The organism is Alloscardovia theropitheci (assembly GCF_004332295.1).
Lineage (GTDB): Bacteria > Actinomycetota > Actinomycetes > Actinomycetales > Bifidobacteriaceae > Alloscardovia > Alloscardovia theropitheci.
Map to the genome: position 1 here is coordinate 173,014 of NZ_RXLP01000019.1, position 57,671 is coordinate 230,684.

Below are 57,671 nucleotides of genomic sequence, written 5' to 3' on the forward strand. Positions count from 1 at the left end.
CACACCATGTGGTGCATAGCCAGTACCTGTTAACTTAACCTCACCGCTTGGAGTGATAACGGTTTCGACTGTCATTTCATTTCGAGTCAAGGTACCCGTTTTATCGGAGCAAATAACAGATGCAGAGCCAAGAGTTTCTACTGAAGAAAGTTTCTTAACAATAGCGTTATGCTTTGCCATACGCTGCACGCCGAGAGCGAGCACAACAGTAAGAATAGTTGCCAAACCTTCTGGAACAGCAGCTACAGCAAGAGATACCGCAAGCAATAATGATTCGATAACGTCTTCAATGCTCGTGAATCCTTCAAGCAACCATAATGCTGCGAGTACTACCACTGCAATAGCTACAACTGCAATACCTAGAATGCGTGAAACGTTATCCATTTCTTTTTCGAGTGGGGTAGCTTCTTCATCGGCTTGAGAGAGCATGTCTGCAATCTTGCCCACTTGTGTATCCATACCAGTTGCGGTCACAATGGCGCGTCCCGTTCCTTGAGTAATGGATGTGCCGTTAAAGACCATATTGGTGCGATCACCCAAAGACTTGACTGAGTCCAAAGTTGCTATCTTTTTTGCGACTGGTAATGATTCGCCGGTAAGAGACGCTTCAGCGATGCGCAGGCTAGCCGCAGCAAAAAGACGTCCATCTGCAGACACCGTGTCACCCTCACCGAGGATAAGAACATCTCCAGGGACGACGTCTGCGGTCGCAATAGTTGAAACTCGACCATCACGCAAAACGGTAGTTTGCGGAGTTGCCATCTGTGCAAGAGCTTCCACCGCCGCCTCGGCACGATTTTCTTGAATATATCCAAGAACGGCATTCACAATTAAGATGAGGACGATAACAATGCAGTCAAATGGTAGTGGCTCAGCGCCCGCTGGATTCGTACTACGTTCAATAATCCATGCAATGAATGAAATAACTGTCGCGGCAAGAAGTAAGTACACGAGTGGGTCTTGGAATTGAGCCAAGAAACGCTTCCACGCCGGGTCTTTTGGCTTTGATGCCAATGCGTTTGGGCCAAACTTTTCGAGGCGTTTTTGGGCTTCCGCTGTGGACAAACCATGCTCAATGCTGGTATTCATCGCACGTTCCACAGTGCTAATTTCACTAATAGATGGATCCGAACCAGCGAATGGGTTCAATGATGGGGAAACTGAATGCGTCGCGGTCTGCTCCTGCGACGTTCCAGTTACACCGACTTTATCGGTCATAACTATCTCCTGTGTCCGCCGCAGAGTAGTCAATGTGCCAGCATTACTATGATTTGCATATAACGTGCTGCACACTGTGCGGATCTTTGAATATGTATTACGAGATATTGTAGCGGATTTTGTGGATATCGTGCTTTTATGCCGTGAATTTTCGTAAAATAAAAGCATGAATTCGGCAAATTATGATGCAGCAGCTAATGAATACGGATACACCTCATCCGAATACACTCCGCCTGTTGCGGATAATCCATTTGTGAAGACTGCACTGCCTAGGGAAACTACACAGCCTAGCCAAGTGGCGAACGGTCCAATTTTATTCGCCGCTCCATATGCGTTACCTGCAAGTATGTCTGGCAGTATACCGTTGAACGAATTTACAGCATATCCCCAGGCATCGCAATACCAGCAATATGCGCAGTATTCATACTATCCTGAGCCGATTTCTTACGTTGCACCAACTATCCCCGATCCGCCGAAAACGACATATATACAGCCGAACGAGGTCGTGCACATGCGCGGCTGGTGGAAGGGTTATGGCTATAGTGCTACTCTCAAAGACACAGCACGAAATCCTTGGTGGACACCGTTTGCGACCACCGGTATTTGGTTTGCCTTATTCCAAGTTCTTTCCTTGGGAATTTTTGTCATCTTAGCTTTTATGGTTTCAGGACAAGAAGGTATCGGCAGTTTAGCGCAAAACTACGGTTTTCCTCTTGATCCATTTGGGATGAATGATTCCATATCGCCAATTCTTTTAGTTCTTCAGTTTGGATCTATCGCTGTTATGCTTCCAGCATTGTGGTGGGCATTGAAAATCATGAAGCGTCAAAGTTTTGGTTCTATTTCAAGCGTTTTTGGACATCTTCGCTGGGCAGCATTACTGCGATCAACTATCATCGCTTTCACTCTGTTTATCATTCTCAATTTTGTTTCGATTGCCATTGATCTTGCTTCTGGAGTTCACTATCAACTCCGTTGGCCATCATTATTAACAATTTTCCTCGCGATAACTGTCGTACCTATCCAGTGTGCAAGCGAAGAATATATTTTCCGCGGATTACTTCTTCAAGGATTTGGCCGATGGATACCGCGTATCGCACATATCCTCGTACCAATTATTCCAGCGATTATCTTCACTTCTCTGCACAGTTATGAATTATTAGAATTAACTGCTATATTTTCGCTCGGACTGCTCAACGGTTACTTAGCAATGTATCTGGGCGGCCTGGAAGCAGGTATAGGAATTCATATCGCTAATAATGTTTCTATCGTGCTTTTCCAATCATTCGGTTTTACTTCTGGAACAGATACGCCAGATCTTACATCTCGTATCATTGCTGTCGCCATTGATATCGCTCTTCAGCTTATTTTCGTTGCGATTATTGTATGGGGTGCCAAGAAACGAGGATGGTTTGATAATCCTGGGCCAGACTATGGCCGAATGCTTTATGACCACGTATCCTCTGCTATCCACCGTATTAAAGAAAAATATGATTCGAAACAACGCATAGCTGGATATCATCATCAGATGAAGACCGCAGCAAAACGTGCCGCATGGATGTCACGCAGAGTTCCACCGCAAGTACCACAAGCACCTTCTCCTTCGCCTGCTGGCTATACTACGTATCCTCAATACTACCCAGCATCGCGAGATACGACATACTCTGCTTATCCAACTGGAGCATAAATTTATTAAGGGGTTTGAAGCGTTGAATATATATAATCAACGCTTCAAACCCCTGCGATGTATTACCCCTTACTCTATTCCAAGCCAGCTGCGCGTAATGTGAGTGTAATATACTCCTGCAGTCTCACGTTCCCACAGCAAGCCGATATCTCCATCAGGCCTTACTGACATGCATTGATACACGTAATGATATGGGTTAAAACAACGCGAGCGCGACCACGTTTGAGCTCCATCATCGCTATATCGCAGTACTCCACAACCTCGGTATGGTCTCATAAGACTTGCATTAGCGAAGAGGACCCTATCGGATGCGTCACCGTAATTCCAGTTATCATTATCCGGCAGAGTTATAGCATTTGGCTGACTAAAAATGTCTGGTACAGCATGGTCGTAATCTATATCTTCCCACGTTTGACCTCCATCATGACTGATTGCTTTTCCGATAAGCCCAGCATGATTTTGATTGCGGAAGAAAGTAATAACTGAACCATCCTTAGTTTCAACGAATACTGATTCCGAGGAAACAAAATCATTATCTTCAAAATTTGCGATATTGACTTGTCGCTCAAAAACACATTCGCCACGTCGCCATGTCTCACCACCATCATCAGATATAAATGCTCCGCTTGCATTCATTACCGGATTATCACCACAGCAATAGAATGGTACTAACAAGCGGCCTGCAAATTTGCCCTGAGTAAGCTGAATTCCACAGCCCGGACCAGTTCCGATGAATTTCATCCATTCTTCGCGAAGCATCCAATCAATATAGCGAGGTTTTGACCATGTCGCGCCATCATCATCGGAATGTACCTCTACGAGATAACTCGTTCGTGCAGTGAGCAAGCTTTCTTGAGGATCAGTACCTTCTTTGAAGAAAATATTTCCTGCGCGACGAGAATTATATGTCACGTAGCCATCGTCATCGACGTGGTATCGCTGAGATTCTTCACGCATATCATCGTCTGCTGAATCGCTCTCGACACTACCGTCGCTATTGAGATAGAACTTATTGAATTGCCTATCAAAGAGAATCAATCTTCCTTGAGCGTCCGTTCCACGCTCTTTTTGAGCATTAGCGAAACCAACTCCTCCAGGAAAATGATCGACAATCACAATTACACGTCCAGGATGTTCATCTGACAGGCGGTCTACGACCATGCACGAATCTATAAAGCTTGGGCCATCTACATTTGGACCTTGCGGACCACTTGGATAGGCGATTACAGTCTGCATAGGTAGCCATGTCGTTCCGCCATCTTCGCTTCTTCGAATAACAAAATGAATCTCATTTGGCGTATCGTTTGGATTAACTATACGCTGATCGGCGCCGGCGATAATGACTCCATTGGGCGTAGTGACCATGGAGGGGATACGATAACTTACCGCTCCTTCAAATCCTTTATCAAAAAGAGCAGTTGTGGTTAGCTCCTCTCGATGTGATAATGCGGCAATCTGACCATCGCTAAGTGGATAGCAGTAAATGCCACCGTTTCGTACCTCACCGAAAAGTCTTGCACCGTATGAGTCTTGCCCGATACTCACAGAATCAATTTCGCCTGCCTCACCACGGTTAAAGAAATACTGTCCAGGTTGATGTAATTCCAAAAATCCATCAACATAAATATCAACCGCACCTCGTAGCGCTCGAATTATTACGTCATGAAAATTGCCATCATTCCATTGTCCTAATTGAGTCCCCGAAGCACGATAGTTAATCCACGTATCATTATGGAATACCCGATACAGAATCCCTTCGTCATCAATGCTGAGATTAATAACTTCCTTCCCACATTGAGATGCCGCGAAAATTGTACCTTTTTGATTGATACCGCGTACGCGCATTCGCGTGTATATACTTCCTGTTTCTAAATGCGAAATCCGCTGAACATCCGCTATCGCCAATGAAGAAGCAGCAAATTCTATATCTGGTACCGGGGGATTGTACTGAGCACGAATTTCTGTAGAACTCAGTGGACTATCATAGGAAGCCAACCGCGTAACCTGGGCTAGACTTGACTTATCTGAAGAAAGAACTGCGCCATTTGCAGGTGCGATATTTGTCGCACAGGAAAAGACCTGATACCCGTCTAGATATACGCGAGTGCCAAAATCACCAAAAGTCATAATCAACTGATGAGGCGAACCCAACGCAACACCATATGTGTCTTCCATATCAAGTTCGATACCATAAGATCGAGCAACGAGAGAGCCCGAAAGAATTGTGATTTCAAAAGCGCCTGATTCGTTCTGAGCATTACTCGTACTCACAAGCAAACCATCGCCTTGAGCTACGAAATCAACGAGCAAACTTGACGTATTATGGTCACACCAGTGTAGCGAGTAATTTTCGCTGATGCTGTTACAACTACTGTTACTACTACTGTCACTGCTACGACATTTGTCATATTGAGCTGACGACGCATCCATACTATTCTTCGTCATGATTCTCATTCGCATCCTTCTGTCAGAATAAGCTATCGCATTCCAGCGGATGGAAGTCGCTGAGCAAACCATGTCGTAATAGTCGTCGGATGCGTAATCGCCGTGCCAACTACTGCTGCCCATGCTCCTGCTTCCATAACGCGCGCTAAATCATCAGGAGTATGAATTCGCCCCTCACAAATAACTGGTACTTCAGGGAAGTTCTGAACCATGTATTCTAGTAATTCAAAATCCGGACCATTAGTCTTTTCGCGCTCACCAGTATATCCGCTTAAAGTTGTCGAAATAATATCTGAACCAGCTTCTACTGCCATGTGAGCATCTTCCATACTTCCACAGTCCGCCATGATGAGAGCACCCTCTTCATGAAGTTGAGCAACTGTCTGTGCATATGTCAAACCGTCTGGACGAGGTCGTCTCGTCGCATCCAGCGCGATGATATCCGCTCCTGCTGCCATACAGCAACGAGCATGGCGCAATGTCGGAGTGATGAAAACTCCTTCATGCCCATCCTTCCAGATACCGATAACTGGTACATCAACTTGGCCCTTAATTGCGCTAATATCCGCTAATCCCTGACAACGAATACCTACCGCACCACCGATAACCGCTGCCTGAGCCATTTGTGCCATTGTTTCCGGATGGCGAAGAGGTTCGCCCGGATACGCTTGGCAGCTTACGATGAGTCCTCCGCGCAATTTTTCGATTACTTCATGAACCATGATTTCTCCTTTGAAATGATATTTATCAGAATTGAAACTTCTTAAGTTAGCTATTAATAAATTTACGAATTGCTGTTGCAGCACCGATTAACGGCGCATCATCTCCTAGAATTCCCTCCACAACTGGGGTTTGAGCTACAAGTGGAAGCGCAGAATCTTCAAAGCCTGCACGTAAAGCATTCCACCATATTTTTCCTGCTTTCGTTACCGAGCCCGAGAGCACAATAATGTCAGGGTCTATAAGATTTCCCATACCGGCGATACATTCGCCCAAAGCACGCGCAGATTCAGCGACCACCGACTGGGCGAACTCTTCACCTTGTTCCATGCGGTGCACCACATCAGCACCATTAGCTGCAACCTCTACGCCGAGCTCAAGTTCTTGTTCTCTGCGCACATTATAGAGAGTTGCCAAACCCGTTCCAGAAGCTACAGGCTCGATATGCCCCGCACGCGTACCACAGGAACACATAATTCCTCGTCCTAAAGGATGTGTCATATGCCCCACATGCCCTGCAACTCCATGAGCACCCGTATGAAGAATGCCCTGTGAGATAACAGCTCCGCCAATGCCGGTACCTATACCAATAGAAAGAACACCCTTATAGCCACGTCCCACACCACAGAGGGATTCTCCCAGTCCGTGCGCACCCACGTCTCCGACCATATATATAGGCATATTTTGTGCAGCAGGTAATTCTCGTATCGCTGCTACAACCTCGCTACCCGCCCATCCAGGCATAGTATCTGTCGCGGTAAGAATACGTCCCGACGCACTATCGACAACTCCTGCGCTACCTATACCGATACCAGAAATTTCGATGTGTTCTTCACGAGCAAATTCCAATCGTTTACCAACGAATTCTACAATCCGTCGAAGCACATCCGCTCCACCGCGCTCCGCTTGCGTAGCAATGCGATCGTGGTGAGATACATGATATGTACCGTCCATATCGAAACTTACACATGCGCTCGCGACCTTCGTACCGCCTATGTCAAATGTAAGATAAGTGTTATTGTTCAATGCCATAACGTATCTCCTCATATACATGCTTCATATACGATAATCTCGTTGATAAATCCGCCTGCGTTGGCACACATACTTTAACTCCCACATATCCGTCATCCAGCCAACGCGGTTCGCGCATTGATTCTGCTACGCACTCATGAATTCGATCAGGATCGAGTAAGCTATGAGATTCATCGCTATTCATTGGTAGATGACCGTCTATCCATTCATAACCATAGCTAGTTGCATCTGGTCCAGCACCAGAGAACATCACTCCAGTAAGCACATCCGCTTCTACACACTGGCGAATATGCTCACGTGGAAGCAAGGAACTTCGTCCTTCTACAGCACTTCGACCCCAATTAATAGTGATACCCACACCACACTCTCTCGCAAGAGTAATCTCTTCTTCGAGAGACAAGAAGCCTTTTTCGGGCGCTTGATTTTCAATATATTTATCGCAATGCTCAATGACAAGCCGCGCTCCATCCCAATCCCACTGGGTAATTTCTTCAAGGCTGCGCCGCATTGCATCGCTGATAGCATGAGCTTTAGGAGCGGTATGAATCTCGATAAAAGAAATATCGCGATGTGACCTCAAGTCATTAAAATCACGAAGACTACGGTGAACATCTCGCATAAAATCGAGTGCCTGCTCACGCGCTGAATCGTCAGGGCTCGCCAAACCAAAGAGGGGATTTTTCCCTAATGTTTGCATCGTGCCCGGGATAAGCGTACATACATTCGAATGCCATGTAGAGGGAAGATGCGACGCAAGCCACTTTCGAGATTCATCGTATGCTAGCTCGCCCGGAAATGGTATCTCCGCTCCTCTTATCCACGACTCATTGCTAAGCAAATCATAATATTGTTCCCGCCCGTTTTGATCGACCGGTTGCGAAGCATAAACGCCAACCACTGCGGCATGTTTACTCGCATCATCACGCGTAAGGTTACTCATCGCAACACTCCTTCGTGTTTGTTCTCTGAGATGATAACACCATTAGTATAGCACACTTGTCTGATGTCTGATATTTCGATATACTATTCTTAATTTAGCCAAAAAATTGACTGACTGTACATTTTGCGTGACTTACATCGTTGTTTGTACTGAGGAGGGACTGATAATGGATTCACTACACGATTCGCATTCTCTTGATTCTATGAGCGTCTCAGGAATCACAAATTCTCTCACATCATCCCCAGCCGAGCAGCTCAGTAATCGTCGCCGCGTTGACACAACAATGGATGCTATTAAGGCATATATTATTCAGCAAGGTCTGCAACCCGGAGATCCACTGCCGACTGAATCATATTTATGTGAGTATCTAAAATCAGCTCGATCTTCAGTCAGAGAAGCTCTTCGCAAACTTGAAGCTCTTGATATAGTCAATGTCATACATGGTAAAGGGACTTTTGTGGGTTCATTATCCCTCGAACCGCTCGTTGAAGCACTATCATTTCGCGCTATGATTCCACATGGCGATACATATAATGACCTAGAAGATATCATTGAATTGCGAAAAATACTCGATCAGGGGCTCGCTCCACAAGTCATTTCCGCAGTTCAGCAGCTAAGCGATGATGAAGTGAACCATTTGAGAGACCTCATTGAACAAATGAACGACAGAGCTTCTCATGGGCACACATTTCTTGAGCAAGACAGCGCTTTCCATCAGGGGCTTTTGCAATCAGTTAATAATTCGATTGCCCTGCAACTTACGCAGAGCCTGTGGTTAGTTCATATGGCTGTGGTACCAGCGCTAAATGCGGATATTTCCTTAGATTTAAAATTGTCAGCTTCTTCGCACGCCGATATCCTCGATAGCGCACTGAAAGGTGATATTCAAGCATACCAACAAGCTATTGCCACACATTATCAGCCGATTGAACGAATAATTCATGCGCATATGAAGTAGAATTATATTAATTTATGGGTGCAAATTTTTGAGCATTTCTTCTGATTCGTATTGAATAATTCTGTCTTTCATAGCGCGTTTATGACTGTCTACAATGTCTTGCGCAGCATGTGCAAGCTCGTCATCTGTATTCATCGCTTCTTGAATACCGTTATTAATATGCGTACGCAATTCTTCGCATTCGTTCGCAATATGAGCAGCAGTATTCTTATCGCGATACGTTTTCTGATTAAATTGTTTAACGAGCGCAAGAGGATTAAGACTCTGCTCTTCAATCGCAGCTTCAATTTCACGGTATGACAACGCTGGTAATTGTGTCATAATCATTGCGTTTTCCATCGAAATCAAGTCATGCTCAAGACTATGAGAAATTCGGTAAGATACTTTTTCTAGATCCGATTCCAGCGTACTAGTATCAGCTACTAAAGCATTCATAATATACTGTGCTTGCGCATAATCCAAGGCGAACTTTTGAGCAGCTGAAGAAGCTGATGATGAATGATAATGGCGATAATCCTCGATATATTGCTTCATGTGATTAAGATTAGGCTTATCCTCTTGTAGACCACCATCTTTTTGCCATTGATAACCACCCCACATATGCTGTGCAGCAACATCACTGACGTTCTTAGAGTGAACTTTATGAAGGTTACCCACCGTTTCAAACTGATCCTCATATCCAAATGCTATGAAATCTTTATTATCGACGTAATTATGAACCTTACTTTTAAGGCGTTGCGCAGTCTGTCGCTGCTGACTATTTAATGTCGAGTAAATATTTGGGCCTTCATATACATGCGCACTATCTACACGAGAAGGGTCATTAACATTTGCCAACGCATACTGAGCATTCATAGATCCCAAAGAGTGCCCGTACACATCCACATGAGCTTTTGGATCAGATGTCATCAAATTATTTAACTCTTCCGACGCCTTCTGTAATTGCTCTGAGTGAGCTTTGATACCGAGACTAATACCCACAGCCATCGGCACATCGTTTGCAAGCCAATCTGAGAAACCGTTGCCACTATTAGGTGCTGATGAGCCCTGATAGAGTACTGTGTAATGATGACTACTCGTTTTAATAACGTACATATCGAGACCAGAATCGTCATGAACAATACGATCTAGGGTACCTAGATATTTTCTATGATTATTAGGTCCGTATGTTACTGGTCTATGTAATGAGCTTTGGTAATTAAGCGTTTTTTATATTCCAGTTGCGCGATATTAGCATGGTCTTGTTCGGTTAATTTTTTACTCATTAGATAGAGATTCTCCAGATACCTCTTTGCGCTGATATAGCTTGTCCATTTTTTCGGACATACTCATAAGATTTAATTCGAGTTTTTCTTCAGGATTATCTTTTTCGAAGATAACGCTCATATCCATTTCCGGATCATTATTCAAAATGATATCTACCATAATCCCGCCCATCGGATTATGCTCAATCGTATCCATATCAATCCGATACGACTTAATCTCACCATCAGATGTCAAAGCCGCAGAATCTACATATCGCAATTCATTTTCAATTAGTTTTTTCGCTTCATTACTTGTAACAACAGAATACATATAATCATGCTCCTGCTTCTCATGAAGAATATACGTCAAAACCAATCCCCCCAAAATCGCACACACAAGACTACCAATAACGCCACAAATCAAAAAACCCTTACGACGACGCCTCACACCACTATTCACAACTACTCGCCTCCGTTAACAGCTCGTTCAAGATTAAGCAATTCTTTCGCATATGTGCTTACACTTGTGCGTATAGCATCTGAAGCCTTACCTGTGATTGCTTTATCCATCTGCCTGCTATCTGATACAACCGCATTATGAGCCTCTTGTATCCTCTCACGAGCAGCTTTATGATACTCATGCACAGCTCTGTCAAAGCGCTTACGCAGTGCTGGGATATAAACGGTTGCAAGCAGTTGACGTTGATGTTCAATCTGAGCCTGGGTAAAAGCTTCATGCGCTCCGTCTCTTGCCATATCACTCATGCTCATATGCTGAGTCATATCCACTCCTTCTTATGACCGTTACTACTTACAAATAGAATAGACTTAAGAAATCTTCGCACGATATTCGTACGCTATATCATCATCAATATCGTCAAATTTGCGCATACTAGTTCGGTAGCCGAGACTGAGCATCATTCGTAATCGCTTCTATTTGACGAACACTAACCCCATCAGATATACCAAAGTATGTAAGGAAATCAATAGCAGATTGAGCGATTCGACTCATAGTCTCATCAGTATGACGATATTCGTTTACTGTCTCATCACGCAAAGTATCGTTCTTCTTTATCTGCTCGTGATGCTCATCATCAAGGTCACCTAGCTTTTCCATTACCTCCCCCTAACACGACCTTTCTATTCGTTTTACTACTTGTAGTTGACGTCATATAGCAAAAAGTGGATGACACAGTATCGTATCATCCACTTCATAGTCATATGTATTGAAATTTACTTTTCTCTTACGCACTCACTTATGCGTATTCCATCACACCAAACGTCGATAATGTTCATAGTCTGTTGATTGAGTAACAAAACATCCGCTGAATACCCTGGTTCCAAAAGCCCTACAGGATGTTCAGTCGTTTTGTTGACTTTATCAAGTCCCAATGCACGAGCCGGTGTCCACGTTGCTGCTTCAATTGCATCTTGCGCACTCATACCTACTTCAAAAATCATCCGTTGCACAGCTTCTTCTAGGTTAAGAGCGGAACCCGCAATTGCCCCATTTGAGCGAAGCCGCGCGTGAGTATCAACCACATCCACCTCGAGATTTCCCAAAAGATACGACCCATCAGGGCAACCTGCTGCAGCCATGGAATCAGTAACGAGCGCAATTCGATGGGGTGCCAAATGCGTAGCAGCGCGAAGTACAGGAACTTGCACATGGAACCCATCAGCAATGAGCTCTATAGTTACATCAGAATTCTCCGATGCAGCCGGAATCGGACCTGGGGCTCGATGCGATATACCATTCATTGCATTAAACATATGTGTCATTATGCTTGCACCACGAGCAAAAGCAGTACGCGCGATATCATAATCAGCATCGCAATGCCCGACAGCTGGATTGACGCCTGCATGAGCAAACTGCTCTATAGCGCTCAAGCCGTGCTCAAGTTCTGGGGCTATAGTAATTTGCCTCAATGTACCATCTGCAGCATCGAGCAATTCTTCCACGCGCTCTGGAGTAGGATCAAGCAAACAATTTTCATCATGGGCGCCCTTACGTTTTACAGATAAGAATGGTCCTTCCAAGTGCAGCCCAACTATGTCCGTTCTCCTCTTTACAACATTTGCCGCTTCACGCACATTATTAAGTAACACTTCCCACGGATTCGTTATTAACGACAACACATGTCTGGTCGTTCCATGAAGCATATGATATGTGCGTGCTTGAGAAATGGCATCATTACCATCATCAAATGCACTAGCCCATCCGCCATGTGAATGTATATCGATATATCCCGGAGAAACCACATTCCCGCGAGCGTCAACAACAGTATGCTCTTGCTCGCCTAGATCCTGAGTAAATTCACCTTCACCTTTGTCGGCAATTACACCATCACGAACGAGAAGCCATCCATTATCAATAACCGTGTGAGCATCAATAATTCGCGCATGTATAAAAACGGTTGTTCCTGCGTTGAATGCACGAGAATTGCTCATCTGTTCATCTAACTGACGAGCTGCGCGATTTCGTTTTTCCCACGATTCACCTACTTGCTCAATAAGATTACTCACACAAACTCCTTCGTTTTATGTTTCACGTGAAACATTTCGTTATTATACGCAAATTATATGCATGCGATGACGAGAGGCTAAATCCTTCTTAGTAAATTCTTCATACATGTGCATATCGGTTATTGTGCGCATTGAGCACAAAACTCAGGACACACAATAACCGTGATTGCGACTTCAAGAAAGTTCTTTTAGTTATACAACTACAGCTTTTGCCATTCTGGCTTATTCTTTGCAACCCATGCATAATACTGCGCATATTGCAATTTCTCTGCTGCAGCTTCATCAATAATAAATGTTGCATGCGGGTGCATTTGAAGAGCGGACGCCGGACACATTGCTGTTATCGGCCCCTCGATACTTGCAGCAACAGCATCTGCTTTCGCTGAGCCGAATGCCAAAAGGACAAGGTGACGCGCCTTCATAATCGTTCCCACACCTTGTGTAATGCAGTGCGTAGGTACTTGATCCAAATCTCCATCAAAGAATCGCGCATTATCAATTCGCGTTTGCTCTGTAAGCGTCTTCATACGGGTTGGAGATGCTAAAGAACTTCCCGGTTCGTTGAAACCAATATGCCCATCGGTTCCCACGCCCAAGATCTGAATGTCCACTCCACCAGCTGCTTCAATCGCCGCATCATAGTCTGCGCCTGCATGACGTAAGGATTCAACAGCCCCGTTTGGCACGTGGATAAGATCTGGGTTTAAGCCGACTGGCTCTATGACTTCTCGTCGAATTACACTGTGATACGACTCAGGATGACTTGGGTCAAGCCCTACATATTCATCAAGCGCAAAACCTTGCACGTGCGATACGTCAATGTTCTCATCTTTAACACGTGCAGCGAGCGCTTGATATGCAGTATGAGGCGTGGAACCTGTTGCCAACCCCAGAACTAATCGCGGATTAGCCTTTATAGCTTCCGCCACAGCATAAGCATAGATCTCACCAGCCTCTTCCTGAGACTTAACGATAATAACTTCTGCCATATTAACCTCTCTTTTTGTTACGGTTCGGATAGTGTTCAGGTATCATCACACGATTGCATATCGGATTGCATATCCGTCCACATATCCAAACCGCAACCAAAACCGAAATTTCGCACATATAGTCGCTAGATATACCGCTAGAGACTACGGATTTGTGCGCTCTCGCTCACTACTTCCTCGGAAACTACCGGATTGAGACCCACTTCACGCAATATTTGCGCAACACGTTTTACATTCTCACCCTTAAGAGGAAGAACAGGATCAGGCATTTGATTTGTATCAAATACACCAAGTAAAGCCATAGCTGTCTTAAAGCCACCTACACCCTTGCCAAAGCCTTGTACCCCCTCAGGTACAAGAACGATGCGCATTAAGTGTGCGAGCACATCTTGCTCTTTACGTACAGTTTCCCAGTCGCCTGCCTGATACGCATCCCACATACGGACATAGCCCGATGCTTCAACATTCGCTAATCCTGGAACTGAACCATCTGCTCCAGCCATGTAAGCACCATCGACGACTACTTCTTGCCCAGTCAGAAGTACGAGAGGATGTCCTGCTTCCTCATTGGCATCAACGAGGAATCGGAAGGAAACGTCATCATTGGAGGAATCCTTCACTCCAGCTAAGACACCATCCAGTCCAAGTCGAACAAGCATATCTCCAGCAAGCTTTGTGTGTACGCATACAGGAATGTCATATGCGAATAACGGCAAATCAACCGCTTCATGGATAAGACGGAAATGTCGTTCAATCTCAGCTTGCCCACCCAAAGCATAGAATGGCGCAGTCGCGACTATTGCATCAGCACCCAGTTCTTTAGCTTGACGTGCATGCTCGATAACACGATTCGTTTCTGTATCAATGCAGCCAATCATCAAAGGCACGCGATGATCAATAATTTCAACCGCAGCTTCAATGATTTCACGCCTACGCTCGTCTGCGCTAAATGCTACTTCTCCAGAAGAGCCAAGAACGAAAAGACCATGCACACCTGCATCAATCATACGATTAATGCTTCGTGCATACGATTCCTTATCAAGCTTACCGTCTGCAGTTAAAGCAGTAGCTACTGGTGGGATTACCCCCCTAAAACGAGAGTCCATGATTTGTTCCTTTTCTTATGCTCTCTCCCATGAGAGCGTGAATAAATCTTTACCGATACATGTGTATACAAATCAAAGCGGTGACTCATATATCGTATCGTATATGCCGTATTGTGGCGGGTCTGGCAATCTCATAAGTGTGGAATGGAGAAGCCAGACCCAAATTTTCAGTTATATACCCAAACGTTCTATACCATTATGGCTTTGACCATGATGGCTTTGGCCGTTTACGCGCATTCTTCTTCTGTTGGATGCAGAAGTGATGGCGCAGCAGCTAATAGCTTCTTGGTATATGGATGCTGCGGATTAAAGAAGACATCCTTTGCGGACCCGCGCTCGACGATTTCACCGCCGTTCATGACAACAATCTCATCCGATACATATCGAACAGTTTGAATGTCATGGCTAATGAAGATCATCGCAAGACCGAGTTCCTTCTTTAAGTCCGTGAGCAAGTTCAAAATTTGCGCACGAACTGAAACATCCAAAGCGGAAGTCGGCTCGTCAGCAATAATGACATCTGGTTTAAGGCTCAATGCGCGAGCAATTGCCACACGCTGGCGCTGTCCACCGGAAAGCTGCCCCGGAAGTGCATCAAGTGCTGAAGTCGGAAGCCCTACCATGCGAATAAGCTCCATAGCGCGTTCCATATGCTCTTGCTTGCTACCCAGAGAGTGCACAACTAGAGGATCAATGAGCTGGTCAACAACTTTCATTCGAGCATTCAGAGCAGTTGCTGGATCTTGGAAGACAACCGATACTACTCGACCAATTTCCATGCGCTCTTTTGCAGTACGCTTAGTGACATCATGTTCTTTAAAAATGACTTTGCCTTCTGTAGCGAGCTGCAATCCACACAGTACATTTGCAGTAGTTGACTTACCACAACCGGATTCTCCTACCAGACCTATAGTTTGGCCTGGCATAAGAGTAAGGCTGACACCATTAACTGCCGTAACTTTATTCGGATGGAAAAGGCCTCCAGTTCGAGTCTTAAAAATAACTTTAATATCCTGTAACTCGATAATTGGTGAGGTCTGAGTTTCATTACTCATTGGATTCCTCCTGCGTCGTTACCACATTTGATGTATCACCAGGAACAGGTTCGTCGTCATCAAAAGCATTGTTTAATGCTGGATCGATAAGATGAATCATTTCTCCTGGCTGCTCGGTCTCTTGATTATCTACATCCAGCTGAGCTAAAGAAGGACGTACTGCATAACGGTGATGTGTATCTGGAATTTCAATCATGACCGGATGCTCGTCAAGTGCTTCATATGGATGCGAAGAGCGTGGAGCAAATCGATCACCCTCAGGGAAGTCCTTAGGGCTAGGAACAGTTCCAGGTACCTGATGTAATGGCGTTTGCCCTGCTTCGATAGAAATAACAGATCCCAGCAAACCACGAGTATATTCATGACGTGGATCAGTCAAAATTTCCTGAGTAGATCCCTGCTCAACTACTTGCCCAGCGTACATAACGGTAATCTTATGAGCTACCTTTGCTACAAGAGCCAAATCATGGGATACAAAGATCATGGCAAATCCAAGCTTTTCACGCAAATCATTGAGCAACTCAATAACTTGGCGTTGAACTGTAACATCCAAAGCAGTCGTTGGCTCATCCGCAATAATCAGTTTAGGATCACGAGTCAAAGCCATTGCGATAAGAACACGTTGACGCTGACCACCAGAAAGCTCATGCGGGTAGGATTCCAAAACTCGTTTAGGATCCAATCCTACAAGCTCAAGAAGTTCTTCAGCAGTACGAGTACCGCCGCGCTTGGTAAGCTGAGCCATCTGATTCTTGATGAGCATAGACGGATTGAGAGAGCTCAATGCATCCTGATAAATCATAGCGATTTCATGACCACGCAAAGCATTGTGTTCCTTTGGATCAAGACCGACAAGGTTCTTTCCTCCAAAGTTAATTTCGCCCGAAATCTTTGCACGCTTATCCAGCAAGCCCATAATAGTCAATGAGGTAATTGACTTACCGCAACCGGACTCACCAACAAGTCCCATTGTTTCGCCTGGACGCACGTAGAAGGATACGTGATCAACGACATTGACATCACCATGACGTGGGAAGGAAATGCATAGATCCTTAACCTCAATCACTGGCTCGCCAGCTTTTTCACCCACAGGCACAAATCGATCGGTACGCTTGAGTTCAGCGGCTTTGAGCTGCTCCAAAGACTTCACAAGAGATTCATGCTGAGTCTCATAAGCTGCTACAGGATCGGCAAGAATCAAATCTTCCTTACGAGCCTGTTGTGCGTCTTCTTCGCTCTTTGTAATTGGAGCACTTGGTGCAGAAACGATAGCATCTGTGATGCCTTCCGACAAGATGTTAAGGCACAAAACCGTAATCATAATTGCCAGACCTGGATACAGAGCCTGCCACCAATATCCAAAGATAACGCCCGGCTTTGCAGAGGACAGGATATTACCCCATGTAGGAGTTGGCTCTTGGAAACCTAAACCGATAAAGGACAAAGACGCCTCGAAAACAATTGCATCTGCTACAGAAAGAGTTGTAAACACCATAACCGGCGCTGCAATATTTCGTGACACATGCTTGAAAAGAATCCAAGGAGCACGAGCACCTGAAACGATGACAGCTCGAACATAGTCCTGTCCATATTCGCTAATGATATTTGCGCGTACAACTCGCGCAATCTGCGGTACGTAGAGGATACCAATTGCGGCAATAATACCAAACATTGAGCGGCCAAGAATGGTAACGAATACTGTTGCCAAAGCGATTCCCGGCACGGACATGAAGATATCAATGATGCGCATAATTACTTCAGAAATCCATGGACGTGCGACAGCTGCGATGGCACCGATAAGTGCGCCAAGGACAAGCGCAAGAGCAATAGCACCAAGGCCAATTGCCAAGGAATAACGTGCGCCATAGAATACGCGGTTCATAACATCTCGACCCAAATTATCTGTTCCGAAGAAATGTTCCGCGGACGGAGCCTGATAGCTTACAGTAATCGCTAATGGATCATGGCGAGAGATAAGAGGGGCAAAAATTGCCACAATAATGAGAAGGAAAATGAAGAGAGCAGACAGCTTTGTACCCCACTTTAGGTGACTGAACCTGCGGAACTTCACGCCTACTTGAGAGGCTGCATGTGCAGCTTTATTTTTACCAAACAGCATGTCACACCGTCCTAATTCGTGGGTTGATAAGTACATAAAGCAAATCAACGATGATATTAATAACAACGAATGCGAGCGCAACTACAAGAACTACACCCTGTACCAGCGTTGGCTCATTACCATTAATACCTTCGAAAAGCGTTGTACCCATGCCCGGTAGAGAGAAAATAACTTCGATAACGATTGCACCACCCATAAGGTAACCAATCTTCATACCGAGAACGGTAATTGGCGTAATGAGAGCATTGCGCAAAACGTTACGCGCTACGACAACAGCTTTTGGAATGCCCGCACCAATTGCGGTACGTACGTAATCCTTGTCTAGTTCTTCAACCATAGAGGTTCTAATAACGCGAATTAGCTGTCCAGATGCTGGCAATGCAAGTGAAAATGCTGGCATCGCCATACGCGTCAAGTATGCACCAGGATCATCAAAGAAATTGACTAGTTCTCCAGAGCCTGGAAGCAAGCCGAGCTTAATCTGGAAAACATAAATCAAAAGAACACCCAACCAGAATGATGGTGTAGCAATTGCAATAATGGAAAATACACGAATAACTTGATCAACCCATGTATCGCGGAAAAGTGCTGCAAGAACACCGAATACGGTGGAAACAACAACTACTATGAGCAGACCAATAAATGTTAATTGAAGCGTAATTGGGAAGGCTTGAGCAATTTTCGCAGCCACTGATTCATGGTTGAGACCATACGTTCCCAAATCACCGTGAATCATATTCCACAAGTACAAGAAGAATTGAATATACCAAGGCTTATCGAGACCATGAGCCGTTCGATATTCTTGAAGCTGTTGAGCTGTTGCATTCTCGCCAAGCGCTACGGTTGCCGGATCGTAACGCGAGAATGACATAAGGAAGAAGACTAGGAAGACAACGCCTAATGCCACAAGTGGTAGCGATGCCAACCTCTTTCCTAAAAGTCGCAGTAAGTTTGTCATGAGTTTTACCCCTTTGTAACTCCTCAATAGATGATACTGTGTGCATCATCTGAGATACACCCTGCATATGGAGTTGTATGCAGCGCGCCTTGTAGATTACGGCATCGTAATCCGAAGCATAATAAAGGTGGGGATAAGGAGAATTTTCTTATATTCAAGAACTTATCCCCACCCGATACATGTTGAGAAACTATGAATAATTATTATGTAGTTTCTGATATATCATCAGTCTTACTTTGATAGCTTCTGATCCAAGAGATACAAACCAGTGGTACCTGTTGGCTTGAAGTCCTTAAAGACTCCAGTTCGTGTAGCTGTAGTAAGTTGACGGTGGAAGAGTGGGTACAATGGTACTTCTTCAGAAATCAGATCCATTGCATCGTTCCATGTTGCTTCACGTTCCTTGTCGTCAGTCATGGTTGAAGCATTGGTGAGGATTTCCTGCAACTTATTGTAGCCTTCAGATCCCTTCCAGAAGGTACGGGTCTGAGTCCATGCGTTATCTCCGAACCACCAGTTCAGAAGGATTTCTGGATCATTACCGAATACTGATGGATCTCCAGGAGCCATGATCATTGAGTAATCTGGCTTTGCAGCAATATTCGGATACAAAGCAGCAGACTTCATGGACTCGATATTGACCTTGAAACCAAGTGCTTCAAGATTGTTCTTAACTTGCGGAGCAAGCTCAGTAATCCATGTGTGGTCAGTCGTATATAAGGTGAATTCAACGCCTTCCTTAACGCCTGCATCCTTAAGCAACTTCTTTGCCTTGTCGACGTTGTAGGTGTATACGTTCTTTGCCTTGTGATAGTACTTGAAGCTCTTAGGCAAGAAGCCCGTTGCTGCTTCTGCCTGATCTGCAAGCTGGTTCTTAATCAATGTCTCAACATCAATTCCATAGAATACAGCTTGACGAACTTCCTTCTTATCGAATGGAGCCTTCTTTGTATTAAACATAATGAATGCTTGGTTGAAGCTCTGCGCCTTTGACAATGTAGACTTAGAATTCTTCAATGTATCGAAAGCTTTTGCTGGAACATTTTCCATAATGTCGTTTTGACCAGACTGCATAGCGGTAACGCGTGCAGTATCATCTACAGCAACATTCCATACCATATTCTTGCTCAAAGCTTTGAATTCGCCATTGTAATTATCATTACGCTCGAAAGTAACCTTCAAATCAGTGATTTCCGTATACTTATATGGACCAGAGCCGATAGGCATCTTCTGAAGGTCTTCATCCGACATGGATTCTGGAACAATTCCTACAAGAGCAAGGCGTTCTTTCAACAGAGTGTATGGACGACTGAGTTTAAAGGTAACAACATTATCACTCTTAACATCCACGCTCTGAATGAAGTTCAACATTGGAAGGAATAAGCTACCTTCTACCATCATTCGATCGAACGATGACTTAACATCTTTAGCAGTTACTGGATTACCATCGGAGAACTTTGCACCATCACGAAGTGTGATTTCATACTCTGTATCCGAAATTTTCTTTGGCTCACCCTTAGCCAAACCTGAAACAATCTTGAAATCATCCATTTGCCGCGTATAGAGTGGCTCTACTACGTGCCAATTACCAGCCATACCAATAGCTGATGAAGTTGAGAGAGGATTATAGTTCTGCCCTGAATAAGCAACCTGTGCGGTAATTGTATCTGGCACAGCGGTGCTGACTGCAGGAGTAGATTCTGATGATGCTGATCCGGAGCTTGCGGACTTACCTGAGCCACAACCGGCCAGCAATAATGTAGCAGCCGCAAGTCCAGCGACTACTTTTACTGACTTCCCGAACTTCATTTTCTTTTTTCTCCTTCAACACTGAAAGGTTTCTCACATTTTGCATTACCATCATTTCTCTGTGCAGCAACCCTGCCAACTTCGTATTCAGAAATAACAGTTAAATTGTGAGTTGGAGTAATCTCCTGAATTAATTGTAAGACATCAGACAACTTATGTCAAAATTGATGTGTCCTATAAAAAATTGAAATATTATGTATCATAAATTTAAGGGATACCTCACCCAATGAAAGGAAATACAATGCAGTATTTTACACGCACGCTTTCTTATGACGGTAGTGCTTCTGCTCAACTCTATGCTTACCTGATAGATAATTCCCCAGAAATTAATCCACACCGTATACGCCCAGCTATACTCATTTTCCCTGGCGGCGGGTATAACAGAACGACCGATCGTGAAGCGGAATCAGTCGCTTTACAATTTTTAGCAGCCGGGTATCATGCATTTATTCTGCGTTACAGTGTTAAACCTGCCGTCTATCCAACAGCACTTATTCAAGCTGCTCTTGCTATGCAAACTATCAGGGAAAACAGTAAAGCGTGGAATGTCGATGCGAGCGCGATAGCAGTTTTAGGATTTTCTGCAGGTGGACATCTTGCCGCAAATCTTGCAACTTCTGCTGGGGATAGTGAAATATCTGCCCATGGCTTTGATATCAGCGCTATCAAGCCAAATGCGCTTATGCTCTCATATCCGGTAATTAGTTCTGGACAATTCGCACATCAGGGGAGCTTTAATTGCCTTCTGGGTGAAAACGTCAATGATGAGAATTTACGAAATGCTGTTAGCCTCGAAAAACATGTTGATTCCTCAACCCCACCAACATTCATTTGGCATACGATAACCGATGATACCGTCCCCGTTGAAAACTCTCTTGTTTTCATCCAAGCCTGTCTGAACGTCTCAGTGAGTATCGAAGCACACCTCTTACCTACTGGAGGACATGGCCTATCGTTAGGTACTGCTGAAACAGCAGACTGCAATAACCCAGCAACTCGAGAAGAGAGTGTAGCCGTATGGATGTCTCTTGCTTTAGCGTGGATTGAGCGAGTATTCGGGAAATTGAATAAATAAAGCTGGATAAATAACATTCGATAAATAATTTAGGATGACCATATATACGGCATTGGGGTGTATTTCAGTAACGAGATACACCCCACGTATTATCACTTATCATCACGGTATTATTGCTACATCATCATTCCATAATTATTCATTCCATAATTATTAATGCATAGCGTTCACACCATAGCTACCGTGACGTAGCGCGCTCGATCGCTTCTTTTATCCACCGGAATGATTCTCGCGATTCTGGAATCGGCAAAAGTGCGTAATCATGTGTCATCGCTTCTGCTACATGGAATTTCACCTCAACACGAGAGTTACGAAGTTTATCAACGAATAACGCCACATCCGGATAAAAAATTTCATTACTTCCCATAATCACTGTTACCGGCGAATCCGAAAGCGATTCGAGATTGCCATAAATCGGTGAAATTCTATAATCTTTCTGGCTTAATCCACCTGCCCATTCATGAGCGTCTACTCGCAAAAGTTCAGGACGAAGATAAGGATCATCAAAAGTAAGTTGGGAAATTTCAGGATTTTCTAGAGTCGTATCCACCCATGGACTTATAACAATAATTCCCTCTGGCACTGGGATACGTGTTTGCTGCGATGAGGTGGCATAATCGTTGTGCTCCTTAGCCCATTGAAGTGCCAATCCTAAAGCCAATCCTGCTCCCGCACTATCTCCCATGAGAATGACTCGCTCATAAGGATGCGAACTGCGATACTGCTTATACAACGCTGTTATTTGCCTCGAAGCAGTCAATGCGTCACCATATGGAGCCGTATCATAATCTGGAGCTAGCACAGTAACACCAAACTTATGTGCTAAACAGGTAAGAAATGTCGTATTATACCCGTTGAAACCTTTGACGTAAGCCCCACCATGAATGTATAGGATAGTCGTATGCGGAGCAATTGTTGAAGTAAAATTACTCGGTTTAAAGCAGTACGTCGTCAATCCATACGTTTCTGAAGATACATCGCTACCATCGTCAAACACGGTAGCTAAGCCTAATTTCATTGCGAGTTCAGGAAGACCCTTATTTGGTCGTTCTTTACCTCGTTCTTCATCAAACCACGCAGCTTCTTCCTGAGCACTTCGACGTGGGAATGAGCCATAGTATCTGTTCATCTCGTAAGCTAACGCGGACGAATTGAACTTTTTTCGTGTATACCAATCGTATGCCCAAGCTGCTCCCGCCACGAGTGCAAAACCTGCAGTTGCGCATGTGGCGATCTTCCTGAACAAGTGCGGGTGTGCCATATGTATTCCTTCCTTGGAATTATCACGTATCGTACGATATGCACCGATGCATCCGTTACTTTCTTTATAAATTAAGCTTTACTCTCATACTCTTAGTCGTTTCATATGAGAAAACTATTTTTTAGTATATCGCGAATTGATATTCTTGAGAACACACTCAGTCATGCGTTTTGTATGTAGACACTATGACTCACCCCTTTGTTAAATGATTTGACATGAGGTACCCTAAGAAAGTAGGAAAAACGAAGAAGTTTAATCACATGAATTTCGAAAGACTTATGGATAACGCATCGTAGCAATAAGTAGATATCTTTAACGTCTTTCATGAGTATTCATGTGCTCGGTTTACAAAGCGGGAGGACGATATGCGCTATTCTTACTCGGGACAAGAGTGGATGGAATCACGCATTGATCCAGAACTTTATCATGATTTATGTGAGCTTGCACAACGTACAGGGGATTTATCAAAACTCCCTCCCGATGAGCGCAGGGAAATTCAAGCAGGTCTCATTGATAAAGAACCGGAGTGGATTTCTCACGAACTTGATATTCGAGATATCTATATCACGGGATTAGACAACGACCCGTCTGTGAAAATTCGAATCTATGAACCACAAGAAAACAGAAATCACAAGAATTTAACTCCTGGGATTCTATGCATTCACAGTGGAGGTATGTGGGCGGGAACTCTTGAATCCGAACACGTAATTCATGCGCGTCTTGCCCTGGACCTCCAGGTGCCTGTGGTAAGTGTCGATTATCGTTTGGCACCAGAAAATCCATATCCTGCAGGTCTGCGCGATTGCTATGCCGCTTTGTTATGGTTTACGAGTAATGCGCACACACTCGGAGTGGATTCTCAACGCATTGCAATTTTCGGAGGATCAGCCGGAGGAGGACTCGCCACAGCATTGTCATTGTATGCAAAAGATCATAACGGTCCTTATATTCATGCTGTAATGGCTCTGTATCCTATGCTCGATGACACGAATACAACAGCATCAAGCTATCAAATCTCGCACGCTAAATCCTGGGATCGACGCGATAATCTCGAAGCTTGGCATTGGTATTTAGGTCAAACAGAACCGGATATTTACGCGTCTCCTATTCGAGCAAGCTTGGAAGAACTTGAAGGCTTACCACCAACTTATATTGATGTAGGCGCCCTCGATGCTTTCCGAGATGAAGATCTCACCTTTGCTTCACATCTATGCGCGGCTGGAGTAGATGTAGAATTCCATCTCATACCTCACATGTATCACGGAGGGGAAAATGTCAGTCCACAAGCAGCAATTAGTCAGCGTATGAATGAGTATCGTTTGGACTGGCTACAACGCCACCTTTATTAGCACAGAAACCTTATCCGAACTCTCCACTCTATTTCAGCTCATCAACTCAACTCTCTCATTCGACTCCATAGCGTAAAATAATCATCATGGCACAGAAAAAGGGACCAACTAAGGGTTCGGGTGGAAAGCACCGCAATAAGTTAGCAGGTAAAGGACCTACTCCAAAGGCTGAGGATCGCGTTTATCATAAGGCATATGCTGCAAAGAAAGCTGCAGACAAACGTAAGGCCGCAGACCCACGTCTAGCAGCAAAGCGTCGCGTAGCTAAATTTACTTCTGATTCTGACGACATCGTTATCGGTCGCAACGCAGTTTTGGAAGCTCTTCGCGTAGGTGTACCAAGCAAAGATATTTATATTGCATCACGTATCGAGCATGACGATCGCACCCGTGAAATTATCAAGCTTGCAGGTATTCAAGGCTTGCATTTACTTGAAGCTGACCGTTTGGAAATGGATCGCATTGCACGCAGTAGCAATCATCAAGGTGTTGTGCTGCGAGTTCAACCTTATCAGTATGCATCTTTGGCGCAGCTCGCAGACCGTGCAGAAGCAAAGGCTGCAGCTCTTGCAGGAGCGTCGCCGAAGGCACGTAACCTTGCGCGACCATTATTTATAGCTCTTGACGGTGTAACCGACTCGCAGAATTTAGGTGCAGTTATTCGTTCGGCAGCTGCTTTCGGCGCCAATGGAGTCATCCTTCCGGAACGCCGTAGCGCTTCAGTAACTTCAGCGGCATGGAAAGTATCGGCTGGTGCTGCTGCTCATATGCCAGTGGCGCGCGTTGTTAATCTAACGAAGGCTATCGAGAGCTTGCACGAACGCGGGTATTATGCAATCGGCCTTGATGGCGGTGGAGATGCATTAGTCGGAGAATCAGGTTTCGAAACTGATCCGCTCGTTGTCGTACTCGGTTCGGAAGGCAAGGGAATTAGCCGATTAGTTCGTGAAGCATGCGATAGTATCGTCGGTATTCCAATGACTTCGATGGTTGAATCACTCAACGCATCCGTAGCTGCTGGTATTGCGCTATATAGCGTTCATAAGGCACGAATTTCGCAGTAATCAGCATACAGAACCTCGTCTGCTCTCATACGACAAATGATTGTGGCGTGATGGAATTACACCATCACGCCACAATCATTATAAAGCGATTAATAAAATAGTTGTACTTCTATTTTCTAATAAACTACTTGTATGACAGATGCTTTGTTCCCTAATGTTTCACGTGAAACATTAGAGAACAAAGCACGCCATCTACGCTAGATTCGATTCTCTACTCCGTTGCCCACACAGCTGCATCAGGATCATCTTCAGCGTTATAATCGTCATAATCATCCATAACGCCTGAATCAGCTTCATCAAGAATCGACTGAATTGCTTGCGAATCCATCTTATACTCACCCAGATTGGTTTCAATGTAATCTTCCACCGCTTCTGGAGTCGATACATCGTGCCCAATCTTTTCGGCCATCTCTTGACGATGGTTCAGAACTTCATGGAAGAACTGAGCTGGTTCAATTTGGCTGCGATACTCAGGAGGAATTCGGCGAACTGTAGGCTCGAAAACTTCACGCATCCAATCAGTTGCTACCACTTCAAGTTCTTCACCTTGACGCCATGTCGATGTGCGGTAAGCATCCAAATCATTGAGCAAACGACGCGCTTGGTTCTCTTGTACATCCAAACCAGTCAAACGCAAAAGCTTGTTTGACGCATATCCAGCATCAACTACACGAGGACGGACATTAATTTTTGTGCCATCTTCAGTTGTGGTCATTTCCAGCTCATCGACATCAAAGCCCAAATCATTGAGACGATTGACGCGCTGTTCAATCTTCCACATCTCATCAGGTGCGAATGATGACATACCTGTAAGCGCATCCCACAATTCATGGTAGCGATCAGCTAAGCGGTTACCTACCTCAATTTCATCTACTTCACTTGGAAGAAGATTACCCGAATGCAAATCCATCAATTCGCCGATGATATTGGTCCGTGCCAAATCGATATCGTACTCACGCTGACCGTCAGTAAGATTGCTATACAAAGCACCCGTTTCGGCATCAACGAGTACAGCAGAGTAGTTATCAGCATCACGTAAGAATAAGACGTTGGATAGCGAGACATCACCCCAATAGAATCCTTGCAAATGTAAGCGCACGAGCAAAACCGCGAGAGCGTCGATAAGGCGGTCGGCAGTATCAGCACGCAAATTTCTCGCAAATAAAGCACGATACGGCAAAGAAAACTTTAACTGTTCAGTTACTAAAATCGCTTCAAGTGGCTGCCCATCAACGCCATGTCGGCCTGCAACAACACCAATCGGCTTTACGCTCGGTACATCAATTTTTTCCAAGCTACGAAGCATTTCATATTCTTTAACCGCCGAACGGTACGAAATCTCTTTCATAGCGTTAATTTGATCGCCAACGCGCACAAAGCGCACAACGTGCCTCGATATACCACGTGGAAGATTAACGATAAGATCCTCTGACCATTTAACTAAAGGTAACGACCACGGCAGAGTAAACAACCGTGGATTCGCCGTAGCAGCAGTAATATTAAGAGTCTGAGGTTCTGCACGATCGACGTTTGATTCGGAAGAACCATTTGAAGTTCCGTTAGATAACAGTGTATCAGCCATAATTCATTGCTCCTCTCGGATGCGTACATATATAGATTAGCAAAGCGTGCTGAGCAGAGATAAGTATCACCGTTTCTATATCCAGTGAATAACACACTCTAACATTATCGCTGTCAAGCTACTACAGAGCTTTACCAAATAAATAACAAAGAACCAGAATATATGTAGTATTTTGACGGTATTTTGGCATGATAACTTCTTAAAATGCTATATACTCGAATCACGATTCATCACTGCAGATTGAATCCACTGATTGAATCTACCGCGAAATACCCAGACATAACAGATGCAAAGGAGCTACATCCACATGGGACGACCCGAACCTATTCTAGGCTTTCTCGCAGGTCTAGATCTTCCTCTTATCTTAAACATACTGAAATGGTGTGTTTTTATCATAATTCTTATTATGGGAGGACTTGACGTATATAGGCACTATCTCATTCATTTAGACCATTGGTTAGAATGGGGCGCTACTTATTATGTCGTTATTATCTACTTTATTCCCTATCTCGTTATAGATCTTATAGTTTTATTCGCACTCAGTTTTGCGAAGATTGGTTAAGTATATAGCTGCACATGATGGTATATTACTGAAAGCAAATAAGAGGGGTTCCACTCATATCGACGAGCGGAACCCCTCTTATTGAAGAAGACTACCTTTAAAAGGAATTAATCCTAATCAGCAATGAACTAGTTCAAGCGCAACTCGGAAGATGGTGCGAACAAGTGCATCTTTGTTGGATCGATGTGGATGCGTACAGTTGCGCCAACCTGTGGAAGTGCACGAGGATTTACGCGAACAGTAGTCATATTGTTCTGATCAGACATAACAGTTGCTGCCTCATCGGAACCGTTTGCATCAACAATGTTTCCGTAGATGTAACCATCGGAACCAAGATCTTCAACGTTCAAAACATTGAGCTTGAATGCATCTGGCTCAGTGTCGGATGCGAGAGAAGCATCTTCTGGACGGAAGCCGATGATAATCTTGTTGTCATCTTCAGCAGTGAGCTTAGAAACAACCTCAGCTGGCAATGTGATTGCGTCATCACCGATGATTGCCTTACCATTTTCTACCTTGTGAGTAGAAATATTCATGGATGGAGATCCGATGAAGCCTGCTACGAATACGTTCTCTGGACGATCGTAGAGCTCAGTTGGAGCACCAACCTGCTGAAGAATACCAAGCTTAATAACAGCAATGCGATCACCCATGGTCAAAGCTTCAGTCTGATCGTGAGTAACGTACAAAGTAGTTACACCGAGCTGACGCTGCAATGCTGCAATCTGAGTACGAGTCTGTACACGGAGCTTTGCATCCAAGTTAGACAAAGGCTCATCCATGAGGAAGACCTTTGGCTGACGTACGATTGCACGACCCATTGCTACACGCTGACGCTGACCACCAGAAAGTGCCTTTGGCTTACGATCAAGATACTCAGTCAAATCGAGGATAGCTGCTGCCTTCTCCACGCGAGCGCGAATCTCATCCTTTGGAGTACCAGCAATCTTCAAAGCGAAGCCCATATTGTCTGCCACAGTCATGTGTGGGTACAAAGCATAGTTCTGGAATACCATTGCGATATCGCGGTCCTTAGGCTGCATGTTAGTGACATCCTTGCCACCGATCAAGATGCGACCCTTGTTTACTTCCTCAAGACCTGCGAGCATACGCAAAGTTGTTGACTTACCGCAACCAGATGGACCAACGAGAACGAGGAATTCGCCGTCGTTGATGGTGAGGTTAAGGTTGTCTACAGATGGTGTGTCATTACCTGGGTAAATACGGGTAACGTTCTCAAATACCACTTCTGCCATAATATAATCCTTTCATTGGCAGGTACGTGCCAAACGATCCGAGTGAGAGGGTTCGGTTTTTCTGTGGTTCTAAGAAGAAATACTCTTCGTCGAGCCACTACTAACTATACACAACGAAACGCCAGAAACGCTAGATTTCGTCAATTTGCGTAAAAATTTGTGTAAAAAATTCTCATAAATTCGTGTAATTTCGTACACGACACGCATTTTTACATAAGATAGTGAGCTATGGCTGAAAATTATTCTGCATTAGATTTAGCGCCGGGACATATTGTAGGTGGCTACACACTGCTCAATCGTCTTGATCAAGGCGGTATGGGTACTATCTGGCGAGTGCGAGACGATGGCGGAACCATTTATGCCATGAAGATTTTATTAGATTCCCTCAGCGACGATGATACGTCAAATTCCACAGGGGACTCGGAGGAGCAGCTGACTGCCCGCGAACGTTTTCGCCGTGAAGCGTTAGCACTACGTAAGATTGACCATCCGGGCGTTAACCGTATCGTTGACATGGAGCTTGACGATGCGCTTGCATTCATAGTTACAGAGTTGATTGAGGGGAAGAATCTTCGCGACGATGTTTATGAAAATGGTCGTTATACGGCTGAAGATTTGGAAAATCTTTCTCGTATGCTCATTGATGCAGTAGATGCTGTCCATGCTGCTGGGATTATCCATCGAGATATTAAACCGACGAATGTTATGATTTCCCAGAGTGGGCCAATCTTAGTCGATTTTGGAATTGCTATGGGTGAAAACGAGTCTCACGTTACACGCACTGGACTCGTCATGGGAACTCCTGGTTTTATCGCTCCAGAAATTATTGATGGCGCTGAGTCAGATGAAGCAACTGATTGGTGGAGCGTAGCATCTGTCATCGGTTTTGCGGCTACTGGTAAACCTATTTTTGGCTCCAAACCATTAATGACTGTGCTCGAACGGGAAGCTTCTGGAAATGCTGACTTGTCAGGCCTTCCACCGGTGACACTCCAAGCTATGCGAGCCGCATTGAACCCTGATCGCATGCAGAGATGCTCGGCTCAAGAATTGCTATCTGCTATTCACGAGGATGCACAATACCCAGATTTGTGGGATAACGGTGAGTTATCTTCAGTTGCTGCAACTACTGTTATGACGACTGATTCTCCAGTTACAAAGAACCGTTATGCGTATGAAGAGTCTAGCGACCCAGACACTGACAATATTGACAATGTTGACCCTGCCGGCAACAGAAACACTGGAGATGATGGAAAAACTTCCGTGATGCCTCCCTTTCTCCAGAAACTTTTTGGCAAATCAAGGAAATAACCCTAGCAATAGGGTCGCTTTCCCCGATCAAGATAGCATCGATAACGATACTGGGTCCACACGAATTTTCGCGCCTCTTGATGCAACTAGCGTTCTACCTCCACAGACACCTGCATCTGCATCTTCGTTGAGGTCCCCATTGGCATCTCAACAGTATGTCCCCGCAACTACGGTCATGTCTCCTGCATCGTCTGCGATACCTACATATGCGCAGCCGGATACTGCTGAGTACGTCAACCGCGCTCCACAATATCCATATAGCTCTTATGATGATTCGACCAACCAGCCTTCACAGGATATCCCCGAATTTGCGCAACCGGTAGTACAAGCACAGCCTCTCCAAGTTGCTATTATCGGCCCTACTGAGCAACCTCGTACACTACTCTATACAGTATTATGCGCTCTCATTACTACCGCAATATCCGCTGCGTATCCTTTTATCGCTCTGGTAATTATTGGAATGATTACTGTCATTTTCTCTATTCGCGGTTCTCGTATTATGCAACGTATGAGGAATCCGCAAACTTCAAAACTTGCGTTGTTCTTTGCCTTCCCATGGCATCTTGCAAAGGGCATTTTCTTAGCAATTCTTTATACCCTTGCTACGGCTGTTATGCTTTTGGCTACAAGCATTCTTAGCATTGCTATCCTACGGTTTACAAGTTTTGCGTTTGGCTTTGGAAACTGGACGATAATTTTTGAACTTATTAATACCTTGGCACTGACTTTGTCATGGCTCACATTCTTAGGTCGTCCACAGTCGCGTGCTCTTCGTGTCGGTTTGCGCACAAAAGCTCAAATTCCGTCACGAATGACTGCTCTCATTGTCGTTATTGCACTTATCATCGTGGGTATAATTCTTGCATTTACATCTATGACAGAAAGTGTCTCTTGGTCTCCGCTACCAGATATTCAAAGTTCGCTCTTATCAAACATCCCTTCCTTTACATAAGAAATACCGACATAATTACTATGAACAGTTGGCATACTAGGTTAAAGTGATATCTATGGCAAATAACACACAGAAACGTGCGAAGACACGTAAAGAACGTCTCGAAGCACGCGCTCAAGCGGAGCGTGAAGCTCTATTAGCGGCTCGTCGAGAACGCCAAATTCAGACAGCAATTGGCGCTGTCGTTGTAGCAGTTCTTGTTGTCGTTCTAGGGGTCGTGGCTTACTTCGTTGGTCGTAATATCTATGAAAGCAACCGTTCCTCCGAACAAGCAAACGCACAAGCATATGAAGCAGTACAGGCGGTAAAGGTAAAACCTAAGAACGCAGCAGCTGATGGCGGTTTTATTCTTTCAAAAGACGGTGTCAATAAGCCTGTAAACGATGTACCAACTATTGACAACTATATGGACTTCATCTGCCCTGCATGTGGTGTCTTAGCTCGTTCGATTGACGAAGACCTCACAGCTATGATGAATGCTGGCCAGGTAAATATCAGCATTCACCCATCTGCTTTCTTAAACAGCGCATCATCCGATAAATACTCCACTCGATCCGCGGCATTTGTGTCCTATGTCGCGGACAATGATCCTGAGCATGCTATGCCTTTGATAGAGGCAATGTTCGCTACAACGTTCCAGCCAAGTGAAGGTTCTGCATATAAGAGCGTGTCGAATGACGATCTCACGAAATTAGCTGAGTCTGTTGGTGTAGATTCTACAATTGCTCGAGATGCCGCCAAGGGGACTTATGAGCCATGGGTCGAAGCAGTCAGCAATTGGTATCCAACGAACAGTAGCTTGCTCAACCCAAGTGGTTCCCTCAAGGGACAGATGACTACTCCAACTATTCTTATCAATAAGAATTATTGGGATTACAATACTTTGATGAGTCAAGCAAAGAGCAATGACTACAGCTCTGTCCTTCTTGAAAGCATTGGTATGCTACGAAATGACATTGGTAATCCATCAATTAAACCATCGATTGGCGTGGGCACACCTCGCGACATTACTGCAGAAGCCACATCGTCAAGCAATTAATTCCTAGTTCTTGCTACTACTTGAGCAGCAAATACAGGAAGCTATCACTGGCTCGTCGAAAAATTTTTATTTTTTTTCGGCGAGCCGTTTTGTATGTTCCCCATGTTTTGTGTATAGTAGGAGCGTTGATTTAATTCAACGCCTCTATAGCTCAGTTGGTAGAGCAGCTGATTTGTAATCAGCAGGTCGAGGGTTCGAGTCCCCCTGGAGGCTCTCTTGTTAGAGTGACTATTATAGTTAATTTTATTTACTTTCAATTCTTAATTTTTCGAATTCTCATCACATGAATTGCATCAGCATGTTCTTAATCTTATTCAATGATTAACTCTTCTATTGCGATTTTTCAGTTCTCATATCAAAGAGATATCTTCAACCCCTCCTCGTGGATTATGCAAATTACATTCGTGTGATATGAATATATCGTTCACGTATGTATGCATGCATTTCTATACTCCCCTTAATGAATTACGCTAGTGAAAGTTGGGATTTTAACTAGTTAATAATCAAGGAGAATAATGGCACTTCGTTGGACGCCAAAGCGTTTTATTATGCACAGACGTTGGCGCATAATTATAACCGCTATCATTTCCTTAATGATTCTCCTAACTTCATTCTTCGTTGGTGTATATAAATCAGTTGCGTTGACAGTCAACGGTAAAACTACGCACGTCCGCACATTTGCGATTAGTGTAAACGGACTTCTCGCTCAAGAAAATATCCCTATCAAAACTCACGATTTTGTATCCTCACGAGCTGGTGCGCGTCTTATTAATAATGATTCCGTTATTGTCCGTAGCGCTTACGAGGCAAGCATAACCATTGATGGTCATGAAGTTCCGTTTTGGACTTACGCTACAAGCGCTGATCAACTTCTAAAATTGTTCAAGCAGAATGAAGCAAATGCCGTTAAAGTAACAGTTAATATTTCTAATATTTATAACAAATTAACCGGTGGTTTCGTTATAAATTCAGACGGTCCAGTAACTGTTATCGCTGATGGACAAACAACGACCATGCCTGATGGAAAACTAACCGCTGCCTCAATTCTTGATGCGCGCGGAATTAACTTGGGACAACATGATCGAGTAAGCGTTGAACAGTCAGGCAGTGATACAATTTTGCGAGTTGTTCGCATCTCATATAGCGATTCAACCCGTGATGTTGAAATCCCTTACACATCACTAACAATTAATGACGATACGATGGATGAAGGTACAACTACCATCGTCCAGCAAGGTGCAAACGGCTCTAAAACACAATATCTGCGAAACACCATTGCTGACGGTGTTGTGGAGTCGAGCGAAATTACAAAAGAAATTGTGACACGTGATCCTCAGGATGAAATTATCCATGTGGGAACAAAGAAGAAGGCAGACGATTCTGACGCCTCTTCTCATTCAAGCGATACAGATAATTCCGCACCTTCCAATGACTCACAGTCTCAATCATCTCAGCAAGATCAAACTCAGTCGCAGTCGCAATCACAGGCACAATCGCAAAATCAGAGTCAGTCGAATGACCAAGCCCAAGCTCAAGAAAAAGCCAAGGCAGAGGCGGCTGAGAAGGCAAAACGTGATGAAGAAGCTCGAAAGGCCGCTGACGAGGCTGCGCAGCGAGCGCGTGAACAAGCCGCACAGCAGCAGCAAGCTCAGCAGCAGGCTCAAAGCGGATTATGGCATCCTACCGTTGCCCAGGCAAAAGCATATGCACAAGCTGCAGCCGCCCAATATGGCTGGACGGGTAGCAATTGGAGCGCACTGGAATGGTTATGGAATCGTGAATCCAGCTGGAGGTGGAATGCTGAAAACCGATCTTCTGGCGCATATGGTATCCCTCAATCCTTACCTGGCTCCAAAATGGCAGCCTATGGTGCTAATTGGAGAGACGATGCAGCCATTCAGATTAATTGGGGGCTTAACTATATTAAGAATAGGTACGGTTCACCTCTGAAAGCACAAGAACACAGCAAAAACACGGGTTGGTATTAGACTATAAACCATGACTGCTGAACAGATACGTAATGACGGATTACTCGGAGCTTCCGATATCCGCACTATAGCCGCGGCCGCAGGAATTTCTCCTACTAAAAAATTTGGTCAAAATTTTGTTATTGATCCGGGTACCGTACGTAAAATCGTTCGCACAGCCGGAGTAACACACGAGTCTCATGTCTTAGAAGTAGGCCCTGGCTTGGGATCACTCACTTTAGGGCTACTGGAAACGGGTGCGCAGGTTACTGCTATAGAGATTGATACTCCAGTTGCTCAGCAACTTCCTCACACTATCGCACAATACATGCCTGATGCTGTAAATCGATTCCGTGTTATAGAGATGGATGCGTTAAAAGCAACCCCGGAAAATACAGATCTTTCAAGCGATGAGACCCTCACGCTCGTAGCAAACCTTCCTTATAACGTCGCAACTCCTATAATCTTGACCCTACTTGAAAGATTCCCACACATCACTTCTTTCGTTGTCATGGTTCAAAAAGAAGTTGCTGATCGTCTCAGTGCAAAACCAGGCAATAAGGTCTATGGTGTCCCAAGTGTCAAACTTGCTTGGTACGGCACCGCTTCTCCTGCAGGCGTTATTGGTCGAAATGTCTTCTGGCCAGCTCCCCATGTTGATTCAGCACTTGTTGAATTCCATCGCTATGACGAGAAACGCTATATAAACGATGAGGAACTACGCACACAAGTTTTCGAACTTATTGATGCGGCTTTTAGTCAGCGCCGTAAAACACTGCGTGCAGTTCTCAAAAAAATTGTTTCCGCCGATGCATTTGAACGCAGCGGAATTGATTCAAGTCGTCGCGGTGAAACTCTTACGATTGAAGAGTTCATCACTCTTGCACAGGCGCTCAATCAGACTCAAGCGACACCACACATAGATAAGTAATTCGCCTTCGAGGTAACAATCACATATCAACACAGCTTTAATGACAAAGTATTCAAGTATTCAAGTATTCACCGTCCGAATGTTTCACGTGAAACATTCGTAAGTTCATGGATACATTATTGCTTCGAGACGTGCAATACATATACAATTACTGAAGAGTAGACGGAGGAATTATGGCAGACAGCACTGTTAAAAATGAGCGCGAACAGCGCCGCCTATACCTACAGGCACGCCAGCGGGTTATTTTGAGTGTAACTATTGGTTTCTTGGCCGTTGCACTGCTTATCTCATTACCAGGAGCATTAGGTCTTTTCTCTCCAACTCATGCTACGAAAGAAGCAACTATCAGCACGAATTATGGTGTTGTTACAGCTTGCCCTGCGCAAGACACAGTTTCCTTAAATTCTTCTGAAGTAACTATTCGAGTCCTAAACGGAACGAATAAAAGTGGATTAGGAAGTGCTGTTGGTGAAGAATTGCGAAATCGCGGTTTTATTCTTCAGTCAATCGGCGATTATGATTCCAAAACCGTGTTGGAACGCACCGAAATCCGCTTCGGAAAGAGCGCACTCACTCAGGCATACACACTAGCCGAGCAGTTTAATGATGCAATTTTGCGTATGGATAATCGTAATGACAAACTTATTGATGTCGTTATCGGATCTTCTTTCGATAATTTAATTAGTAAGGATAAGACTCCTAAGGCAGGTTCAAAGCTTTCTGGCGCAACCAATTGTGTTCCTCTTGACGATATGAAAGATTTGCCACAAGCTCCAGAACATCAGGAAGTGAATTAATGAGCATCCACGTATATTTGTACATTCAGTAACATCACGTGACTCATCATTTTCGTAGACATCATAAATTCTAGAGGTTTGCGTTGTGCCCGATAAGTTCTAACTTACCGGGCACAGCTATATGTAGTACATTCAATTATTTATTTTTAGTTTTCTTCTTCATACCATCGTTTCAGCTCTTGAACAGCAGTGTCACGGTCAACTGGACCATTATCCAAACGGTAATCAAGCATATGTTTATATGCTCTTCCCACTTCAGGACCTGGAGCTAAACCAAGAATAGCCATAATTTCGTCACCATTAAGATCTGGACGAATTGATTCAAAGTCCTCTTTTTCTTTGAGCTCAATAACACGTTCTTCCAAATCATCCATCGCGCGCGCAAACATCTGCTCTTTAGCTTTATTCTGAGTAGTGGCATCTGCTCGTGTAAGACGATTCAAACGATGATACAGATGACCGGCATCCTTAACATATCGTCGCACAGCAGCATCGCTCCAGCGTTCATCGACATAACCGTGAAAACGCAAATGCATATCGACAAGCGTACTCACATCAGAAACCATCTGATTGTCGAAATGCAAAGCTTTTAAACGCTTCTTCGTCATTTTTGCGCCGACTGCATCATGATGCAAGAATGTTACTTTCCCATTCGCCTCATATTTTCGGGTACGCGGCTTTCCGATATCATGCATTATGGCAGCAAGACGCAAAGTTAAATCAGGCGCAGGAACAGGACCTTCGTCATCGGTTTCTAAAGCGATTGCGCGATCGAGTACTTGAAGTGTGTGCTCGTAAACATCCTTATGACGATGATGCTCATCAATTTCCAACGACAAATCAGGAAGCTCAGGAAGAACAAACTCCGCTAATCCAGAATCCACTAAGGCTTCCAGCCCTTCATGAGGATACTGTGCAAGTAATAATTTGCATAATTCATCACGAACCCGTTCTGCAGAAACAATTTCAATACGAGGAGCCATATCATACAACGCTTCTGCGGTATCTATGCCAATTCTGAATCCCAATTGAGCGACAAAACGCACCGCTCTCATCATTCGCAATGGGTCATCATCAAATGATTGTTCCGGCTCTACTGGAGTTCGTAAAATTTTGCGTTCTATATCTCGCTGGCCGTCAAATGGGTCGACGAATTCCATGCTTGGAACGCGAATTGCCATGGCATTAATTGTGAAATCTCGACGAGATAGATCACCTTCAAGGCTGTCTCCATAATTAACTTCTGGCTTTCGCGAGTCAGGTTCATAGGTATCAGATCGATATGTCGTTATTTCAACAGAATACTCTTTACCATCTGGCATCCGTTTGATAGCACCCAAAGTACCAAATTTTCGACCCATATCCCAGAAACCATCGCCCCATTTTTTCAATATTGGTTCAAATTCCTCAGGCCGTGCCGATGTACAGAAATCTAGATCGTGAGCTGGCCGATTAAGTAACAAATCGCGCACAGGACCACCCACTAGGGCTAGTTCAAAACCGTGTGCTTCAAAAAGTTCGCCTAATTCAATCGCTACGGGTGAAACAGAAAAATCCACTAGTATCCTTTCAAAGACCCACATTAGAGGTCATTAGAGGCGATGCCCCAACTCCACATACTGATTTTAGCGTACCTTTTGGCTTTCCGTTACTCCACCTGCACACAGTGGCAAGTAAAATAGTTTTTATGACTAATCCGGCAGATGTGAAACGAATGCTTCAGCGTGCACACGCTGCAGCTCAGTCTGCCTCAAAACCTTCTGAGATTCCTGAAGATAAGCGCCTTGAAGACCATTTCGAAATAGCATACTCGTCGCATTACTCGAGCGGCTATTTTATGGATGACGAAGAGTACCGAGCCGAATACGATCTAGAACTCGACACGCGCGGGATTTCATCTCATTTCAGCAGCATTTCAAGCGCAATCGTCCCTCTGTACACGACGTCAACGCAAGTTTCACACGACGATGAGGACGGCTCAGATAATTCCGGCTCTTCATTGTCGTCTGCGCCGGTATTGTCTGCACAGGTTTTATCTACCCAAATGTCATCTGCGCAGGGTAATTCACGCTCAACGCTTGATTCATCGCTTTCTGATGAACGTAACGCGGTCATTCCGACGCCAGCAATCATGGCTCGTCGTCGCGAAGAAGGTACTAATACATTCGCATCACTTGATAATCGTGATTTGCCGGTCGTACGCGAATATTCCGCAGGCGGTCTTGTTTTTGATGAGCATGATCGTGTCGCAATTATTGCCCGTCATTCGCGCTCGGGACACTTAGAATGGTGTCTTCCAAAAGGCCATATTGAGCAAGGTGAAACACCTGACCAGACAGCTGTCCGCGAAATTTTTGAAGAAACAGGTATACAAGGAGAAGTCATCGACTCCATCGCCACAATTGACTACTGGTTTACTGGCGATGCACAACGTATCCATAAACTCGTCCATCATTATGCCTTACGTATGACCGGTGGATATCTCACTGTTGAAGGTGATCCTGATCACGAGGCTGAGGATACTACGTGGGTAAAATTCGAGGATTTAACAGATGTATTAAGTTATCCGAATGAACGCAGAATTGTATGGCTTTACGCGAAGAAACACAGGAAAGATATATAACCTATGCCGTCTTCATCCATGACAAAAATAGTATCGCGCCTAACCGCCGTCATTGCAGGCTGTGCTCTCGCCACTGCAATTATAGGTATACAATCGCCGCATGTTTCTCAACAATTGCCTCTTAGTCGACTGACCACGCTATCAGCACAGGCTAGCCCAGATTCAACATCGAACACCACACTTACTGCTCAAACATCACAAGCAAAAAAGCGTATTCTCGCTATTGCTAATTCTACATCAATTGTTACGTCTGATTCAGGTTATTCAGCAGATTTTACTATTACGAATAACTCTAACCAAGATGTCTCTGCTGGTTCATTAAGTGTATATATTGCGCCAAATTATGAATTCAAAACGAGCGATTCTTTGCAAGAATGGGCTGAAAGCGATAGCAATATCCGAATGTCTCACGAATTAGCGCAAGCAGATGTTCGTTCTCTTAAGGTTGGAGAAAGCACGACAATTAAAGTCCACGTTGATGCAAACAATCCCGTTCTTAGTTCAATGATTACGTGGGGTGCACGACCTTTGCTTATTCGTTACCAGTCCCATGATTCAGCCCTTGCTGAAAGTATTCATAGCTTTATTACCCGTTCAAATGCTGGAACTCATGCGCAATCTCTTCCAGCTTTAAATGTTGTTTTTACTGTACCAATTAGTTCGGGAAATATGAGTTCATGCATAACGAATGACAAGACAACCGCATCTGCTCAAGAATCCATGTCAGCTCTTTTATCCGGAGAAGCACTTTCTCTAACAACATCGTCATCTGCATCTTCCACAACATCATCTTCCACACCATCTTCTTCATCGTCGGTCTCATCACCATCAGGCTCACCATCGTCACAGGGTTCTACATCCGAGATGCAATCATGCACTGCATCTGCTGTTTCGGGATTAGAAAAACTTAAAAACACTGTGCCACAGGTCGAGCTCCTTACTGATCCATCACTCGCGCTGAACACACAGCAGGAAAACCAGTCAATTCAAGATGACCAATCATCAACTAATCAAGTAACTACGCAATCCTCGCAGTCATCAATCTTAAACTCATCTTCTTATTCGATACAGCCATATGCGATTGATATTGCTTCCTTGGCTAATAGTAATAACACAAGTTCCTTGTCCTTAGCAGCTGCGACGTCCGTAGGTTCTTCTTCGCCTATTGCAATAGATGGCTTAAGCGGTTGGTCCATGGATGCTCTTAAAACGGCACAATCTTTGGGATATTCTACAGTTCTTGCTACTGACGGTTTTGCTTCCGCTACTGACAGCGCAGTGCACAATTCACTAGCTCATGTTGACATCAACGGTCAGAATATGACAGTTCTTACAGCGCAGCATGAACTGAGTCAATTAGCGCAAGGAACGCCATCTTCGTCTCAAGCAGATGCTGAGAACAGTTCAGCTGGTCTTATTAATCGTTTTATTGCCCAAACCGCTTTTTACGAATCACAAGCACCGTATGAGCAACGAACTATTCTCATCAATGCATCCCATATGTCGCGAAATCTATCTCCACAACATATTGCATTTATTACTCGTCTCGCTCAGTCTTTGTCATCGGCTTCGTGGACTAATTTAACTGATCTTAATTCATTAATTAATGCTTCATCACCGTACTCTGCTCAAGAGGTGGAAGAATTCATCGAAGATGCTCAGAAATTAGATAAAAAGCATTCTAAAACACTCAGCGATATCACAGAAATTATTGACAGTAACAAGTCGCGTGTGAATAATTTCTTAAGTAGTGTCGTCGATAGCGCCCAATCACCTACATCTGCGAAAGATGCCCGTAATCCTCAAGATTTAGCACGCGGACAAGCTGATAAATCTCGCCCTTTATCCAGTCAAGAGCTTGAACAATGGCAAAATTCTTTGTCTTCTCTCATTACGGACTACGCTTCTCGGTCGTTATCGAGTCTAAGCATTGCCACGTATGCTCAAAATTCTCGTAATCTGTCATCCTTAAATGCAGATACAGCGATTACTCGTCAACTTCTTAACAGCGTAAACATTTCCGTACCTTCTTCTCTCCACGTCGTCAGTGAGACAGCTACAGTACCTGTAACTATTTCTAATAATCTTCCTGTTTCACTTCGCATAAATGTAGCTACACGTTCATCTGAAAAAGTTCGTTCTGAAGTAACTATTTCAGGCGCAGACAATATTACAGTGAATGCACATTCGGAGCAGCAAGTTACACTCCCTGTTCGTGCAATTTCCGGCTGGACGACTACTTTCCAGATTTATATCACTACGGCCGAGGGGATGCTTATTAACTCAAAGAAAGATATAAGCATTTCTAGCTCATTTACCATCATGGATAATGCGGGATATGTAATTTTCGCTCTGGCAATTCTTCTGGCAGTACTTGGAATTAGACGGCAAATTTCTCGTTCTCGTTCAAAGAATACAACCGATTCGACGCATATCGAGGATACTCATTCTGATAGTAATTCACATAGTAATTCACACGGTAATTCATCAGATCACGAATTATCTGTGCCGACTAATATTTCGGATCATAATTTAGACAAGTAAGGTTATAAGCGTGAGCTCTGTAGGTAAAAATTCACTAATCATGGCCTCTGGTACCTTGGCGTCAAGGTTAACCGGAATGATTCGTACTGTATTGCTTGCAGCCGCTGTCGGTACTACAGGCATCGCTGCAAACGCATACCAAACTGGTTCATCGGTCCCTCAAATTATCTATACCCTTATTTCAGGCGGTCTTTTTAACGCAATTCTTGTGCCCCAAATCGTTCGTACCCTTAAATCTAAAGATTCTAAGAAACATCTCGATAAGCTCGTTACATTAAGTATCCTCATTCTTCTTGGGATTACTGTGTTAATGATGTTAGGGACAAATATCATTACATCTATCTTTTTGAGTGCCTCGTGGACAGGACCACAGCGAGCGCTAGCCAACGGTTTCACTTTGTGGTGTACACCGCAAATTTTCTTCTACGGTTTATACACCGTTTTAGGGCAAATCTTAGCTGCTAAAGATAAATTCGCTATGTACGCATGGAGCTCAGTGGCCGCAAATATTGTCAGTTCAGCCGGTTTTATTATTTTCCTTGTTCTTTTTGGTAATGCCTCGCGCCAGCCACTCGATTTTTGGACGACGGATAAAATTGCCCTTACCGCAGGAGCATGGACACTTGGTGTCGCTGTCCAAGCGTTATTACTCTTTATTCCACTTATTCGCAGTGGATACCATTTTAGATTCTCCTGGGGTTTCCGCGGAATTGGTCTACGGTCGATGGGACACGTCGCTGTATGGAGCTTAGCCATTACGATTATGACGCAAATTACGTCAATCATCACATCTCGTATCGCTTCTGGTGCACCGCTTGCCGCGAATGATGCGTTCAATGTAGCCGGAAATGGTTCATATCAAAACGCAATGAGTATATACATTTTGCCATACTCGCTATTTGCGGTTTCGCTTGCTACAGCTACTTTCCCACAGATTTCAAATCTTATTGCAGAACGACATATAGAAAAAGCAGCAGATGTCGTTAATCGAACTATGCGCTCGTCTAGTTTAATCATGTGCTTCTTTACATCACTCATGCTCGCTTTGCCTTTACAATTGAGCGCAGTTTTCCTCCCATCAATTGATGGCGATCAGATGATTTTAATGAGTCCTATCATTTTCTTCCTCACTCTTGGATTGCCGTTTACTTCTCTTGTATTGCTTGCACAACGCGCTTTTTACGCCTTCGAGGATGGGAAGAGTCCGTTCATAATCGCTGCTGTTCAAAGCGGTCTTATGCTTATTATCCAAATTGGAGCATGGCGTTTTGCTAATCCACGCGTGCAGACACCTTTACTTGGTCTTGCAGTCAGTATCAGCTACATGTTGTGCATACCTGTTTTACTTGTTATGGTATATCGCCGATTTAGGGGAAAGTTCCGTATTGGCAAATTTGTTGTAACCCATATCAAAATTCTTATTGCCAGTGTAGCTACATACATTATAAGTGAACTTACATCCCAAGGATTAAGTGATTTTTTGCAATTCAATCCCCAGACTGCTCATGGTCGTTTCGGATGGTTCTCCGCAGTTATCATCTGTGCACTGACTACCATCGTTGCTTTTATCGTTTATTCCGCGATCTTACTTGTACTTAACACCCATGAATATATCGATGGGATGAACGCAATTATTACTCGATTCGAGCTCGATCGTATCCCATTTGTGGGGTCTATCGTACGTAAGATTCTTCCTTCTCAAAGCTCTGACATTACCTCCACAAACGAGTAGAATTTCGCCTCCCTTTACGCCACCCCCATCGCTAGAATAAGAAGAAGAATCCGGATACCAGCATATAGAGAGATGTAATGAATTTTTCAGTCGGCGATGTACTCCTTGATCGCTTCCGCTTGGTTGAAGTTTTACGAGACGAACCAAGTTTTTCTGTATGGATTGCGCATGACAGCACGCTAGGGCGTAGCTGCCAAATTTTCGTCGTGGCAAACTCAACTATTATTTCACGAGTTAATGCAGCAGCTTCAGCATTAGCTCTATCACAGGATCCTCATTTCACACGCGTTCTGCATTTGTATCGCGACGGTGAAGTATGTGTTATTGTTTCCGATGCGGACTCGGGAATTACCATTCGCGATTATTTAACACATTCCCGCGAAGACCATGAAGAATATCCTCTTACTACACAAGCAGCTCGCTCAATAATTGGCGAGGTTACAGAGATTTGTAAAAATCTTGATGACAATAATCAAGCACATTATTGTCTTGACGATATCACCGTTCGTCTAACTGAAGATCGAGTGATTCTAGCAAATTTCCCTATTTCAGCAGCTTTACTTCCACCAACTGCTCCACGTCTACAAGCCACAAATCACGATGTGGAAAGTGTCATGGTTTATCAAATTGCAGCTCTAGCATTTGAACTGTTAACTGGCACAGCATACACTTCTTTACTGGCTACTCACGGCAGGAAAATGCTTCAAGAGGCAAATGCTCCAGCTGATTTGGAACTTATTTGCACACGTGGACTTGGTCTACCAGATAGTAAAGGACGTACCCCCGTCCCTCTGGTAACTCTGCTCGAGATGAGTTTCTTACTTGACGAGTATGAGCCTTTACATGAACTTGCCAAGCATCCACAAATTCACATCAACCTCACTGGTGAACCAACCTCTGCGCCATCTATTATGCAAGCAGTTTTGCGACGCGTAGATGCAAAAGCCATTGCACCTATTCCACGTTCCCTTCGGGAAAATCCTGATGTCAATTCTGACAAAGAGTCATTCCAACAATGGAGCGCTTCTGAATTAATTTTCAGTGGAAACGGACCAATAGATATTACTAAACCCGATACATCGACAGACTTATTCCACGCTTTAGGGGAGCTGGATGCGACAAAACTTGAACGCGTCTATGATCCATATGATTTTAATGATTATGTAGATTCGGATACTCGAACTGAGGGTATGAATACGCAGGCTATTCGTATTGCAGCCCAAAATTCAATTGCTTCGGAAAATTCTTCTACAAGTCCTACTGCGGAAGGTGCTAATACGCCTCAAGATTCTATTGCTACTGGATCTTTTGGTACTTCGAGTCGCGTGTCACAGGATAATTCACACAATAATGTTTCACGTGAAACATCTATATACGAGCCACAAACAGAGGTAATTCCTCCGAGCTTCGCTCCACGAGCTAATCAGAAACGAAATACCTCATCGCCTCAAATTTCATCTCAATCACTGTTATCACAAGAGCAGGTTTCAGAGTCTGCGCACACAAGCCATAATCCTTTTGAACAATTATGGAAGCGCGCTCTGCCACTATTACGTACACGAGCCGCTGCTATTACAGGCGTATTAGTCATATTACTTGTTTTAGTTATTGTTGCTGTATATTCATTAACTGCCGGTCGCAATAGTTTTAACGGAAATTCTGATCCATGGTCTCAAATTTCTCAAGAAACTGTTCGCTTCCCTGGACAGGAAAATAATAAGGGCAGTAATGAGCCAGCTGCAAACGATTCTAAGCAAGCGGATACTAAGGACGCTCAGAAGGAATCTGCTTCAGGAGATGACTCTTCCCAGTCACAAGAGTCATCTTCTCAAGATAATAAGCAGAACGCATCATCGTCTAAAAAATCTGCACCTTCATTTGACGATAATGCTATCAGAGCTCAGAAATTACCGCGCGAAAAGTCTGTATCCGCCGTCCCTACTCCAGCAGGAACAGGCAATTCCACAGTAATTACTCCTCGTGGATATACCTATCTTGAACGACCAGGCGGAGTACGAGGCTGGGGCTATTCCTTCGCATTTGATCAGCCGACCACTATTTGGCGCATGGAAATTGGGAATCAAACTGGCGGTGGTCAAGTTCATGTGTACTCCGATCCAACTACCGACGATCCACGTTCAGGGACGGAAGTTGCATCATTTAGCTTCGCAAGTAATGGTCAGCCAACTAATGTTATCTTTAAGAAACCAGTAACTGCTACAACTTTCGTTGTATGGATAGATGGAACAGATGCTACAACTCTTCCACAAGTTATCCGCCTTACCCACTATGCATTCTATTAAGGAGAAGCATGACGAATAATACTCCCCACATCATTAAAAATGATCCATGGTATGGCTCTTATGCTTCACGTGCGGAAGATATGCGCGCATCAGAAATTCGTGCTCTTTTTGCAGTTGCGAGCAGACCAGAAGTTGTCTCACTTGCTGGTGGTATGCCGTATTTGGATTTCTTACCATTCGATGAGCTCTCAGAGCTTGTGGCAAAGATGCTTCGCGAGGAGGGTTCGCACGCTTGGCAATATGGTAGTGCACAGGGTAATGCTCATTTGCGTGAACGTATTCTTGATATCGTTCGTCTTGAGCATATCACCGATGCTCAAGCTGATGATGTAGTTATCACCAATGGATCACAAAATGGCTTAGATCTTATCACTCGTTTAATGTGTGATCCAGGGGATGTTATTATCGCTGAAGATCCAAATTACGTTGGAGCACTTGGCGTATTTAAGAGTTTCCAAGCAGAAGTAATTAATGCTCATATGGATGCTGATGGTCTTATTCCGGAATCTTTCGAGGAATCAATTAAGTACGCTATAGCACAAGGCAAACGAGTAAAATTCCTCTATACCGTTCCAACTTTCCATAATCCAGCTGGTGTTACGATGAGTATCGAACGTCGTACTCGTATCCTTGAAATTGCACGCAAATATCACGTGCTTGTCGTTGAAGACAATCCGTATGGTCTTCTTTCTTTTGATAATAAGACGTATCCTGCGTTACGTTCAATGGATCCAGATAATGTCGTTTATCTCAGTAGCTTCTCTAAAATTATTGCCCCTGGAATGCGCGTAGCATGGATGATTGCTCCTCCTGGAATTCGTCAGAAGCTTGTTCTCGCTAACGAATCGTCTATATTAAGCCCTTCTAATATGAGTCAGATGACGATTTCTACATATCTCGATAACTTCGACTGGAAGAAACAAATTGAGGAATACCGTGGTATGTATAAATCCCGTTGTGAAACCATGGATCAAGCATTGCGTACTTACATGCCGTATTGCTCTTGGAATAAACCACAAGGTGGCTTCTATATTTGGCTGAAAATTCCTGAAGGTTTGGATGCAAAAGCTATGCTTCCACGCGCTATCACAGCTCGTGTAGCTTACGTCTCTGGCACAGCATTTTACGATACAGGAGAAGGCGCAGATCACATGCGTCTGAGTTTCTGCTATCCAACTGAAGAGAGGATTGTAGAAGGAATTCGTCGTCTATCTACAGTAGTAGATGAAGAACTCGCTACCGCACAACTATTTGGAACTACTAGTACATCCACTATCCCTGTTATTAAGCCAGAAAATTAAGGAGACAATGATGAATCCTCGTGTACTTGTTTTATGTGGAGGTCTTAGTCACGAACGCGACGTATCTTTGAGCTCTGGTCATCGTGTTGCTGGTTTCCTTGAAGATACTGGAAAATGGGATGTAGCAATTCATGATGTAGATAATGCATTGCTCGATTTTCTCACTGATCCAGCGACACGTCCCGATATCGTATGGCCACTTCTCCATGGTTCTTACGGCGAAGATGGTTCAATCCGAGACGTTCTTGAAATGGTTGATTTACCATACATCGGTTCACGTGCAAAAGCATCTATGTTGGCATGGAACAAGCCTATTGCAAAGAATATCGTGCGAAAAATTGGGCGTCTTCATACTCCTCATTCCGTAACCCTTCCACAAGAAGTATTCCGTGAGCTTGGTGTGCAGCCAATTATTAATCATATTGTAAACTCATTGGGATTGCCTCTTATCGTTAAGCCTAGTATGGGCGGAAGTGCACTGGGATGTACCGTTGTTCATGACATTGCACAGTTACCACAGGCACTCGTCGATTGTTTCGCTTATGCTCACACTGCACTCATTGAACATTTTGTAGAAGGAACAGAAGTTTCCGTTTCTATTCTTGATACAGGTGATGAAATTATTGCTCTTCCGGCTTTGGAAATTAGCACTCCACACGGTATCTACGACTATTCAGAACGATATACTCCTGGAGAAACCGAATTTATCGTTCCAGCCCGCCTTGATTCTGATGTCCTTGAAAGAGTTAAGGATGATGCATTAACTGCATACCAAGTATTAGGGATGCGCGATATTTCTCGTATTGATTTTATCGTTGATCGCGATGGGATTCCACAGTTCCTAGAAGCAAATGTAACACCTGGAATGACCGACGTGTCAATTCTTCCTCGTCAAGCAGTAGCTGCAGGTTTTAATTTGGGCGACTTATATTCACGCATTGTCGAATCCGTTCTCAGTCAGAACCGTAATGTACCGCATGAGAAGAGCTCACTGTAAAAGTTCTACTCAGATTCACATGCAGAATCACATACAAGAGTAAGAAATATCACACCATGAGCGAACGCGGAATAGTGTTCGCTCATGTAATGTTATGGCATATAGCATAGTTCATATTTTACGAATTTAAGATGTACAGGAGATAAGATGACTGTTCGTAACGCCATCGTCATTGGCTCAGGACCAGCCGGATATACCGCAGCTTTGTATTTAGCACGAGCAGGATATAAACCACTCGTCATTGCTGGCGCACTTGCTCCTGGCGGTCAGCTTATTAATACTACTGAAGTAGAAAATTTCCCAGGTTTTCCAGAAGGAATCATGGGACCTGATTTAATGGACAATATGCGCGAGCAAGCTGAAAAGTTTGGCGCAGAAGTTGAATACGACGATGTCGTCTCAGTAGATTTTAGTGGTGATACGAAAATCGTAACGACGGATATGGGCGAAACATATGAGGCCAGGACTGTCATCATCGCAACAGGAGCATCCTATCGTCATTTGGACATCCCTGGAGAAGAAGAATTCTCAGGTCGCGGTGTTTCATACTGTGCCACATGTGATGGATTCTTCTTTAAGGATCAACCAATTGTAGTTGTAGGCGGTGGTGACTCGGCTATGGAAGAAGCTGATTTCTTATCACGCTATGGCTCTTCTGTAACTCTTATTCATCGTAGTGAGAATTTCCGTGCATCAAAAGTTATGCTTGAAAGAGCTAAGAATAATGAAAAGATTACTATAATTACGAATACCGAAGTAACTGAAGTTCTCGGCAACGATGACAATGGAGTTCAATCTATTAAGCTTCGTAATACAGTCGATGGTTCAGAATCGACCATGTCCGTAAAGGGTCTTTTCATTGCAATCGGCCATATACCTCAATCAGATTTCTTGAAGGGCTCTGTTGAGCTCGATAACGAAGGATATATAGTTCCTTCGGGTAAAGGAACTCAAACATCAGTTCCAGGCGTATTCGCAGCTGGCGATGCAGTAGACAAGGTTTATCGTCAGGCAATTGTCGCCGCAGGTGCTGGGTGCCAAGCTGCATTAGATGCTCAAGCGTATTTAATGGAGCATTAATCTATATCGAAGATATTTATAGAGTGCGGTTCTCATTTTTGAGGACTGCACTTTTTTTACAGATAACTTTGCTTTTACACGTAACACACCTTTATATTGACTATGACGTTAGGTAATAGTTTAGAATTGTTGTAATTAAAAGTGAAGGAATGTAATGCTCAAAATATCAGAATTTGCTAAGCTCGCACATACAACACGGCGAACACTATTATTTTACGATGAAAAAGGAATTTTTTCCCCATCAATTATTGAAGATAACGGTTACCGATACTATGATGCCGATCAAATTTATCAATTCGAGATTATCTCAGGACTTCGTCAACTTGGATTATCGTTACAGGAAATTCAGCAATTACTTAATTCATCACCGCACGAGTATGACTCTTATATGAAGATTTATCAAACGAAGATACAAGACGAAATCAAGCGATTGAAACTTCTGAACGAGTTACTTACCCTTAAATCCACCACTGCTGAACATGATACCGATTTATCCACGGAAGAAGTAACGGAAATATATTGTGATAAGCAAGAATATTGGTGCACTGATCTCAAAGTTGATTGTACTCCTGACGAGATTGCGCGTATATATACTCAATTTATGGATAATCTAGGAGAATTTATACATCAAATTCCAAGCCAATCTGGCTTTATTACTCATCTATCACTTTCTCATTACACAAAATATATGACATCAGAATTCCGCTTTATAAAAGAGACTGTCCCATTTGAACCTCATAATGTCGTAACGAAAATCGAAAAGCCAGCAGGCCGATATATCGCAATTAAGGTTCATACTTCTGAAAAAGGTATTATGGACGGGCTCGAAAAGCTTACGAATTTTTCGAAAGAACATCAACTGCTTACTCATAACTATCTACGGCAATTAAATGCGCAAAATACCTTAATTAGCAACGGTTCATCTCGCGATCAAATTTTAATGTACCAAATTAAAGAAAAATAAAAAGAAAAATAAAAAGAAAAATACAGGACATCATGCCAACTCTTTTTGACAATATTAACGATTCAACACAACCACTTGCCTCTAGAGTACGTCCGAAAAGTTTTGATGACTTCTTTGGACAGCAACATCTTATCGGTGACGGTAAAATTCTGCGAACAATGATTGAGCAAGGTCAGCTATCCTCGATGATATTTTGGGGACCTCCGGGCGTCGGAAAAACAACTTTGGCTAATATTATCGCGCATCAAACACAATCCACGTTCATCACTTTTTCCGCAGTAACTTCAGGTATCAAGGAAATTCGAACTATTATGCAAGAGGCGGAAGATAATCGTCAGCTGGGCTCACGCACTATAGTTTTTATTGATGAAATTCATCGTTTTAACAAGGCTCAACAAGATGCATTCCTACCGTTCGTAGAAAAAGGAAGCATAATTCTCATCGGAGCTACGACAGAAAATCCGTCATTTGAAGTAAATAGTGCTCTCTTGTCACGCTGTAAGGTATTCGTTCTCAATCAGTTACAGGCCGATGATCTCGTCCACCTACTTAATCATGTTCTTAACGATACTGATGTTTTTCCTACAACCGTCTCCATTTCAGATGACATATTAACAACCATTGCAGTTTATGCAAATGGCGATGCTCGCACAGCTCTCAATACTTTAGAACTTGCAGTACGTAATGGACATCAGCATGCACATACCATTACTATTGATGAGAATGTTTTATCTGATTTACTCGACAAGAAAATGCTACTCTACGATAAGACTGGCGAAGAACATTATAATATTATTTCTGCTCTTCATAAGTCTATGAGGAACAGCGATCCTGATGCCGCAGTGTATTGGATGAGCCGAATGCTTGATGGAGGTGAAGATCCTTTGTATATTGCAAGACGACTTGTTCGTTTTGCAAGTGAAGATATCGGCCTAGCTGATACTCATGCTTTAACTCTTGCCATTCAGGTGTATCAAGCCTGCCAATTTCTTGGAGTTCCCGAGTGTGATGTTCATCTGACTGAAGCAGTGATTTATTTATCACTCGCTCCAAAATCAAATTCAGTCTATAAAGCTCGTATAAATGCAATACGTGATGTGAAGAATACTATGAACGAACCAGTTCCTCTTCATCTTCGAAATGCGACAACGAAACTTATGAAGAATATTGGTTATGGAAAGGGTTATCAGTTGGCTCATTTTTATGAAGATAAACTCACTGATATGCAAACTATGCCCGATAATCTCGTAGGCCATAGCTATTATCACCCTACAGATGAGGGGAATGAAAAGCGTTTTAAAGAAAGACTGCAGTACATTACTAATTGGAAACAGCATCATTCGACAGATTCTGAAACACATAGCACCACTGAAAAAATATGACACGCCACCTTGACTATAACGTAACGTCATAGCGGACAATAATGCTAACGAAAGGATAACCATGACCACTCAGACAATGAAAGCTATTCAATTAACTCAACCATGCAATCCCGAGGAATTGATCCCTGTTGAAGTACCTATTCCACAAGTTAAACCTGGATACGCTCTTATTAAAATTCGTGCATTTGGAGTTAATGAGTCTGAAGTTACAAGCAGAAAAGGAGAATCTTCTCCTGATTTTACCTTCCCACGCATTCTTGGAATTGAGGGAGTTGGCGAAATTGCTCAGGTAGCCGAAGGCAGCACCTTGTCAGTTGGGCAGAAAGTCGCAACAATGATGGGTGGTCTTGGTCGTCAGACTGATGGATCATATGCACAGTACACTCTAGTTCGTGAAGATTTACTTATTCCATTTGATTCCTCTCTTGATTGGTCAATTCTAGGCGCGATTCCTGAAATGACACAAACCTCATACGGGTCTTTACATTCAGGTTTACGAATTAAAGCTGATGATACAATTTTAATTCGTGGTGGTAGCTCCACTGTTGGTCTCATGTCCATTGCATTAGCACATTCTATGGGAGCAACTGTTATAGCAACTACTCGATCTCAGACTAAATTGCAGGATTTGCGAGACTATGGTTGTGATTACCCTGTACTTGATGACAGCTCACTCGAGGAAACCATATACGATATTGCTCCTGATGGTGTAGATAAAGTTCTCGAATTAGTAGGTATGACAACACTTCATCAAGATATGAGTTTCTTAAAAGATGGCGGTTATGCATGCTTCACTGGAGCGCTTTCTGGTTCCTGGACAGTGAAGGAATTTTCTCCATTTATGATTCCTCAAGGAAAATATCTCACAAGCTATGCTGGAGAAGTAAGAGATCTGCCTGCGCAAGCACTGAACGATATCTTACAAAAAATCGAACAGGGAGAAATAAAGATTCCAATAGCGCATACTTATCATGGACTAGAAGAAGTTAGCCAGGCACATATTAACCTCGAATCTGGTAAATTCGTAGGTAAACATGTTGTAGTACTTTAATACAAATATTTTCCATACAGATAGAATAGGGCGGATGTAGATGTCCGCCCTATTACTATATAAACATTATTATTTCTTCTTACATCCAACCATCAGATGTGGAAGAATTTTCTTGATTAAGTACATTCAAAATTCTATCCAAGTCTTCTTGTGATGTGAACGTAATCTCGATTCGACCACGCTTAGCTGTACCTTTAATCGCTACTCGTGTATCAAATCGATTTTCTAGTCGCATTACTAAATCGGAATTTTCCCAAGGGTTTACACGTACAGCTCGAGTCTTTTTCTTCTCACCTGTACCATTTTTCATTGCCACTAACTCTTCAGTACTGCGTACAGACAAACCTTCCGCAATAATTCTATTTGCTAATGATTCCATATCCTCCGCTGATTCTAACGAGAGAAGAGCTCGAGCATGACCAGCCGAAAGAACTCCAGCAGCAACCTTTTTCTGTACAGATCCAGGTAATTGAAGTAGTCGCAAAGTATTCGTAATTTGTGGTCGAGATTTTGACACACTTTGAGCGAGCTGCTCTTGCGTTAATCCAAATTCTTTGAGCATCTGCTGATATGCTGCTGCTTCCTCCAAAGGATTAAGAGCTACGCGATGAAGATTTTCAAGCAATGCATCACGTAACATCTCAGTATCATCAGTGGTTTTAACTATCGCAGGAATTTTTTCTAATCCCGCTAAGCGACTTGCACGTGTACGACGCTCACCCATAATGAGTTCGTAATGATGACCGTCATGAGTATTTGAATCTACTTCACGAACAACGATTGGCTGAAGAACACCGACTTCCTTGATGGAATTAGAAAGTTCTAATAAATCATCTTCATCAAAAATTTGGCGAGGCTGATGTTCATTCGCTACGATATCATCAAGTTTAATTTCAGTAAGATATGCCCCATGCACTGGCTTTAGTCCTGAAATAACACTCGCACCTTCTGTCGAAGAAAGTAATGCATCTAATGCTGCAGTTGATTCATACCGTGGAATTGAATTTTCCAAAGACGGGATTTCAGGGCGCTCTTCCTCATCGCTATACGGGGAAGAGATTTCAACACTAGGCATGGTAGCACGAGAAGATTTTTTCTTACTCTTTTGAGCCTGTGGCTTCTTATTCTTTTCTTCCACAGATAAATCCTCTTCTAATGTTTCACGTGAAACATCTTCCGTTAAACCTTCATCATTAATCGTTGGGAAGAGTGCTCCAAGGCCTTTTCCAAGTCGAGAACGTCCTGGCATTTTATTACTCCTTCTTCAAGCGATCTAAAAGATTGAAAATATTCGTACTTTTTTTATTAATTTCTAACGCAGCTTCTCGATATGCAATTGCTCCCAAACCGCGGGGATCATATGCTATAACAGATTGAGCGAAACTCGGTGCTTCAGAAATGCGTACAGAACGCGGAATTGTGGTTTTTAAAAGCAACGATGCATAATGTTGTTCGACTTCTTGGTAGACTTCTTGGCTTAACAACGTTCGCTTATCATACATCGTAATAAGTATGGCTGAAATAACAAGTTCCCTATTCATCCCTTTTTGAACTAATTGAATAGTTCTTAAAAGTTGTCCCAAGCCCTCCAATGCATAATACTCTGCCTGAATTGGAATAACTACTTCATGTACAGCACATAGCGAATTTAATACCAGCAAACCTAAACTTGGTGGACAATCTATAATGACATAATCATAATGTTTATGACTTGTACTAATAAATTCACGTAGACTGTCTCTGAGTAAATATACACGGTTGTCGAGCTGTGCGATTTCGAGTTCAGCTCCAGATAAATCGATATTAGAGGGTACTATATCTAAATTTTCAAAATCTGGACACACTTGAATTGCTTCAGAAATTTCTGCACGTCCCTCTATAACATCATATAAAGAGAGAATACCAGATCCATGCTCAGCACCCAACGCAGTAGAAGCATTTCCCTGAGGATCCATATCTAAAACAAGAACATTCATCCCTGATTCAGCAAATGCTGCAGCAAGATTAACTGATGATGTAGTCTTACCCACACCACCTTTTTGATTTGCTACGGCGATAAATCGAGTGGATTGCGGCTTATTAAATTTTTGCTGTGAAAGTTGATTTAACCTCTTTTTCTCATCAGCAATCGCCATTCCCACGGAGGAACCGTCTGATGAATTCTTAAAAATACGCTGAATTACATCAGTAGCAGTTTCAAACTGAGGATTATCATCATGTAATGTTTCACGTGAAACATCGCTCATTTTTACCTCCGTTTATTTCTTACTAGACTTATTTACGACAAGAACCCGAGTAGATTCCAATCCTTGCGCAACAGGAGCATCAAAAATATGTGGTGAGACAGCATGATACTTCTTCATTTCTTTTGCCGCTTTTTCTAGCTCAGTATCAACACTTCTGCCTTTCAAAGCAACTAGTTTTCCACCTGATGTTATAAGAGGAAAAACCATCCCGGTAAGTTTTGTCATTGGAGCCACGGCCCTACATGTAACTATGTCAAATCCACGGTAGTTTTTAGGAAGAAAGCGTTTAACGTCATTACTTTCTTTTCCTGGAATAACTTCTTGCGCTCTTGCTCTGATAACGTGAACATTCGTCAAATTCAACTCAGCAACAACCTCGTTCAACCATTCTATACGACGTTCCATTGGCTCAACAAGATATACATCAATATCACTCAAACATGTACCAATGATAATTCCTGGGAATCCGCCACCACTACCGATATCACCAATAATTGGTTTCAGTATTTCCAAAGAATTAATTTCTTTCTTAATGAATGGTACAAGAGCAGCCGAATTAAGAATGTGTCGTTCCCAAATTATATCTACATCACGAGGACCGATAATTCCGCGCAATTCACCTTCTCTCTCTAATTTTTCATGAAAAAGAGCGAGTTTCTCATACGATTCACCTAGTACTTGCTCAGGAATCGGAGAAGAAGAAAGAACGTCAGTCATCGTACTCTTCCATAGCATCGTCACCATTATCGGTAGCTACAGATTCATTCAATTCCTCTGAATTTTGCTTTTGATATACGGTTACATAACGCTTTGGATCTACTCCATGAGAGCGGGACTTCAAACCTTCCTCACGAACTACATCATGAACAATCTTTCGTTCATAAGAATTCATTGGTTGAAGATTTACTGGCTCTCCTGTTTCAAGAACTTCTTGAACAGCATCAAGGGTTAGCGAGACGATACGATCTCGCTTCTTCTTGAGATAGCCATCAATATCAACGATAATTCGCGACCTCTCACCTGTGGACTGCTGCACGGCCAAACGAGTTAAAAGCTGCAATGCATTAACTACTTGACCATCGCGACCAATGAGGTTACGAATATCAGTATCATCATCCGCGACAATTTGCACAACTGGGTGACCTTGACGAATTCCCATCTCAATATCGCCTTCATAATCAACGATATCGAGTAACCCCTCAAGGTAATCAGCTGCGATATCAGCTTCTTCATTGAGCTGTTCGCGATCTACTTCAGTGTTCTGATCCATAATGCTCCTTACATTACTTTCAGTTTAGCGCTGTATGAGTATTTATGCGTGACATGTTTCACGTGAAACATTATCGCTTGTTCTTTTTGCGTGAAGGTTGTTGACGCTGATTACCACCATTTTTCTTAATAACCTCAGCCTCTTCTTTTGCCTTCTGCAATTCTTCCTCTTCAATTGTTGGAAGTCCAAGACGCTCACGGCGGTCAGCTTCGCGCTTATAATCACGCTTCTTCTTTGATTCAAAAGCAGCTGATCCTGGAGTTGGGAAGTTTTCGATTTGGAAAATCATCTGAACAAGAGTCCACGTGTTATTTGTAGCCCAGTAAACCAGTACTGCAAATGGGAATGCAATACCTGAGAAGATATACATTACTGGGAAGATGAACGCCATAATGCGCTGAGTATTGTATTGCTGTGTACCAATTGATTCCTTAGGCATATTACGACGCAAGCTGTAATACTGTGAGAGGAACATAGTAATACACATGTATGCTACGAAGAGACCAATAATTACTTTTCCGGTACCTGAAGCACTACCAAAATTCAAAGAAATTCGGGTACCAAATACCTCAGTATGCATGATCTGCTGAGCAATTTCCTTGGTAAATCCACCTAAATCAGCACGTTTACCTTCAGCAATTGGTTGAATCGCAGACAGAATATAGAACAAAGCCATAAAGACAGGACCCTGAATAAGGGCCGGAACGCATGAACCCATAGGATTAACATTATTGTCTTGATACAGCTTCATCGTTTCGCGACTTTGTGCTTCACGTGAAGCTGCATCTGTCTTACCCTTGTATTTGTTCTGAATTTTCTGCATTTGTGGCTGAAGAGCCTGCATACGACTCATGGATGTCATCTGACGTACGAAGAATGGCAAGATGACAAGTCGAACGGTAATTGTCAAGAAGATAATTGACAATACCCAAGCAAAACCTGGACCAGAGCTCATTCCTAAGAATTCAAAAATACGGTGATAAATAACCATGAGCTGTGTCATTAACCACTCAAGCGGATAAAGAATTCTATAAATAAATCCGAAGAAACCTTGATCGAGATTCATGCTTGTGTTTCCTTTTCGAAAGGATGATATTTAGGTTCTATACTAGGTTCCTCATGTGCACTAGACCATGAAAATCTATAGAACACCGAAAATTTTTCTGGTACATCATCGATACCGCCACGTGACCATGGCCTGCATCGCAAAAGACGAAGAATAGTGAGTATCGCGCCTCTTATAGCGCCGAAACGTTCTACAGCTGTTAGAGCATAGGTAGAGCAAGTGGGATAATACTTACATGTAGGTGCTGTATTAGCAGAAATATGAATGCGATACCACTCTATGAGAGAGATTAATCCTTTACTTGCTAAGCTCATATTATTTCCTAAGTTCAGAAGCAATAATTAACTCAGCTATCTTGTGTAAACTTTTATTAACCTGTTGATCAAGATCATCAAAAGCTGCACTATAGCAATGAGGCTTAGCACGCATCACAATATCTACGCTATACCCTTGCGGTAAAACATTCTCATATCGGCGAGCGAGTACACGAAAACGGCGCTTAACCGCATTGCGCTTAACCGCATTTCCTACAGACTTCGTCACTGCTAGTCCTAAGCGATTTCTCCCTTTAGAACTGACTAAGTCGTCCATTTGCTTGTTATCTTCTGGATAAGAAGTTACCGCAAAATGAACGACTATATCTTTATAAGAAACCTTTGTACGCTTCTTTAATACAGCAGTAAAGTCCTTATGACTTTTTAACCGCTCCACCGTCAGGCGCTTAATTCACGCTTGGGTTATGCAGAAAGGGACTTACGACCCTTTGCACGACGACGATTAATAACAGCGCGACCCGAACGGGTACGCATGCGCAAACGGAAACCGTGCTTCATATGACGACGACGGTTGTTTGGCTGGAATGTACGCTTCATAATTTAACGCTCCCATATGTTGCCGTGTCTTTCACGGCTTCCTTTAAGTCAATCTCTACAAGATTACTTGAAACCCTGTACTGAGGCAAGTTTTCTCAATCATTTCAGCGTTGTCCACGCAAAATCCACAGGTTATCCACAGATTATGCACCTATGTTGAAAACCCATCTTCACAATCCACAAATAAAATTACACGCATGTAGTTATCCACTCATTTCCTTGTGAATATGTCGATAACTCTGTGGAAAACTTTATTCACTTATCCACAAATTACATGCTTGTTATTCA

48 protein-coding genes, 1 tRNA gene and 1 pseudogene (1 of these 50 running past the window's edge) are annotated in these 57,671 nt (G+C 43.5%); 22 read left to right on the plus strand and 28 right to left on the minus strand.

Annotation, left to right across the window (positions count from 1 at the left end):
- Positions 1-1,218: the 5' end (the start) of a cation-translocating P-type ATPase gene (locus tag EJ419_RS04225; protein WP_131283916.1), read on the minus strand. The gene continues 1,779 nt to the left of window position 1, outside the view; the window shows 1,218 of its 2,997 coding nt (coding positions 1-1,218); it begins with the start codon at positions 1,216-1,218; its stop codon lies beyond the left edge, outside the window.
- Between the two features lie 166 nt (positions 1,219-1,384).
- Here EJ419_RS04225 and EJ419_RS04230 point away from each other — a divergent pair, with 166 nt between their 5' ends.
- Positions 1,385-2,905, plus strand: coding sequence for a CPBP family intramembrane glutamic endopeptidase (locus tag EJ419_RS04230; protein ID WP_131283918.1), 1,521 nt, complete (start codon positions 1,385-1,387; stop codon positions 2,903-2,905).
- A 69-nt stretch (positions 2,906-2,974) separates the two neighbouring features.
- Here EJ419_RS04230 and EJ419_RS04235 read toward each other — a convergent pair whose 3' ends face one another.
- From EJ419_RS04235 to EJ419_RS04250, 4 genes are read right to left on the minus strand one after another with little or no spacing between them, the layout of a single operon-like run.
- Positions 2,975-5,350 (minus strand): sialidase family protein, encoded by a 2,376-nt coding sequence (locus EJ419_RS04235; protein ID WP_165496230.1) that lies wholly within the window; start codon positions 5,348-5,350, stop codon positions 2,975-2,977.
- Positions 5,351-5,382: 32 nt separating this feature from the next.
- Positions 5,383-6,072: an N-acetylmannosamine-6-phosphate 2-epimerase gene (locus tag EJ419_RS04240; RefSeq protein ID WP_131283923.1), complete on the minus strand. Its 690-nt coding sequence runs from the start codon at positions 6,070-6,072 to the stop codon at positions 5,383-5,385.
- A gap of 46 nt (positions 6,073-6,118) precedes the next feature.
- Complete coding sequence (locus EJ419_RS04245; RefSeq protein ID WP_131283932.1) at positions 6,119-7,102, minus strand: ROK family protein; 984 nt, start codon at positions 7,100-7,102, stop codon at positions 6,119-6,121.
- Complete coding sequence (locus EJ419_RS04250; protein ID WP_131283934.1) at positions 7,086-8,042, minus strand: DUF4862 family protein; 957 nt, start codon at positions 8,040-8,042, stop codon at positions 7,086-7,088. Before EJ419_RS04250 ends, EJ419_RS04245 begins: the two co-directional genes overlap by 17 nt.
- A gap of 166 nt (positions 8,043-8,208) precedes the next feature.
- On the opposite strand from EJ419_RS04250, the gene EJ419_RS04255 reads away from it, so the two are divergent.
- A complete protein-coding gene (locus EJ419_RS04255; RefSeq protein ID WP_131283936.1) occupies positions 8,209-9,000 on the plus strand; it encodes a FadR/GntR family transcriptional regulator in 792 nt (263 codons plus the stop codon).
- A gap of 12 nt (positions 9,001-9,012) precedes the next feature.
- On the opposite strand, the gene EJ419_RS04260 is transcribed toward EJ419_RS04255, so the two are convergent.
- The 11 genes from EJ419_RS04260 to EJ419_RS04310 all read right to left on the minus strand — a co-directional run bounded on the left by EJ419_RS04260 (position 9,013) and on the right by EJ419_RS04310 (position 20,806).
- Positions 9,013-10,095, minus strand: coding sequence for an Mbeg1-like protein (locus EJ419_RS04260; RefSeq protein ID WP_131283938.1), 1,083 nt, complete (start codon positions 10,093-10,095; stop codon positions 9,013-9,015).
- 162 nt (positions 10,096-10,257) lie between these two features.
- Positions 10,258-10,704: a DUF1310 family protein gene (locus EJ419_RS04265; protein ID WP_131283940.1), complete on the minus strand. Its 447-nt coding sequence runs from the start codon at positions 10,702-10,704 to the stop codon at positions 10,258-10,260.
- Positions 10,705-10,706: 2 nt separating this feature from the next.
- A complete protein-coding gene (locus EJ419_RS04270; protein ID WP_131283942.1) occupies positions 10,707-11,027 on the minus strand; it encodes a hypothetical protein in 321 nt (106 codons plus the stop codon).
- Between the two features lie 109 nt (positions 11,028-11,136).
- Positions 11,137-11,361: a hypothetical protein gene (locus tag EJ419_RS04275; protein WP_131283944.1), complete on the minus strand. Its 225-nt coding sequence runs from the start codon at positions 11,359-11,361 to the stop codon at positions 11,137-11,139.
- A gap of 116 nt (positions 11,362-11,477) precedes the next feature.
- Entirely contained in the window at positions 11,478-12,695 is a 1,218-nt protein-coding gene (gene nagA / locus EJ419_RS04280; protein ID WP_131284219.1) for an N-acetylglucosamine-6-phosphate deacetylase, read from the minus strand.
- A 275-nt stretch (positions 12,696-12,970) separates the two neighbouring features.
- Complete coding sequence (nagB, locus tag EJ419_RS04285; RefSeq protein ID WP_131283946.1) at positions 12,971-13,759, minus strand: glucosamine-6-phosphate deaminase; 789 nt, start codon at positions 13,757-13,759, stop codon at positions 12,971-12,973.
- A gap of 137 nt (positions 13,760-13,896) precedes the next feature.
- The gene (locus EJ419_RS04290; protein WP_131283948.1) at positions 13,897-14,865 is read right to left on the minus strand and encodes a dihydrodipicolinate synthase family protein; all 969 of its coding nucleotides are present in this window, start codon (positions 14,863-14,865) and stop codon (positions 13,897-13,899) included.
- 227 nt (positions 14,866-15,092) lie between these two features.
- Positions 15,093-15,920, minus strand: coding sequence for an ABC transporter ATP-binding protein (locus EJ419_RS04295; protein ID WP_131283950.1), 828 nt, complete (start codon positions 15,918-15,920; stop codon positions 15,093-15,095).
- Positions 15,913-18,039, minus strand: a complete 2,127-nt coding sequence (locus EJ419_RS04300) for a dipeptide/oligopeptide/nickel ABC transporter permease/ATP-binding protein (RefSeq protein WP_131283952.1) — start codon at positions 18,037-18,039, stop codon at positions 15,913-15,915. Before EJ419_RS04300 ends, EJ419_RS04295 begins: the two co-directional genes overlap by 8 nt.
- Before the next feature lies 1 nt (position 18,040).
- Entirely contained in the window at positions 18,041-18,997 is a 957-nt protein-coding gene (locus EJ419_RS04305; RefSeq protein ID WP_131283954.1) for an ABC transporter permease, read from the minus strand.
- A gap of 231 nt (positions 18,998-19,228) precedes the next feature.
- Positions 19,229-20,806 (minus strand): ABC transporter substrate-binding protein, encoded by a 1,578-nt coding sequence (locus EJ419_RS04310; RefSeq protein ID WP_131283956.1) that lies wholly within the window; start codon positions 20,804-20,806, stop codon positions 19,229-19,231.
- A 241-nt stretch (positions 20,807-21,047) separates the two neighbouring features.
- Here EJ419_RS04310 and EJ419_RS04315 point away from each other — a divergent pair, with 241 nt between their 5' ends.
- Entirely contained in the window at positions 21,048-21,881 is an 834-nt protein-coding gene (locus EJ419_RS04315) for an alpha/beta hydrolase (protein ID WP_131283958.1), read from the plus strand.
- Positions 21,882-22,059: 178 nt separating this feature from the next.
- Here EJ419_RS04315 and EJ419_RS04320 read toward each other — a convergent pair whose 3' ends face one another.
- A complete protein-coding gene (locus EJ419_RS04320; RefSeq protein ID WP_131283960.1) occupies positions 22,060-23,142 on the minus strand; it encodes an alpha/beta hydrolase fold domain-containing protein in 1,083 nt (360 codons plus the stop codon).
- A 365-nt stretch (positions 23,143-23,507) separates the two neighbouring features.
- On the opposite strand from EJ419_RS04320, the gene EJ419_RS04325 reads away from it, so the two are divergent.
- Positions 23,508-24,491: an alpha/beta hydrolase gene (locus EJ419_RS04325; RefSeq protein WP_131283962.1), complete on the plus strand. Its 984-nt coding sequence runs from the start codon at positions 23,508-23,510 to the stop codon at positions 24,489-24,491.
- Positions 24,492-24,577: 86 nt separating this feature from the next.
- On the plus strand, positions 24,578-25,555 hold the full coding sequence (rlmB, locus tag EJ419_RS04330) for a 23S rRNA (guanosine(2251)-2'-O)-methyltransferase RlmB (protein WP_131283963.1): 978 nt from the start codon (positions 24,578-24,580) through the stop codon (positions 25,553-25,555).
- A 211-nt stretch (positions 25,556-25,766) separates the two neighbouring features.
- Here rlmB and EJ419_RS04335 read toward each other — a convergent pair whose 3' ends face one another.
- Both EJ419_RS04335 and EJ419_RS04340 read right to left on the minus strand, forming a co-directional pair.
- Complete coding sequence (locus EJ419_RS04335) at positions 25,767-27,137, minus strand: DUF4032 domain-containing protein (protein ID WP_205668820.1); 1,371 nt, start codon at positions 27,135-27,137, stop codon at positions 25,767-25,769.
- Between the two features lie 690 nt (positions 27,138-27,827).
- Positions 27,828-28,955 carry an ABC transporter ATP-binding protein gene (locus EJ419_RS04340; protein ID WP_131283965.1) on the minus strand — a complete coding sequence of 376 codons (1,128 nt, stop codon included), beginning with the start codon at positions 28,953-28,955 and terminating at the stop codon, positions 27,828-27,830.
- Positions 28,956-29,183: 228 nt separating this feature from the next.
- On the opposite strand from EJ419_RS04340, the pseudogene EJ419_RS04345 reads away from it, so the two are divergent.
- The 7 genes and pseudogenes from EJ419_RS04345 to EJ419_RS04375 all read left to right on the plus strand — a co-directional run.
- A pseudogene (locus tag EJ419_RS04345) lies at positions 29,184-30,042 on the plus strand (serine/threonine-protein kinase); the annotation flags it as partial.
- A gap of 204 nt (positions 30,043-30,246) precedes the next feature.
- A complete protein-coding gene (locus EJ419_RS04350; RefSeq protein ID WP_131283968.1) occupies positions 30,247-31,218 on the plus strand; it encodes a hypothetical protein in 972 nt (323 codons plus the stop codon).
- A 55-nt stretch (positions 31,219-31,273) separates the two neighbouring features.
- Positions 31,274-32,257 carry a DsbA family protein gene (locus EJ419_RS04355; protein WP_131283970.1) on the plus strand — a complete coding sequence of 328 codons (984 nt, stop codon included), beginning with the start codon at positions 31,274-31,276 and terminating at the stop codon, positions 32,255-32,257.
- A gap of 140 nt (positions 32,258-32,397) precedes the next feature.
- Positions 32,398-32,470: transfer RNA gene (locus EJ419_RS04360), tRNA-Thr, on the plus strand.
- Between the two features lie 302 nt (positions 32,471-32,772).
- On the plus strand, positions 32,773-34,245 hold the full coding sequence (locus tag EJ419_RS04365; protein WP_131283972.1) for an aggregation-promoting factor C-terminal-like domain-containing protein: 1,473 nt from the start codon (positions 32,773-32,775) through the stop codon (positions 34,243-34,245).
- A 10-nt stretch (positions 34,246-34,255) separates the two neighbouring features.
- On the plus strand, positions 34,256-35,155 hold the full coding sequence (gene rsmA / locus EJ419_RS04370) for a 16S rRNA (adenine(1518)-N(6)/adenine(1519)-N(6))-dimethyltransferase RsmA (protein ID WP_131283974.1): 900 nt from the start codon (positions 34,256-34,258) through the stop codon (positions 35,153-35,155).
- A 173-nt stretch (positions 35,156-35,328) separates the two neighbouring features.
- On the plus strand, positions 35,329-35,952 hold the full coding sequence (locus EJ419_RS04375; protein WP_131283976.1) for a LytR C-terminal domain-containing protein: 624 nt from the start codon (positions 35,329-35,331) through the stop codon (positions 35,950-35,952).
- A gap of 146 nt (positions 35,953-36,098) precedes the next feature.
- Here EJ419_RS04375 and EJ419_RS04380 read toward each other — a convergent pair whose 3' ends face one another.
- A complete protein-coding gene (locus EJ419_RS04380) occupies positions 36,099-37,511 on the minus strand; it encodes a CCA tRNA nucleotidyltransferase (protein ID WP_131283978.1) in 1,413 nt (470 codons plus the stop codon).
- 128 nt (positions 37,512-37,639) lie between these two features.
- Here EJ419_RS04380 and EJ419_RS08470 point away from each other — a divergent pair, with 128 nt between their 5' ends.
- From EJ419_RS08470 to EJ419_RS04430, 10 genes are all read left to right on the plus strand, one after another.
- The gene (locus tag EJ419_RS08470) at positions 37,640-38,575 is read left to right on the plus strand and encodes an NUDIX hydrolase (RefSeq protein ID WP_165496232.1); all 936 of its coding nucleotides are present in this window, start codon (positions 37,640-37,642) and stop codon (positions 38,573-38,575) included.
- A gap of 18 nt (positions 38,576-38,593) precedes the next feature.
- Entirely contained in the window at positions 38,594-41,119 is a 2,526-nt protein-coding gene (locus EJ419_RS04390; protein WP_131283980.1) for a DUF6049 family protein, read from the plus strand.
- A 10-nt stretch (positions 41,120-41,129) separates the two neighbouring features.
- Positions 41,130-42,851, plus strand: a complete 1,722-nt coding sequence (gene murJ, locus EJ419_RS04395; RefSeq protein ID WP_131283982.1) for a murein biosynthesis integral membrane protein MurJ — start codon at positions 41,130-41,132, stop codon at positions 42,849-42,851.
- A 77-nt stretch (positions 42,852-42,928) separates the two neighbouring features.
- Positions 42,929-45,154, plus strand: a complete 2,226-nt coding sequence (locus EJ419_RS04400; RefSeq protein ID WP_131283984.1) for a hypothetical protein — start codon at positions 42,929-42,931, stop codon at positions 45,152-45,154.
- Positions 45,155-45,162: 8 nt separating this feature from the next.
- Positions 45,163-46,455 (plus strand): aminotransferase-like domain-containing protein, encoded by a 1,293-nt coding sequence (locus EJ419_RS04405; RefSeq protein WP_131283986.1) that lies wholly within the window; start codon positions 45,163-45,165, stop codon positions 46,453-46,455.
- Between the two features lie 7 nt (positions 46,456-46,462).
- Positions 46,463-47,452 (plus strand): D-alanine--D-alanine ligase family protein, encoded by a 990-nt coding sequence (locus EJ419_RS04410; protein WP_240680332.1) that lies wholly within the window; start codon positions 46,463-46,465, stop codon positions 47,450-47,452.
- Between the two features lie 147 nt (positions 47,453-47,599).
- Positions 47,600-48,532, plus strand: a complete 933-nt coding sequence (trxB, locus tag EJ419_RS04415) for a thioredoxin-disulfide reductase (RefSeq protein WP_131283988.1) — start codon at positions 47,600-47,602, stop codon at positions 48,530-48,532.
- Positions 48,533-48,686: 154 nt separating this feature from the next.
- Positions 48,687-49,496, plus strand: coding sequence for a MerR family transcriptional regulator (locus tag EJ419_RS04420; RefSeq protein WP_131283990.1), 810 nt, complete (start codon positions 48,687-48,689; stop codon positions 49,494-49,496).
- Positions 49,497-49,528: 32 nt separating this feature from the next.
- On the plus strand, positions 49,529-50,878 hold the full coding sequence (locus EJ419_RS04425) for a replication-associated recombination protein A (RefSeq protein ID WP_131283992.1): 1,350 nt from the start codon (positions 49,529-49,531) through the stop codon (positions 50,876-50,878).
- Positions 50,879-50,939: 61 nt separating this feature from the next.
- On the plus strand, positions 50,940-51,929 hold the full coding sequence (locus tag EJ419_RS04430; protein ID WP_205668821.1) for a zinc-binding dehydrogenase: 990 nt from the start codon (positions 50,940-50,942) through the stop codon (positions 51,927-51,929).
- Between the two features lie 79 nt (positions 51,930-52,008).
- Here the strand turns inward: EJ419_RS04430 and EJ419_RS04435 are convergent, their stop codons facing one another.
- From EJ419_RS04435 to rpmH, 8 genes are all read right to left on the minus strand, one after another.
- Positions 52,009-53,178: a ParB/RepB/Spo0J family partition protein gene (locus EJ419_RS04435; RefSeq protein ID WP_131283994.1), complete on the minus strand. Its 1,170-nt coding sequence runs from the start codon at positions 53,176-53,178 to the stop codon at positions 52,009-52,011.
- A gap of 4 nt (positions 53,179-53,182) precedes the next feature.
- Positions 53,183-54,175: a ParA family protein gene (locus EJ419_RS04440; protein ID WP_131283996.1), complete on the minus strand. Its 993-nt coding sequence runs from the start codon at positions 54,173-54,175 to the stop codon at positions 53,183-53,185.
- 12 nt (positions 54,176-54,187) lie between these two features.
- Positions 54,188-54,892 (minus strand): 16S rRNA (guanine(527)-N(7))-methyltransferase RsmG, encoded by a 705-nt coding sequence (gene rsmG, locus EJ419_RS04445; protein ID WP_131283998.1) that lies wholly within the window; start codon positions 54,890-54,892, stop codon positions 54,188-54,190.
- Positions 54,885-55,445, minus strand: coding sequence for a Jag family protein (locus EJ419_RS04450; RefSeq protein ID WP_131284000.1), 561 nt, complete (start codon positions 55,443-55,445; stop codon positions 54,885-54,887). Before EJ419_RS04450 ends, rsmG begins: the two co-directional genes overlap by 8 nt.
- Positions 55,446-55,515: 70 nt before the next feature.
- Positions 55,516-56,511, minus strand: a complete 996-nt coding sequence (gene yidC / locus EJ419_RS04455) for a membrane protein insertase YidC (protein WP_131284002.1) — start codon at positions 56,509-56,511, stop codon at positions 55,516-55,518.
- Positions 56,508-56,825, minus strand: a complete 318-nt coding sequence (gene yidD / locus EJ419_RS04460) for a membrane protein insertion efficiency factor YidD (protein WP_131284003.1) — start codon at positions 56,823-56,825, stop codon at positions 56,508-56,510. The genes yidC and yidD overlap by 4 nt, the downstream gene beginning before the upstream one ends.
- 1 nt (position 56,826) lies before the next feature.
- Positions 56,827-57,222, minus strand: a complete 396-nt coding sequence (rnpA, locus tag EJ419_RS04465) for a ribonuclease P protein component (RefSeq protein ID WP_131284005.1) — start codon at positions 57,220-57,222, stop codon at positions 56,827-56,829.
- Positions 57,223-57,248: 26 nt separating this feature from the next.
- The gene (rpmH, locus tag EJ419_RS04470; RefSeq protein ID WP_007054596.1) at positions 57,249-57,383 is read right to left on the minus strand and encodes a 50S ribosomal protein L34; all 135 of its coding nucleotides are present in this window, start codon (positions 57,381-57,383) and stop codon (positions 57,249-57,251) included.
- Positions 57,384-57,671 lie beyond the last annotated feature (288 nt).

What these genes read in the sequence shown, in the direction of transcription:
- rpmH (WP_007054596.1), bottom strand. Translation starts at nt 57,383, where the DNA reads ATGAAGCGTACATTCCAGCCAAACAACCGTCGTCGTCATATGAAGCAC.
- EJ419_RS04375 (WP_131283976.1), top strand. Translation starts at nt 35,329, where the DNA reads ATGGCAGACAGCACTGTTAAAAATGAGCGCGAACAGCGCCGCCTATAC.
- EJ419_RS04440 (WP_131283996.1), bottom strand. Translation starts at nt 54,175, where the DNA reads ATGAGCGATGTTTCACGTGAAACATTACATGATGATAATCCTCAGTTT.
- EJ419_RS04305 (WP_131283954.1), bottom strand. Translation starts at nt 18,997, where the DNA reads ATGACAAACTTACTGCGACTTTTAGGAAAGAGGTTGGCATCGCTACCA.
- EJ419_RS04310 (WP_131283956.1), bottom strand. Translation starts at nt 20,806, where the DNA reads ATGAAGTTCGGGAAGTCAGTAAAAGTAGTCGCTGGACTTGCGGCTGCT.
- EJ419_RS04235 (WP_165496230.1), bottom strand. Translation starts at nt 5,350, where the DNA reads ATGACGAAGAATAGTATGGATGCGTCGTCAGCTCAATATGACAAATGT.
- rsmG (WP_131283998.1), bottom strand. Translation starts at nt 54,892, where the DNA reads ATGACTGACGTTCTTTCTTCTTCTCCGATTCCTGAGCAAGTACTAGGT.
- EJ419_RS04325 (WP_131283962.1), top strand. Translation starts at nt 23,508, where the DNA reads ATGCGCTATTCTTACTCGGGACAAGAGTGGATGGAATCACGCATTGAT.
- EJ419_RS04250 (WP_131283934.1), bottom strand. Translation starts at nt 8,042, where the DNA reads ATGAGTAACCTTACGCGTGATGATGCGAGTAAACATGCCGCAGTGGTT.
- EJ419_RS04230 (WP_131283918.1), top strand. Translation starts at nt 1,385, where the DNA reads ATGAATTCGGCAAATTATGATGCAGCAGCTAATGAATACGGATACACC.
- EJ419_RS04420 (WP_131283990.1), top strand. Translation starts at nt 48,687, where the DNA reads ATGCTCAAAATATCAGAATTTGCTAAGCTCGCACATACAACACGGCGA.
- EJ419_RS08470 (WP_165496232.1), top strand. Translation starts at nt 37,640, where the DNA reads ATGACTAATCCGGCAGATGTGAAACGAATGCTTCAGCGTGCACACGCT.
- EJ419_RS04365 (WP_131283972.1), top strand. Translation starts at nt 32,773, where the DNA reads ATGGCACTTCGTTGGACGCCAAAGCGTTTTATTATGCACAGACGTTGG.
- rlmB (WP_131283963.1), top strand. Translation starts at nt 24,578, where the DNA reads ATGGCACAGAAAAAGGGACCAACTAAGGGTTCGGGTGGAAAGCACCGC.
- EJ419_RS04240 (WP_131283923.1), bottom strand. Translation starts at nt 6,072, where the DNA reads ATGGTTCATGAAGTAATCGAAAAATTGCGCGGAGGACTCATCGTAAGC.
- EJ419_RS04400 (WP_131283984.1), top strand. Translation starts at nt 42,929, where the DNA reads ATGAATTTTTCAGTCGGCGATGTACTCCTTGATCGCTTCCGCTTGGTT.
- EJ419_RS04340 (WP_131283965.1), bottom strand. Translation starts at nt 28,955, where the DNA reads ATGGCAGAAGTGGTATTTGAGAACGTTACCCGTATTTACCCAGGTAAT.
- EJ419_RS04430 (WP_205668821.1), top strand. Translation starts at nt 50,940, where the DNA reads ATGACCACTCAGACAATGAAAGCTATTCAATTAACTCAACCATGCAAT.
- EJ419_RS04410 (WP_240680332.1), top strand. Translation starts at nt 46,463, where the DNA reads ATGATGAATCCTCGTGTACTTGTTTTATGTGGAGGTCTTAGTCACGAA.
- EJ419_RS04290 (WP_131283948.1), bottom strand. Translation starts at nt 14,865, where the DNA reads ATGGACTCTCGTTTTAGGGGGGTAATCCCACCAGTAGCTACTGCTTTA.
- EJ419_RS04335 (WP_205668820.1), bottom strand. Translation starts at nt 27,137, where the DNA reads ATGGCTGATACACTGTTATCTAACGGAACTTCAAATGGTTCTTCCGAA.
- EJ419_RS04355 (WP_131283970.1), top strand. Translation starts at nt 31,274, where the DNA reads ATGGCAAATAACACACAGAAACGTGCGAAGACACGTAAAGAACGTCTC.
- nagB (WP_131283946.1), bottom strand. Translation starts at nt 13,759, where the DNA reads ATGGCAGAAGTTATTATCGTTAAGTCTCAGGAAGAGGCTGGTGAGATC.
- rsmA (WP_131283974.1), top strand. Translation starts at nt 34,256, where the DNA reads ATGACTGCTGAACAGATACGTAATGACGGATTACTCGGAGCTTCCGAT.
- EJ419_RS04275 (WP_131283944.1), bottom strand. Translation starts at nt 11,361, where the DNA reads ATGGAAAAGCTAGGTGACCTTGATGATGAGCATCACGAGCAGATAAAG.
- EJ419_RS04270 (WP_131283942.1), bottom strand. Translation starts at nt 11,027, where the DNA reads ATGACTCAGCATATGAGCATGAGTGATATGGCAAGAGACGGAGCGCAT.
- EJ419_RS04255 (WP_131283936.1), top strand. Translation starts at nt 8,209, where the DNA reads ATGGATTCACTACACGATTCGCATTCTCTTGATTCTATGAGCGTCTCA.
- EJ419_RS04315 (WP_131283958.1), top strand. Translation starts at nt 21,048, where the DNA reads ATGCAGTATTTTACACGCACGCTTTCTTATGACGGTAGTGCTTCTGCT.
- yidD (WP_131284003.1), bottom strand. Translation starts at nt 56,825, where the DNA reads ATGAGCTTAGCAAGTAAAGGATTAATCTCTCTCATAGAGTGGTATCGC.
- trxB (WP_131283988.1), top strand. Translation starts at nt 47,600, where the DNA reads ATGACTGTTCGTAACGCCATCGTCATTGGCTCAGGACCAGCCGGATAT.
- EJ419_RS04320 (WP_131283960.1), bottom strand. Translation starts at nt 23,142, where the DNA reads ATGGCACACCCGCACTTGTTCAGGAAGATCGCCACATGCGCAACTGCA.
- EJ419_RS04245 (WP_131283932.1), bottom strand. Translation starts at nt 7,102, where the DNA reads ATGGCATTGAACAATAACACTTATCTTACATTTGACATAGGCGGTACG.
- EJ419_RS04435 (WP_131283994.1), bottom strand. Translation starts at nt 53,178, where the DNA reads ATGCCAGGACGTTCTCGACTTGGAAAAGGCCTTGGAGCACTCTTCCCA.
- EJ419_RS04425 (WP_131283992.1), top strand. Translation starts at nt 49,529, where the DNA reads ATGCCAACTCTTTTTGACAATATTAACGATTCAACACAACCACTTGCC.
- EJ419_RS04405 (WP_131283986.1), top strand. Translation starts at nt 45,163, where the DNA reads ATGACGAATAATACTCCCCACATCATTAAAAATGATCCATGGTATGGC.
- EJ419_RS04260 (WP_131283938.1), bottom strand. Translation starts at nt 10,095, where the DNA reads ATGTACGTTATTAAAACGAGTAGTCATCATTACACAGTACTCTATCAG.
- EJ419_RS04450 (WP_131284000.1), bottom strand. Translation starts at nt 55,445, where the DNA reads ATGGATCAGAACACTGAAGTAGATCGCGAACAGCTCAATGAAGAAGCT.
- EJ419_RS04390 (WP_131283980.1), top strand. Translation starts at nt 38,594, where the DNA reads ATGACAAAAATAGTATCGCGCCTAACCGCCGTCATTGCAGGCTGTGCT.
- nagA (WP_131284219.1), bottom strand. Translation starts at nt 12,695, where the DNA reads ATGAGCAATTCTCGTGCATTCAACGCAGGAACAACCGTTTTTATACAT.
- EJ419_RS04295 (WP_131283950.1), bottom strand. Translation starts at nt 15,920, where the DNA reads ATGAGTAATGAAACTCAGACCTCACCAATTATCGAGTTACAGGATATT.
- EJ419_RS04300 (WP_131283952.1), bottom strand. Translation starts at nt 18,039, where the DNA reads ATGCTGTTTGGTAAAAATAAAGCTGCACATGCAGCCTCTCAAGTAGGC.
- yidC (WP_131284002.1), bottom strand. Translation starts at nt 56,511, where the DNA reads ATGAATCTCGATCAAGGTTTCTTCGGATTTATTTATAGAATTCTTTAT.